We start from the raw sequence: 54,649 nt of genomic DNA, 5'->3' as shown, positions 1-54,649 counted from the left end.
GTTGGACGCTTCGCGCAGCGCCCACAGCAGCGGCGTCTGCGGATCGAGCTTATACTCCAGCGCCTGGCCGTTGACGGTCATCCGGGTCATGGCCCCACGGCTAGCCGCCGGGACCCCGACCTGCCAAGATGGCACCATGGCGACAATCGATACGGCAATGGGCCGGGTGGGCGTGAACGACACCGGCGGCACCGGCATTCCGCTGGTGCTGCTGCATGGCGTCGGCTCGGACAAGAGCGTGTGGAGACCGCAGCTGGAGGCGTTTGGCCAGGAGCGTCGAACCGTTGCGCTGGACTACCCAGGTTATGGCGAGAGCCTGCCGGCCGCGGGTACCAGCCGCGATGGCTTCGCTTCGTCCTGCTGGGCGGCGCTCGATGCCTTGTGCATCACGCAGGCGCATATCTGCGGGCTGTCACTCGGCGGCGTAGTGGCGATTGCCATGCATGCCGCGGCGCCCGAGCGCTGCGCCTCGTTGATCCTTGCCGACAGCTTCGCCTGTCATCCTGAGGGGCAGGCAATCTACGACCGCTCGATTGCAGCTTCGCGCGACCTCGGAATGCGAGGGCTGGCGGAAGCGCGGGTCGGGTCACTGCTGGCGGCCGGCGCGACCGTGGCGCTGCAGACCGAGCTGATCGAGACGATGGCGGCAATAGACCCCGCCGCTTACGCCCAGGGCGCCGAGGCGGTGTGGCTCGCCGATCAGCGCACGCGGGTGCGTGATATCCGCTGCCCCGTGCTGGTACTGTGCGGCAACGAGGACCGTATCACGCCGCCCTCGTTGAGCGAGGATCTGAAGGACCGGATCCCACACGCTGCGCTGGTTGAGATTGCGAGCGCCGGGCACCTCAGCAACGCCGAACAGCCCGCCATCTTCAATCGGGTTCTGGCCGGCTTCCTTGCCGGCGTCGAACAGGACGGCTGACACTCGGGCGGGCGACGCGCGTTTAAGCCTCGTCATGCCGTACCGCCGCGATAATCGGGTGTCCGCCAGGTCCCTGGCACTGGTGGTCGCAGTGCATGTCGCGCTGGGTCTGGCGCTGGTGGCCGGCTTGCGTGGCCCCGCCCTCGTCCGCGCGGCGCGTGAACAGCTGGCCACCTTCAACGTCGCTCCGCCTCCGCCCCTGCCGCCTCCTCCCGAACCGAGGCAACGGGAGGCTGCGCCAAAGAACAAGGCCGGCGCCAGCGATGTCGCCGCCAAGGCTGCGCCGATCGTGCTTCCGCAGCCACCGCAGCCACGGCCCTCTCCGCTGCCGGTCGCACGCGAACCGGGGCCTGCACCCGGGCGAGACCAGAGCGCCGGCTCCGGACGGTCGCCCGGCCCTGGCAATGGCGCGGGCGGAAGCGGGAATGGTACGGGCGGTGGCGGGACCGGCGGTCCAGGCGATGGCGGGGGGCAGGGAATCGGCGCGCGCTGGCTTGGCGGCGGGCTCAGCCAAGGCGACTACCGCGCGATCCGCTCATTCGCGGTCCCAAGCGGAAGCGCCGCCTACGCCATCCGGGTCGACGCGTTCGGCCGGGCCACCGATTGCCGGGCCCGACAGACCAGCGGCAGTGTCGCGCTCGACGCGATGATCTGTGACATGCTGCTGCCGCGGCTGCGGTTCGATCCGGCGCGCGATGCCTATGGGCGCCCACGTCCGGACGAGATCACCTACGTTGCCAACTGGTCGCGCCGCTAGCGCGCGGCCACCGCGGCGCCGGACGGTGCGCCGCCGAACAGCTCTGCCATGCGCTGGGCGTCGCGCTTGTAGATGTCATCGTACACCGCGTAGCCGCCCTCGCTCCCCGGCACGGCGGTCAGATAAGTGATGAACACCGGGACGGGCCGGTCGAGGGGAACCTGCTGTTCGGGCGTGGTGCCAGTCGCCTTCAGCGGCTTACCGTAAAGCCACTGGGCCAGCCGCGGCGCGGCCTCCAGCCGGACACAGCCGCCGGAGAACAGGCGCGATGCTTCAGCGAAGAGCTCGGTCGACGGTGTATCGTGAAGATAGATCCCCTGCTCGTTCGGGAACATGAACTTCATCACGCCCATCGCATTCTGCCGGCCCGGGTCCTGCCGAAGGCGGACCTGGACACGCCCGGCCGCCACTGCTGGCCAATCGACCTTGGACGGGTCGGCCAGGGTCGCGTTGTCGGACCAGTCGGACAACAGCCGGTAGCCCTTCTGGCGGAGGTAACCGACGCCGGACTTGACCACGAATGGAGCCACTCGTTCGGCGGCGAGGTCGGCGGGGACGTTCCAGTAAGGTCGAAGCACGGTGTAACGGATGAACCCCGCCATCATCGGGGTCGGATAGACCGGCTTGCCGACCACGACTTTCATCGAGTCCACTGTCCGTCCGCCGTCCCACATCGAAAGGCGTTGTTCGGCGGCGTTGACGAGTACGAACCGGCCCGCGTCGGGCGCTGGAAGCAGGCGGGCGCGTTCGAGGTTGACCGTCAGCAGCTGACGCGTTGGCTCGTCCGTAGCGCGGATGAGATCACGGCGCAGCTCGGCATAATAAGGATGCATCCAGCCCATCGACTGAACGTAAGCAGTCAGCGAGGGCGCGGCGGCGGCGGCCTCAAGCGCGGCGCGCGGGCTTGGCGCGGTCGGACGAAGCTGAGGATCCACGAAGATGGTGCCAAGGTCCGCTGCCCGGAAGCGCAGGTCGCGAACGTAGGCGCCGAACGCCCGGCTGAGCAGCATCTCCTGCGCACGGCGGTCGTTTCGCCAAAAGGCGCGCTCGAGGTCGCCGACATGATAAGTCGCTGGGTCGAGCCCATCCACCCGGGCGCTGCGCAGCAGGTCGAGCAAGGCCTCCGCCGCGCCCTGGTTCTCACGGACAAGCCACAGGGGAGCGCCGCCGCGGGCAGCGTAGAAATCATCCACCGACTGACCGGTCGCAGCGCGGCTTCGCGCCGGTGAAGCACTCACCGGAGTGGTGATGGCCAGGGCAGGCAGGAACAGTGCCAGGAACAGACGTGCCGGCCGCTTGCGGCGACCGGCACGCGAATTTGACTTCCGATACGCGAAGTCCATCACGGAGAGAGCTTAGCCGCGCTCGCCGCTGCGCACGGGGGCGCTGTAGGTCGGGGCTGGAGCCGGGGCCGGTGCGGCCGACTGCGGCGGCGCGCCCTGGTAGTACTGGCCATTGTAGACGTAGCCATCGACCTTGCCGTCATTGTTCTGGTCGGCCCAGACGGCGCCTGCGAGACCGCCGACGACGGCGCCCGCGACCGCGCCCTCAAGGACGCTGACGCCCGGGATCAGAGCACCGGCGGCCGCGCCAAGCGCTGCGCCACCGAGGGCACCGGTCGCCACTCGGCCGGTCGTGCTGTCCCAGCCCGAGGGCGCGCCCTGATAATATTGGCCGTTCTGAACGTAGCCGTCAGCATAGCCGTCGTTGTTGCGATCGGCCCAGACCGCGCCGGCGAGACCGCCAACGGCAGCGCCAACGGCCGCACCGGCGATGGTGCTGACACCAGGAAGGGCGGCGCCCGCGACGGCGCCAACACCCGCGCCAACGGCGGCGCCGGTGGCGGCGTCGGCCATGCCGTCGTTATTGTAGGTGCTGCACGCACCGAGGGATACAGAGCCGGCCAGCATAAGGGCCAGAGCGGTTTTCTTCATCATGCCTTCTCCCGAGTTATGGGCGGACCGCACACAAGGACCGGCAGGACCGGGCGTGTGATGCGTGCGAAGTCAGCGGTTGTTGGAACGCAACCGTCACGTCCAAGGTTCCGGGCGCGATTTTTGCACAAGGGCTGCAGGGGTGCGCTTGGGTTCGCTCAACGTCATGGGAGACCGGCTAAGTCTGCCATTCGACAACAATTGAGCTGGGCAGACGCTGGCGGAGACGGAGGCGTCCAAACTTTGCTCTTGAGTATCGGGCCTTATGCAAGTTCTTACCCCACTCTTTACCCCACTAGGATTTGAAAGTGCCGCCAAGGGCGACTTTGCGGTGTTCGATCTCCCCGCCGTCCGCCAAACGTCGCAGCGCGGCACAAGCGAGGGACCGACCTAAAAAGACGCAGCGTGAGGCTTACGACTAGCCCGGCATTGAGCAGTACTCGGGCGCTTACAATCGCCCTCATTAGGTATAGCCCTATCGACATGGCCGACGATCCGCCCAAGCCAACTCTAGCTCCTGAGCATACAAGCGAAGACGTGGCGATCCGCCACGCCATGCACGACCTAGCGTGGCTGGCGCGAACCTTTGTTGCCAACGCTATGCGGGTCACAGCTGGGGCCGGCGATCCTTACAGACTTGCGCAACAAGCCTTCGAGCTGGGGCAAGCAATCCAAGACGCTCCGTCCGGAACGCTGGTCGGGCACATCAATGACGCGATCGCTGATGCGGTGAGCGATGGCAGACGTGAGCCCGGCGACTTCGACGATATTGAAGACGCAACGGACGACATAGAGCAGGCCATTCTCAGGATCGTCGCGGCCAGAATGCTGCACCAGACTGTGCAGGTGACCCGCCGAGAGAACGACCTCTCAACCGCGATCTGTCGCCTTGAAGACATACGAGAGAAGAACCGGAGGGAGTTCGAGGCTGAAATGGCAGCCTTGCGGGCAAAGCAGAACATCAAGCCGAGCATCCCACGCAAAAGACGTAAGCCCAGCGTCCGAGTGCAACCGTCACGCTCCGTACCCCAGCCCAATCCAATCGACGAGGAAGCGGAGCTGGCCGCCTGCAAGAACACAAGCGAGTTCATTCGTAAGCGGCAGGAGCAGCTCAGACGGGCAAGGGGTGAGGATTAGTCTCGGCCCGCCAACCACTCACGAACACCGCGAAACCGAATTGTTCAAACGTGTGTCGCTCGCACGCCGTGATTCAACCGTGGTCAACCAGCGCAAATGTTCCGACGCGCTGCCGCGCTTCAGCTTGTAACTCAATCGGCAGCAATAAGGAGCTGCCCGATGAGTTTGCCTCAACCCGACTTTCACGACCTATTCGGTTTGGAGCCGCTGGCTCCGGCCATTTAGCAAGGTGCGAACTTTAGGCGCTTTGCTCGGCTTTGTGCTGTCAACCGTTTCGCCATTCTACAGTGGTAAGACTTGGCAGAATAAAGCAGTTTTTGGACGTCGTTTCACCGCTCACGAGAGGTATTTTGGCCGATAACCGTTCAGCCCAGGCTCGCTTGTCGGCCCCGCCGAAACGCAAGCCGCTCTTATCGGGCGAGAGGGGCCGCCGCCGATAAATGTTCAAACGCGGAATAGTTACCGAGAGGTTATCCGCGGCAAAGCGGATTCTTAACCCTTCTTAGATAACTCTCCCAAACAGTAGGAGGCAATTCAATCTTGAAATGAGGACACGGTACGGCAGCCGATAGATGCCGATGAACAAAGGGCCGACCCGAAGGCCGGCCCTCGTTAGCAACCCACCCGAGTAAGCGCTTGTGCGCCTTCGGCGGACCGCCCTGAGAAGCTCCGTCTCGCACAAGCGCCTCGCTCGGGCAACTTGGAGACGTGCAGTGGTTTACGTTCGCTCACACCTTCGCCGCGTTCGGAAGGGGTCTTACCGCCTCGTCCGCGTCCGGCAACACACTCGCCGCCGCTAGCCCGGCGAGGACGCTCGTGCCGCTCATGAGCGGCTAATTTCAACCGGGGGTGGTCGCATGATCACCCCCACTTCTTCTGCCTTCTAAGCCTCAAGTCTGAGCAAATAGTCTCAGACCATGGTTAAGAAGTCGTTAGCGCTCAGCGGTTCAAATCCGCCGCAGTGCAGGTCTTGTTCTGGATAATCACTCCACCTGATTGCAGCCGGACCATCTCGGTGCCGCATGCGCCCCGCCTCGTCATGTCCGCCATGGCATTGCTATTGGCGACTTTGGCATTGTTGTTGACGATCTGGCTTGTGGTGCTGGCTTGCGCGGCGACCTCGTGAACTTGCCCCTCAGCTTCACCCAAACGCTGTTCAACGCGCCTCAATCGCTGTTCTAGTTCGTCGGCTCGCTCATTCGCGGCTGCAAGGGCTCGCTGCTGCGCTGCCTCCGCGTGATCTTCCGCGATGTCTTCCGCCTCGGACCGTCTCACCAGTGGGTCGCAACCTGCGAGCGCGAGGAAGCTCAAAATCACCAGGCCGTTTGCAAAGGCTTGCCTCCTGCGCTGCCGAGCGAGCGCCATCAATCTACCCCCGTTAACTCTTAATAGCTCGACTCATAATTAACCGAGGTTCAGCTTTCCGGCAAACGAGGGAGTGATTCGGTATGCGTATCCTTTGCGCTTTGGCTTACGGCACGCTTGCAGCGGCTACTGTCGCGAGCACAGCCAACGCAGCTGTCGTTGAGTATGGCTTGAAGGCCACCGCAACCTCATCGAGCATCTACCCCAGTGCCGCTGATCTAAATCTCGATGCCCCGTTCTACGGTACATTCAGCTTCGATACGACAACCAATCAGCTGCTCTCCTTCGAGATCCAGCCTTTTCCGTTCGCTTACCAGAATGGTGCAAACCTAGAGCCAACGTTGAGCGGAAGCGTGGTGAGCCTCTTCAACACGGCAGGGGCATGTGACCTTGCCTGCTTCATCGAAGCAGTGAACGCGAGCACCTACGCGATTAGCCTGCCCGCCACGACCTACACTGTCAACTTCGGCAGTCCGCTGAATGGAACGGTGCAGGGCTTTGGTGGCTCCATGCCCGGTGTCGGTGCTAACGTGAGAGGCACCTTCGCAGTTACTGCTGCCATCCCGGAGCCGGCAACTTGGCTCATGATGCTACTTGGCTTTGGCGGCATGGGCCTGGCCATGCGACGGAAGGCTTCGAAACTTCGGCCCTCCGAAGTGCTCGGCTGACAGGCATGTGTCAGGCCCATTGCGCAGCAACGCCCGTCCCAGGGGTCTTTGCATAAGCTGTAGCGCCGAAGTTGGCCGTCAAGTTGACGGCAGTGTTAACCGACGAAATGTGGGCATAATAAGCGCTCAGTGCGGGCAGACCTGTTGCGGTCGCGCCGATTTGCGTGGTCACACCCGCCCGAGTGCGCCAGCACTCCATCGTATGCGCTGCCTTGTCGAACACTAGGGTAAAGACGTCATTGTCTTGGATGACCCCCGCCAGATTGGCGAACTGAATTTGGTTCGCCCCTGCATTCCAGTTGACGAAGATGTATTGGCCGAGAGCGAAGTTAACCGTCAGGCCATTGCTTGTGCTGTAGCCGGGGAGGACGAAGCCGGACATATCGTCCACGCCATTATCCCAGCCGAAGTTGAAATTGGCTGACGCCCCGCCACTGTTGAGGGTGATCTCCATTTGAGCCTTGTTAAAGCCCTGCTGGACATTGGTGCGAACACTGTCCTTGTCATTACCAGCCAAGGCAGCGGCAGTCAGCGGCGGTGAACCGGAGACCGTAATATACTGGGATTTGTTGAAGCCTGTCGTGGATGGGAACTGCACAACGGCTGCCGCCATCGTCTTGCTGACAGTGCTCGACCATGCACCGCCATTCTTTCGAGCGCGGGCGTAATAGGTCGTGCCAAAGCCCAGCGTCGGAATAGCCGGGAAGCTCAGAGAGCCATCGCCAGCCTCGGTCGCGTCCACGGTGTTGGTGTCGCTGCCGTAAATGCTGGTAAAGCCGCTGTCGGTGGCGATCTGGAGATCCACCACGTCGCCCACGGCAAGGCTGGCGAGCGTGAACACCGGATCGTAGACGTTGCTGGCCGAGGTCCATGTGAGGAACGGAACGGGTGCCGTCGAGGTCCAACCGAACGACGTGGGCTTGGGGCTGCCGATCGCACCGAGCAGCGTTTCCGTCAGGGTGAAGATGCCGGTGTCGGCTGCACCTGTTCCGTCGTAAGCCCACGTGCGAGCGGCGGAGTTGATCGTGAACCCGGCAGGATATTTGCCCGAGAGGGAGATGGTCGAGCCGGTGCTTGCTCCTCCGATCGTCCCGGACGAAGCTGTGCCGATCACGAACGAAGCAGACGTAAGGTAGAGGGGCTGGAGGACAGGCGCGGTCCCAGTCGGTGCGGCAAGGTCGAAACCGAGTTCGTTGGCAGCGACGATTAAGGCCCAACCCGATTTTCCGGCGAGGTTGAGCGCGGCAATGCTGGCGAGCTTGGCGTTGTCGGTCGGGAGGCCCTTGGCCAGCACACGGATGGGGCGTGCGGGTTCGGCGGGACCCGAGCGCATCTTGTTCACGAAGATCGCGCTCACAGCGGGCGCTCCACGAACTCGAAACCGGTAAAGTCATCATTGAACACGATGACCTTGCCCGCTTGCCCCCGAAGATCGAGAGCCGCCAATTCCGGGAACTGCTGAAGGGCGTATGCAATCAGGCGGTCTTCCTCGAAAGGGAGAAGCCCTATTTCAGTGGTTCCTAGTGCAATGCGATCGTTCATGTTCTCGTCTGCCTCCCGGCGATGAGTGGGTTGAGGGAGCTGGCCCCGTCAGTGCGCGGTACCAGCCCTAAGGATGAAGCCAGGTGGCAACGGCGGAACACCGCTCGCAGGGCGAGGCGGCTGAACTGGAAGCGAGGGACGGACAGGCGCAGGCCGCGCCGGAAGTGCAGATCGTAACGCTGGAGAGTTGTTCAGCGAGAAGCCGGGCGGAAGCGGCTTAACGTCACCCAGTCCATACCCCCCGCCCAACTCGGGATACATACCCCGCAGGGCGTCCACGCCGCTTGCGCGAAAATCCTTCATCGCCTCGGAAATGGCGTCTCGGCGCTGCTCATCGCTCATCGCCTGATATTCGGGCGAGGCGACGTACTGCGCGAGATAGGTCCGGGCGGGCTTTCCGGCGAGCTGCACAAGCTGGTCGTATTGCTGCGCATTGAGATCCACCCGCTTGCCCTGCACCGTGACCTGATGCTTCGGCATGGAAAGCGGAACCCGCAGCCGGGCAATCTCCTGTGGGACCGGCGAGGTATCAATTTTGGTCCCGTAGATGGGGCTTAGAATGTCAGGGCCGACAGCATCACCGCGCTCGACAGGTTCGCCCCACACGTTGCGCCTAACCGGCAGCCCACGCGACAGCACCGGCACGCGGGCGCGTATCGCTTCGAGGATGCCATGCACCTCACGCATATAGGGGTCAGTCGCTTGCGCCGTCTGTGCGGCAATGGCTGGGACCGCCATCGAGCCGGCCATGTTCTGAACATACTTGCCACCGTAGCGCTGGGGATCGCTCAGCACGTCAAAGGCATCCGACAGGCCCGAGAGCCACGTCTTGTTCGTCACGTTCTTGGCAACGGCCTGGGTGAGCGCAAGGGCGAGGTTGTCGGCTTCGCCCGGACGGGCGTAGCGGCCAATTTCGGCAAAGTCCGCCGCCGCACCAAACAAGGTCGAGAGCGGATCAAAGCGTTGATAGCTGATCCACTTGTCACCAACCCGCAGCGAGTAAGGTTGCCAGCCCGACTGTTGCAACGCCATGCGTTCCTGGGGATCGACAGGACCGCCGCCCGTGACCTTGCCGTTCATGGCCGCGAGCACCGCCGCCACAGACAGGCCAGAGCCGAGCGTCATCTTGGCGAGAGCTTGGTCCCGAGCCTGCCCGCCCTTCATTATCTCGGAGCGGACATTCTTGCTCAGCATGGCGAACGGCGACCGCTCCCCGGCAAACTTTAGAATGTTGATGGGGGTTTTCACAAACGGCACGATGATCTTCGCGCCGGGCGTCTCGTTCGCCCAGTGCTGGATCGCCTTACCCGACGCGCCGAGTTCCTTTTGAAAGGTGTAATAGCGGGCAGCTTCATCCGCCTGCCTGAGCATACCGCCATCAGGGTTGCGGACAAGCTGCTCGTAACGGGCCTTGCGTTCGGCAGCGCCGCTCGTCTCGTTCACGGCCCGGCGATAGGCGAGGGCGTGAAGCTCCGCGTTGCGGTTGATGGTCTTCCAGAACTCATCGGCAGCCGTCAGCGCACGGGTTGGCAGTCGAACAATCTTACCGAGCCTGCCCCCGATCGCGTCATGGTGGATAGCCTCAACCTTGGTGGCAGCGTCCAGCGGCTCACCAGTCATGAACGCCTGCCTGGCGCTCTTGATGCCTTCTACGGCAGAGTTTGCGAGGCCCGAGACACGCGCCCCTACCTCACCGCCATAGGAACGGTCAGCCGAACCCAGCACCTTGCCAATGCCGGCCGCAAGTCCCTGTTCGGGCAGCGAGTAGAGCGAGGTGAGCGCGTTGCCGACGAAGTTGACCACGTGCGTCTTCGGGCCGCTCAGCAGCGAGTTGACCCACAGCTCATTGAACTTGTCGCGCCACGTTGGCTTGAGGCCTTCGCGCATGAAGTGGTCAGCCTTGGCCGGATCTTCGATGAGATCGACAATCCGTTGCGCCGCATCCCTGATATTCTCGGAGCCGCCAGCACCCTTGAGGTAAGCCCTCACGGCATCGGTTCGAGCGTCCCCACCCTTTGCGAGCATCCGCATAGCCTGGAGCGCACGGCCAGCTTCCGCCGTTGCGCCGGACACCTGTTCCTCGATCGCAACGTGCCGCACCCATGCCTTACGGAAAGCCAGCAAGTCCTCGTCGGCCCCGCTGTTCGCAGCCTTTTGCGCCAGCTTGGCGACCGTCTGGCGGGAGGCTTGAGCAAGCGTCCGTACCGCATAGAGCTGTTCGGCATTGAGAGCCTGCCCAGCTTTGCGCTGTAGCAACTGCTCGGGCTTGAGGCCCATTTCAGCCGCCAGCTTCTGCGTTTCCTCGTGAGTGATCCGTCCACGCTGCGCCGCATCGAACCCACCGACTCGCGAAGAGATGTGGTCGATAAGCTGTGACACGTCGCCGGCGTTTTCCAGCCGGTCGAGGTTGATGTTGCCAACCTTGCCCGTGAGGCGAGGCCCGTCCTCATAGGCGGAGGTGGGCGGAGTGTTGGCGGCGAGGTCGTCGAGATTGACGGTCTGCCCAATGTCCTCGTGGAGCGGGCTCCCGTCCGCTGCCGCCTGCTCGATACCGAAGCGTTGGCGGCGGGCGTCAGTGAAGTCGGCAACCTCGTTCAGATCGTCCGGATGAAAGTAGCGATGCCCGTTCTGCTCATCGAGCAGCATGGCCTTGAGGTCTTCAGTGCCGGTGCCTTCCGGCAGATGGCCGTCTTCGATCAGGCGGGCGGCAGCCTCATCCATGCCCATGCCATCAGGGTGAACCAGCTTGCCGAGGAACTGCTCGTTTCCGCCAAAGTCCATTCGGCGAGGCGCATTGGTAATCCCGGAGTGCGCCAGATCACCGCCCACATCGTTGACGCCGCCCATCTGGCGGATGCGCTGCGTTAGATCGAGCGGACCCCGCAACCTGATTTGACCGCCCGCACTGGTGCGGACCTTGCGGCCTACCAGCAAATTGAACTCGTCCGGGGACTCAAGCAGCCGCGAGGTGCCGGGGTTGGCCTTCATTGCCTCTTCAAGCGTGGAGACATTGCTAGCCGGTCGAGCAAGGACCGAGCCGGGCATTACTTCCTCACCCAGCCTGGCAATCTCTGGAGCGGTCAGGGGCGAGCCCATCGGACGGGTCACGCCAAACGGCGCATGAGGCACGAAGCCAGGAGGCGGCGGAGGGGCATCCGCCATTGCAGGACCGACAAGCTTGGGAGCGCCGTCTTCCGCCCGCATGGCTGCATTGACAGCGACGGGATGGCGCAGCTTGCCCGAGCGCATCGGTGGCAATCCCGCTGCGTGATAAGCCCCACCCTCCGGCTGCGATCGAGCGGCAGGCGTCGGGCCGGCATTCTGCACCCCATCGTTGACGATTGGCGCAGCCTCAAAGCCCGCCTCTTCCGCCAATGGTCGAGCCGTGCTGCGGAGCTTGCCGACGAGCGAGCTGGCAGCGTTAGCGGTATGCCCCAGCAGATAACCGCCAGACGCGCCCAGAGCCGTTCCCAGCGCTGCGTTAGGCAGTCGAGTCCCAATGCCACCCTCACCAGCGCCAAAGCCAGCCAGGCCGCCCTCAATCGCCCCGACCTTGGCAAGCGCCAGCGGGGTCTTGGCAGCAGCGCCGAACGGCATCAGCACGCCAGAGGTTAGCTGACCGCCCACCCTGGCAATCGGATGGTATTCCTCATCATGGGCGAGGATCGAGCGGTTCTGGTCGATGTTGTTCCAGAGAATGTCACCGAAGCGTCGGTTCGAGTTGAAGACGTTTTCACGGCCACCCGTCAGGCCAACGCTGTCGGCAACACCGCCCAGCTCATCAATCATGTTGATCGGATCGCCGAAGCCGCGAGCGAAGGAGCCGAACTTGCCATCGCCTGCATCGGTGATTGGCCTGGGTGTGGCTGCGTAGCGCAGGGTGGGATCGACCTTGCCGCCCGCGTTGCGCTGTTTGACGTAGCGTTGAACGTCACCCCGGCGAACCTCAAAGCCCTGCTGTTTGGCATAGGCTAGAATATCGTCAGCCGTGCTGGACGGGTTGAGCAGCACGTCCTGATAGCCCTTGGCAATCTCTGGACGGAGCCCCTGAAATGGCGTGGCCTCGTCACCGAACACGGCATCGGAGCCTTGCCCGAAAGCGCCCGGCGTTGTGCCGCTCCACGGGCCGTCCTTGTGCCGGAACTGAGAGGGCGTCTCGGCATTGGTCCCGAACCCGCCCAGACGGTTCAGCCGGGCCAGTCGCTCCGCTTCCATGTAGGGAGCAAGTCGAGCATCGCCCTGAAGGTATTCAGGGGTAGCCAGCGCCAAGCCCGAGCGGACAATCCCAAGCGCCGGGTCCAGTCCGCCCTTATCGAGCGTGACGAGCGGACGGCCATAGGTCTGCCCACCAGTGAAGTTGATGGCTGTTCCGGGCAGCGCCTGTGTCAGTGCATTGCGGGACTCCTGCCCCAGCGGCACTAGGCTACCATCCGGCTTGCGGCCTTGCTGCTGTAGCTCGAACGCATCGGCCCCCGACAAGCGGGCGTTGCGACCATCAGGCAAGCGGAAGGTGTCGCCATCGTGGACCGCGCCCGGTTTCCAATCCTTGAGCGAACCGCGCTGCTGTAGCTGGAACCCCGAGGGAAGAGGCGGGAGGCCGCTGTTAGGCGTTCCCGGCGTGCCTGGAGCCATGCCCCAGCCCGGAAACTGGACGTGCGTGTGATCGCCCTCGTTCAGCACCTTGGCACCCGGCCACGTCTTCGCAATCTGCTGCGCCCGTGCCTGTAGCTGCGCCATGCTCAAGCCGGAGGTTCCCGGCGTGAGGTCCACGGCATCCCCCTTGAGGTGCAGCGAGTTGGGAGCGGGCGTGTAGCCCTGCGCCCGCAGCCGCTGAATGTCTGCCGGCGTCCGGTAGCCGTTCGTCGGGACCACCCCGCTATCGAGCAGGGGCTTGAGCAAGTTGGGATCGCGGCGAGGCGCGAACATGCCGCGCTGGCCGCCCCCTGCTGGAGGGACAAGCTGGAAACCCGGAGGGAGCGGAGGTGTCGGCATCAGTGGACAGGTTGGCCGGTCTTAGGATCAACCCAAGTGCCATTGCGGAGCACAATCTGAGCGCCCGTGTTCGGATTGCTGGCATAGGTTTCACCGCCGCCAGCGGCATTGCTGTGACGCCCACTGCGCCCCTGATAGGCTGCGCTGCCCCTAATCCGAGCATCAGTCTGCCCGGCGATCTGTCCGCGCTGCTGGATCGTCGCCGTGCGGTCGCCGTGAACAAGATCCTGCCCGCGCACCCGATCGCCATGAGCAAGGTTCTGCCCGTGGAGCGTGGCGGAGATGGTGCCTTGCCGGTCAGTGTGCATCAGGTCTTGCCCGCGACGAGTGACGGCTAGGCGGTCGTCCTGAAGTTCGCCCATCCGGTCGTAACGATAACCAGCGAGGCCCTGCTTGGCGGCAACGGCATCATCGTTCCATGCGCCCAGCCGGTAGTTCTTTACCGCCTCGGTATATTCGGGAGTGCCAGGCTGATAGCCGAGCGCCGAAGCATATTGCTCAAACGGCTGCGGGGCCGTGTAGAGCGGCGTATAAGAACCGTCCGCCGACTGTTGCACCAGTGAGTTGCCGACCGTGCGGGGCTCATGCGCTTTCGCCTCAAGCTCTGCCTGATAGATCGCCATCCGCTGCTTCGCGGCACGGTCTTCCTTGCCCCGCGAGAGGTTGTCTTGCAGCATCGCCAGAGCAGCGGGATTGCCCTGACTGGCCGAGAAGGAAAGCAGCCCGTTGGCGACTGCTTGCAGCACCTCATGGCGCTTGTCCGAACGACGCTGCCCAATGGCCGCATTCTGGCCAAGGAGGGCGTTCATATGCGCGCCGCCGTCATCCAACTGCGGAAGCCCGGTGCCAAGCTGGCGAGCGTTCGGGCCGACGAGCGAAGGCGCGCCAGCAAACATTCCACCTTGGGGCATCGCAGCGCCCTGCACCGGAGCGCCGCCCGGCATCTGCGGCTCGACAGGCATGGAGCCCATCTGAGCGAGATTGCCCTGCATGACGTCCGAAAGACCGCCCACGTTGATGAGGCCGCGCTTGCGGACGGTGCCGCTAAGGCTAGCGCCAAGATCGCCGATGCTGGGAACACTCCCGCCAGCCATCATTCGCGGATCGTAACTGGCAAACATTCCCGGCATGATTTGTAAAACCCCCCAGCGGCTCGGTTACTGACCGGCCATCGTTTCCATCAGCTTCATTGCGTCGGCCACGTCTGACCGGATTTGCCCCGCCGTTTCCGCTGACAGCGCTTCCATCATTTGATTGAGTTCGAGAGCGGCTTGCTCATCGCCATCGTCGGCCAGGCATTGCAGCGCCATTGCTAGCGTCCCGATCCCATCGGGATGGCCGCTAATCACCACGCCCTTGAGAATGCCGATTGCCTCATTCCGCAGGGCCTCCCCGCGCTCAGGCTCCCCAGCGTTGGTAAGGATTTGACCACGACCGAGCAGGAACCCGGCAAGGCCCGTCTGAAAAGTCTGGTCCATAGCCGCCGCCAGACGGAACAGGACTTCAGCCCCGCCGATCGCTTCCGGCACGCCAAGAGCGAAGGAAGCGGTTGCCCGGTTGGCAAGCTCCAACACGGCAGAGACGTTGCCGGTTGCGGCAAGGGCGAAGAGTTCGTTATCGCCCATCTAGGCGGCTTCGCTCAGTTCACGGCGGAGCGCTTGGCGCACCAGCTCGGAGAGCGTCATGGAGTCCTGCTGCGCACGAGCCGCAGCACGCGCAATCAGCGCCTCATTAACCCGGACACGCAGCAAGCTGCCGTGCATGGAAGTTTTCACCAACAGCCTCCCGGCGTGAGTGTCTCGCGAACACCGCGAGAGAAGTTCTCGGTAGCACAATTGTGACCACAAGTCAAGGAATGTTGCCAGTTTGTTCTAATCGCTATGCTAGGGCGTGACTCGCAAACCACAGCCAGATCCTCGACCGTTCAGCGCCTCAGAGCGGATGAGGGTGCTTGCCCTCGAAGCGATCGAGGAAGCGGCGGCGGCATCCTACAAGGGGCCAGTGAAGAGGGGGCCCGGCCTAGCTTTGGCGCTCGCCTGGCTGTTGCACTTCGGGAGGCCGGGCCAGCAACTACCCCGCTGGCCGTTCGAGAGCTTCTGGCGTGAGCTGGACTGCGAGAAGGACCACGACCGCAGTGCCGGTGTGACAGCGGCTGCAAACGCGATCTACCTAGCGCTTGGCCAGCGCCGAGGATGACGGGGCCGCTTTGCTGCTTTCGATTAGTTTAGCAGTCTTGATTACGGTTGATTGTCTTCAACCGTGCCGCGTGTTCCGGCCTGTATTTACAGGGTGAGCAGCAACAGCCCGCAGGCGATCCCGACAAAGGCGAAGGCCCAGCCAGTGAACCGAGCAGCCCGCACCCGGTTAGCCTCGGTAGGCACGCTGACAGCCCGCAGCCATCCCCACGAGGTTGCCCAGCTTACGAGAGCCAGGGTGAACAGAAGGATGGGGGCGAGGCCAGCCATGCCGGCAGTATGGGATTCCCGTCCTTCGCCAGCAAGCCCGCTTTGATTGTTTGAAAGTTAATCAACGGGACGACAAGGTTTTCCGTTGTTATTTTATTGCCCTAGCCCCTCAGCTGCTCCGCACTATTTCTCACTATTTTAATGCCCGGCCCCGGTGTTCCCCCGGTGTATTATCACCACGGCCGGCTCTGCTACTTTCCACTAGGGTAGCAAACGATCCTCCCGTTTTTATGGCCTGCGAAAACTGCGGAAACTCCGCGCCGCGATGTTAGGTTTTCTAAGGTCCGCCGCCCCGCTGCGCTTTGATAATCGTTGATTGTTTATCAGCGCGGATCGCCGCGCCACAATGGCCCAAGTCCTTGAGGCGCAACGAATAAACCGAGCTGACTCCCCCCCAGCCTAAATCCGCCTATTTTAGGCGTCGGCCCTCGCGCGCGTGCGTATCTGCCAAGTCGGTTTCAATTCGCCGGCTCACAGCGATACTCCCGACCCTCGTTGGCTCGCTTTAGACCCTCTATTGCCTTGACGCATTCAGCCCGATCGTCGGTGTAGCCAAAGATGAGCCCGACCTTCTCCCACTCGTTCGACATGTTCACCATCTCGATCCACTGATCTGAGGCACGGCCATAGCGATGGCCTTCGACGTGGGTGATGAGTGAGCTGGAGTTCTTGACGAGATCGTTGCCACCGCAAGACGATGCGCTCAGTGCAAGAACCGCCAATCCGAGAGCGCGGCTGATCATCAGGCACCCTCCACAGGTGGAACGACGCCGCCACGGAACACTCCTCTGCCGATGAAAACGACACCCTCGCGCTCGAAGGCTTGCCGAACCTTTTCGACCGTGGACGCGAGCACTTGGCCGTCGTTCTCAAAGGTCACAAGTGAACGGCGGTTCGCTCCGGATTCACGAGCGAGGTCATCCAAGCTCCAATCGAGAGCGGCCCGCGCCATGCGCGACTGAGTAGCGTTCATGAGTGCACTTTTAGTGCGAGTAGCCACTTGACGCAAGGTGCATTGAGGTGCACTTATAGTGCATCCTGCTAGATGGCAGGTGCCCCGAGGGAGCGGATTAGGCCCCACTCCCCCGAGGCTGACCACAAGGAAGGGGAAACTTCCAATGGCTACCAAGCAGATTACCACAAGCCGCCTTGGCCCGGTAGGGTCGATCATCGCCGCGCTGCTCATCGGGTCCGCCCCGATTGTTGCGCTGGCCCTTCGGAGTGCCGGGCTGTGAGCGCCGGTAACACCCGTCGCGATGCTTTGAAGGGCATCGCCACCGCCGCCGCGTTCCTCAGCGTTCCGGCCACCGCCACGCTCCCTCGTCAGGCCGACCGCCGGGAGTGGAATGCCAAGTCAGCCGAGCTACAGCGCCTAACCAGAGAGGCTGATCGTCTCTATAAATTGACCGAGGAGGCGGACGCACGGTTCTACGCGCTGCGGGAGAAGGTGCCACATGTCACCTTGGCGACGCCCTCCGGCAACATCAGCACCGAACACGAGGTGCATGTCGCAATGGCCCGGAGCAGCATGAAGACCCTTCGCTACATCGAAGACCTTCCGGGCAACTATGACACCTACCGCGCTTACCACCGCCTGATTGAGGCGGCGGACGCTCGCAAGGCGCAGATCGAGGCGCTGGACCGCAAAGCGGGTTGGAGCGAGGCGCATGCCGCCTACGAAGTCGCCATAGAGTTGCAGGTCGAGGCCGAGACCGCCTTGCTCGACATGCCCGCGCCCGACGGCGAGGCTCTGCTGTGGAAGGTTGGCAAGCTCTACACCCCCGGTGAGGGCATTTGGAGTGAGGGCGTCGAGGACCAAACCCATGCCGACCTTCGCCGCTTCCTCTCCAGCGGGAGGGCATGAGCATGGCAACCCACCACATCGGGAGCGCTGCGGCGCTCCCCCTTTCCCTAGCGGCAATCCCGAGCCTTCCCCGTCCCTACCTCAAGCGCCTTGTCGCCCGTGCGATCGAGCGCCTGGACGAGTTGCACGCGGGGGATCCCACTTGCCCACACCACGGGGGAATTCACCAATGACCACGCTCCAGCGCTTCGCGGTGAAGTTTGGAGCCTTGGCTATCGTTCTAGGACTGACAGCCCTGTTCCACAGCTAACATTGAGTCCCGCTTCCAGAACGGAGGCGGGGCTCTTTCTAACATCATGCGACGTATGCAGATGTCCGCTCTTCACTCATGACGGCATCCAAGCCGTATGTCCGCTTACGACCCATTGCGGACGTTCTGTGTTCGCAATAGCTGATGCTTGTGAATAGCTCATCAAGCAGGGAAAGCTGGTTTCGCTTTGCTCACTCCTGCCTTCTGGGCTTCATTGGCGTGGCGATTAACCTTTACGGGCTGCTGATGGGGGAGTGTCTCCCTCGTGATGACAGCCCAGCAATGCGCGCTTGCGATGTCTCCAAGGCAAGAGAGCTCACGCTCTTCCTGCCTCTGCTAGCTCTTTGGTTCGCGATAACGCTGTGGCTTCAAGTTCGCAGGTCATCTTGGGCGCGAATTCTCGCCGTGCTGCTCACAATTGTGACATCGCTTTCTGTGCGACTTATCGAAAGTATCTGGACCGCAGTCGGATAATTCGTTGTCCGCTTTCCACCCATTGCAGACATTTGCGAGAGCTCAATAGACGGCGTGTCGCAGCCTTTCAGCAGCGTAGGCTTCGGAGGAATACTCCACGCATTTTTCACGTTTTCCGCACTGGATCTTGCGGCTTACCAGCGCTCTTGTTCTTTGAACGGAGGCGCAATCGCTTTGTGGATCGAACACGACCTGAATGTTGACGGCAGGCGACATCATACTCACTTGGCTCAGGTATTCACTTGCAGTCGCTTCAGCCGTCGGAGCGCCATTCCAAGTGTAACCTTTGGGCGAGAGAGCGAGAGCATTGAAGATGGCAAGCTCCCCTCTTTCGCTCCCGTGCGGTGACCAGTTTGCGGGTGCTCCACCACAGCTGTCGTCAGCATAAGATCTCTCTGTGGAAGCCTGCGGCGCGCTAGGACTGCATGCTGAGTTCAGCATTGCAGCGCATGAGATAAGGCAAAGTCGATAGGCTCGTTTCATTTGATTAGCTTAAAAGCACCAATGTCCCCTTTCCACTGCCCAATTCGGTCGTAGTCTCAGGAAGCCTCTTGGCGGTGGCGGCTCGGCTTGATTTGGCCGTAAGCAGACTGTCCGCTCTCGGGTGACCAGCCCAAGTTTCCGGACGTTCGTTCAGGTCTGCCACCAGTGACCGCTTTCGACCCATTGCGGACATTCGGGGGGCATGTGACTACTAATCCCATGAAGGTCCAAATCTACCACGAGGGTAAGTTGGTCGGTCACAGCAACCTTGATGCGACAGATCCCCCCATGGGCGTGGCAACCGGCCTTTTTGAACCGAGTGCGAGTTACGAGCCAAAGGTCCACGCTGGAGAGATTGAAGGAACTCACAACCCCAGCGGCGCGAACCTAACTTACGTCGTAGAATCGGCTGAGCACGGCGCAGTCGAGTGCCAAGCGGTCTTCATCCAAGACTACAGCGACAGCCTGAACGAACGGCAGGTATCTATCATAGGGATACCTTCCCCCGACTACGAAAACTGCTTCGAAGAATACCCGTCGTTCAGGAATTATTGGGGCAAGAGCTAACGTCCGCTTTCCACCCAAAGCAGACATTCCACGCCACACAAGTACCCCTGCCCAAATCAAGGAAGCGGGGGCTTCTCTCATCTACTCATGTCTGAAGTAGATGCCTCGCGTGCGTATGCGTGGCGTTGCGAAACCAGCGCACAAAGCAGTAGCAGCGCGGTGATACAAAAGCGCTTGGACCGCAGCTGTTCGAGATCATCTAAGCGACTAGGCACATCGTCACCGAGGTCGCCGGGTGCGTCGGGAAGCTCGAAGTCCCTCAGCCACTCGTCTACTTCATCCTCGTCCACTCAGGCCGCCCGAGGCAGATCAAGCGCGAGCAGCGCGGCAAGCCGAGCATAGCCGGCTGGTGTGGCCGCCCAGATGGCATGACGCCGACCACCGTTGACGGAGACCCTCGAACCAGTGTCCTCGACCAAACCCAAGGCCACCAGTTCAGAGCGCCGGGTACGATACGTGGACGAAGTGCTGTCGAAGAAGTCGGCAAGCTCCAGGTCAGTGTAACCTCTCACTCCGCATTGGCAGGAGAATGCGAGCACCTCCTGCTGTATCTTGCGAATGGTAATCGAGGCTGCCTCTGCCGCTTCGTGCGACGTGTCCGGATCGGTGTTGCGAGCGTGAGCCTTCATGCCACTTTCTCCTGTGCTGCGAGGGCCTGTGAGCGGGCGAGGCCGGCCATCAGGGCGTTGCTGTTGATTGCTTGCGGTGCTTGCTTGAGGTGAGCGACCAGCCACGGCTTGGGATCGAGGGGTTTCAGTCTCTCCGCATCAGCCAAAGCAGCCAGCAGCTTGTCGTTGCCGTGATCCTTGCGGCACTTGCCGAGGAACGACCGGGCCTGCTTCTCTGTCTCGCCAGCTCGGACGAGCAGAGCCACCCCACCCCCGAAGATTGCTGCCGCCGCGTCAGCGGGCTTTTCCGAAGGAAAAGAAGGTGAAGGTGACGGGCATTCCGGAGCATATCCTCTAGCATTGCTTGAAGCATTGCCTGGGGCATTGCCCGGAGCATTGTCCTGCCTGGACCAACGGGCTTGTGCGGCAGCTTGCGCCTTCTCTGTTCGGCGCTCTTGGTTCGCCAGCGCCTTGGCCCGTTCAGCCTCAACCCGGTGGTGCACCAGATATCCGTCCCGTTCCTCAAAGAACGGCAGAATTGCGCGCCTCGCCTTAGCCCACACAGACGCTTTCAAGCCCACAATCCGCGCAAGCACGTCATCGTCGGCCGGCAGCGCACCGCAGCGCCAATAGTCCATCAGCAGGAGCAGATATGCGCCGTGCTGTTCGGTGGAGAGCCGTTGCGTGTCGGCCAAATAGTCTCCGATCCAAAGGGGCATCCAGGCGTCGATTTTCGCAGAGTTTTTCGTCATGTTTTTACCCCCGCACCGCCTGATAGGTTGAATGGAAGGTCGCGACCCGGCAGCCAGTGCGACCGTTGCGGCGCTTGGCGCAGATGATCTCTAGCAAGCCGGCAGCGTCCCTCATTTGCCGCTCCCATTCGTCTCTTTTGGGATCTTGGGGCGCAGGCTCGGCGGCCTGTAGGTAATACTCGGGCCGCAGCAGGAAGAGCACCGCGTCCGCGTCCTGTTCGATCTGACCGCTCTCGCGCAGGTCAGCCAGTTGTGGGCGCTTGTCTTCACGCTTCTCAACTTCCCGACTGAGCTGGGCCAGGGCGAGCACCGCAAGGCCGTTCTCCTTGGCAATCTCCTTCATGGAGCGGGAAACCTCGGAAACTGTCTCGTAGGCGTTCAGCTTGCCATCGGGCCGCACGAGCTGCAGGTAATCAATCACCACCAGTTCTAGCTTCTGCCCCTTGGCTTCAAACCTCCGCTTCCACCTCCTCACCAGCGAGCGGATTTGGCTGATCCTCAAACCCTGCCGATCGACGATTTGCAGGGGCATCTCGGCCACCCGCTCCCGCGCCCGACAGACGTGCCGGCGCTGCTCGACCGTAAGCGTGCGGTCCCTAATCGAGGAGTATGGCACCCGCTGACCTAGGCACAGGTCCGCCGCCGCTCGCTCGGCAAGCTGCTCCGCCGACATTTCCAGCGAGAAGAACAGGACTCCATGCCCGGCCTCTGCCGCGCCGAGCGATGCCGAAATTGCAAGCGCGGTCTTGCCCATGCCGGGACGAGCGCCAACCACGATTTGGTGGCTCGGCCGCATTGGGCCTAGCAGCTCGTCTAGGCTGGGGATTGAGCGACAACGTGCACCCGTGACAGGCTCATCAAAGCCATTCAGCACGAGGTCCAGCGCGGCAGCACCGCTATACTCCCCGCGCTCCTCGCCCTGATCACGGGCGGCGTTGAGTGCCTCGTCCGCCATAACAAGCACGTCGGGCAGTTCCGCGTCATAGTCGCTGGCAGCGGTCGCTGCAGCGTGCAGAGACGCCACGAGCGTCCGCCTGGTAGCAAGCTCCCGCACTTGCTTGGCCGAAGCGAGCCCAGCCAGAACGGCAGCGCCTGAACCAGTGATCCCGGCCAGCCATGCCATTCCGCCCATTTGCTCGTAGGCTTCCCAGCCCTCAATCAGCGGCTTGAGCGTGACAGGGGTAAGCGGATTGCCCCTCGCTTGGTGCTTGCCAAGCAGGTCGAAGATCGCCCCGAAGAACGGCTCGCTAAAGTCAGGCGGGCTTACCGTCTCAACCATGCGCTCCAACAATCGGGGATCCAGCAAAGCGGAGGCGAGGACGCACAGCTCGGCCTCCGGATTTGTGAGGTCAGTGTCCGGCATAGGCGGCTGCCCTCTTCTCGATGTCACGGAGAGCGGCCCAGCGCCCCTCGCTGAGGACTGGCAGGCGCTCGAAACTGCACAGCAACCAATCTTCTTGCGGAGTGACTGGATAGCCCGTGACGCGGATCGCACTCACGACGTGCTGGTGCGGGTGGCGCAGGTTCAGACCGGCCAGACCGGCCGCAATCGCCCTGAGACGGTGCGGAGGAACGCGGGTCATAGACCCACCTTTCCGGCCACAAACGGACCTTCCTCGCGGCGCTTCTGCATGTGCATGAACACGCCCACGGACCTGATCACGGCGTGGGCAAATTGTTGAGCTTCGCGCTGCCCTGTGGTAGAGAGTCCGAGACGATCTAGGTCCGCCAAGATAAGATCGGTTCGGAGCCGCCGCGTCTCATTCCGAGGCGGGCGGCTTCGGCTTTTGTGGCCAGGTTCGCCGAACATGGTTCAGGCTCCGGCCTTGCGCGGAGCGGCTTCTACGAAGGCGCGGAGGCTGGAGGTCGGCACGACGGTGCGAGCGCCCAACTTGCGGGCCTCAATAACCCCATCAGCTATCAACTCGTAGAGGCGACTTCGGCTTAACCCAATGTAGGCGGCGGCGTCGTTCACACGAAGCGCGAGAGGTTCGTTTTGCATTGTCTTCTCCTGACCGCCGGGTGTGTTTGTCGGCGTTCAGGAGTGGACTACTTTATGTTGGCTCCTTTCGACGGACAGGAACAGGACAGGAACTGGACATCAACTAGGATCGACCCAGCGGTGCCAAATCTGCGCCACTTTGGGTTTGATGCTCCTCTCTGTGAGGCAATCGCCAATCGTAGCTAGGATGTCTTCCCTGAGTTCGGCCTGCGTATGGAAGAAGGAGCGATTCAGACGTTCGGCCAGTGCAAGCTCCACAACCGCCATCCAAAAAACATCCCAGCCGTCTTCCTTCCGCGGAGCACCACCAGCTCCCTTTTTCTTTGGCGCTTCGACTCCGCCTGGAGCGGGAAGAGCTTCCGGTTGCGGCGACAGGTGCTCTTGCAGTAGCCGCTCAAACGCGCTCCGCTCGACTTCAATATTCTCGGCACGCCAAACAGCGCCAAGAGCGCCGCAAGACATCAGGCTCTCATCCCAGTTCACCCAGCCCCGCCTCGTGCTGCCAAGGCTGTGGAACATCGGCGACCAGCAATCCGCCGGAATGCGCGGGTCAGACAGAGGGAAGCCAGCTCTTTTGAGGGGGTCTGCTCGCGCAATCAGCTGCCTATCCTTCAACCAACCAAGAAGTTGTTGGGGCTTCTCCCCTTCGAAGAACAAATCAGCAGAGATGCATTGCCGCCACGCCTCGCCTAACCGTATCCATTCCTGATTTTGGTCCACCATCGCCCTCCGTAGGCGTCCGGTTGTAAGAATGACGCGGCAGGCCAGCCGGAAACTGACCGTTCGGGAGCTACCCTAGCCGCGCCACCATCATGCCCGCGCAGATGCGAGCGTGACCACGTTAGTCTGATCGCCAAGGGCGTAAGCCGCCCACGCTGGCATCAGCTTGTCGCGACGCTGGACGAAGAAGCTCGTCCGGCGATACGCCGCTTCCGTCTTGTCAGGGTTCGAGTGCGCCAAGGCATTCTCCGCCCATGAGTCGGTGAACCCGTTGTCAGCTGCCCAATCCCGGAAGGTCGAGCGGAAGCCGTGGACCGTGTAAGCCCCGCCCCCAGCAGTACGCATGACCTTGGCCAGAGTGGCATCGCTCATCTCACCCTTGAGACCGGGAAAAACCAGATCATCAGGCTTGGTCGGCAGAAGGCCACGCATCTGGTCCAGCAGCGCGACAGCGGCAGGAACCAAGGGCACAATGTGCACCTTGCCGGCCTTCATGCGCTCGCCGGGGATCTTCCACTCCGTGCCATCGATCTCCCGCCACGTCATGCCCCTAACCTCACCAGAGCGGGCCGCCGTAAGAATCAGAAATTGGAGTGCCGCCCTCCCGATCGTCCAGTCAGAAGCCCGCAGGATGGCCAGGAAGCCCGGCAGCTCTTCGTGAGGCATTGAAGCAAAATGTGACTTCTTGGGTTGTTTGATCCCACCAAGCAGTTGGCTGACCGCCCGCATCGGAGCCTCAGTGTCCCGCCAGCCCTTACCGTGGGCATAGTCCAGGACCACGCCAATGCGCTGTCGCACCCGCCGAGCCGTTTCAGGCTTCTCTAGCCAAATACGCAACAGCAGCTTGTGGATCGCCGCCGCGTCTATTTGGTCCACGGCCAAGTTCCCAATTAGCGGAAAGGCGTAATCACGGAGAGTGTTGATCCACTGCGCGCCGTGCTTGCCCTTCCGCCAGCTTGCCGAGACTTCCTTGAGGTATTGCTTGGCAACGACCTCAAAGATTGGCGTCTCCTGCTCGACTTCGCGCCGCCACTCGCTTGAGGGGTTCAGCCCGGCCTTTGCAATCTCACGCCCGATACGGGCCTTCTCACGCGCCTCTGCGAGCGTGAGCGACTTGCGCTTATGCAGCGGCAGATCAACGTCGAGGGGACGGTCAGCAACGCCGCCCAGCCCGTAGTCTGTGCGCACGCCATTATGCATGACGCGCAGCACCCACGATTGAGACGCGGCTTTGCTAGGATCGTCGGGAGATGGCTTAGTAAGGAGGTAGAGGCCCTTGCCGTCAGATTTCCGGCCCGGCTTCGCGTTCTTCACGTCCTTAGCCGTTAGTGGCATCCCTGACCTCTGAGCCATCTGTTACCCCACAATGGGGTGGCTACGGCTGGTCGTCAAGGGACAAAACTGGAACACGTGAACAGAACGCCTTGCGAACAATGGCGGGATTCTGGTAGGGGCTGGACTGCGCTGGACAGCCCGCTGGCGGAGACGGAGGGATTCGAACCCTCGGTACGAGTAATCCCCGTACGGCGGTTTAGCAAACCGCTGGTTTCAGCCACTCACCCACGTCTCCGGATGCGGCGTGCCGAGGGCCTATAGGGGCGGCAATCCAATCCATCAACGCCTAAGCGCGCGTAACACTTCGCAAGTGCTCCTGAGGGAGTTCGGCAGCGGCGCTGGAACGCCCGCCCCTGTGTCGGATTGTCGACATAAAACGCAGGCTAAGTCATTATAATCTATGATATTGCTTCCCTTCGGTTCGTTGGCGTAATGCTTTACGCAATTTGGTGGAGCGTCAGAGCGTTTCCGCCTGCGTGGGGAACATAGGGTAACGCATGGATCTGCCGATCACCGTGATGGACCGCGACTTGCTCGAGCCTGCCTTCAGTGGGAACAAGCTGCTGGGCGGCCTGTCGGAGGACGTGCGCGCACTCATCGAGCCGCACCTGTCCATCAGAAGCTTCGAAGTCGGCTCGACCCTGCTCGCCAAGGACGAGCGGGTGGAACACAGCATCTTTCCCTTCGACACGCTGATGGTGTCGATGATCGTCGAACTCGACGCGGGGCGCTCGATCGAGGTCGCCTCGATCGGCAAGGAAGGCGCAATAGGCGGAATAGTCAGTTGCGGCGAAACGCCGGCCTTCGCCCGTACCGTGGTGCAGATCGCCGGATCGGCAGCAATTCTGCCGATGGCGGTACTGCAGAAGGTCAAAGAGCAGAGCCACGACGTGCAGTTGCTGTTCTGCCGCTACTCCGATGCCCTGCTGTCACAAGTGATGCAGTCGGTGGCGTGCAACAGCTATCACCCGATCGAGGCGCGGGCGGCGCGCTGGTTGCTGCATGCGCAGGACCGGGTCGGCGGGGACCGGCTGGCGTTGACGCAGGAGAGCCTCGCCGGGCTGCTTGGCGTGCAGCGCACCACCGTCAATGCCGTCGCGCGCATGCTCCAGGACCAGGGTCTGATCGCCTATCGCCGTGGCGCCATCCAGGTGGTCGACCGCGCCGGCCTCGAGCAGGTGTCCTGTGCTTGCTACGCGGCGGTCGAACGCCATTTCGACGACATTCTCGGCCCCTCCGGAGCCCGTGGTATTCGCCCTTAGCTGGTCATCCGCCAAGCGAGGGTCTCGCCGGCATGGAACGGCACCAGCGTCGAGGCGCCAGCATCGACCGCCTCCGCCACGGTGGTCGGCGAGTGCTCGAGCGTGATCGTACCCTCGTTGAGTGGCAGGCCGTAGAAACGCGCGCCATGCTCTGAAGCGAACGCCTCGAAGCGGTCGAGCGCTCTTTCTTCCTCGAACACCGTAAGATAGCTTTCGAGTGCGTGGGGCGCGTTGAAGATGCCCGCACAGCCGCATCCGGTCTCCTTGGTTTCGCGCAGGTGAGGCGCGCTGTCCGTGCCGAGGAAGAACTTGGGACTGCCCGATACGGCGGCGGCGCGAACGGCCAGCCGGTGCTTTTCCCGCTTCACGACCGGCAGGCAATAAGCGTGCGGGCGGATGCCGCCGGCGAACAGCGCGTTACGGTTGAGGTGAAGGTGCTGCGGAGTGATAGTCGCCGCCAACTGGCTCGGGCCTTCCGCGACGAACTTTGCCGCGTCGGCGGTGGTGATATGCTCAAAGACGATCTTTAGCTCGGGATAGTCTCTGAGCAGTCCGGTCAGCACGCGGTCGATGAACACCGCTTCTCGATCGAAGATGTCGATCTCGGGGTCGGTCACCTCCCCATGCACCAGTAGGAGCATGCCGATCCGCTGCATCCGTTCCAGTGCCGGCCGCAGCCTGGCAATGTCCGTGACGCCGTGCGCGCTGTTGGTCGTCGCGTTAGCGGGATAGAGCTTGGCGGCCACCCAGATGCCCTCACGGAATCCGCGTTCCAGCTCGTCCGGGTCTGCCTGGTCGGTAAGATAGCAGGTCATCAGCGGCTCAAACCCTTCGCCGGCGGCCGCACGAATGCGGCTCCGGTAGGCGTCGGCCGCCGAGGCGGTGGTCACCGGCGGCAGGAGGTTCGGCATGATGATGGCTCGGGCGAACTGGCGGGCGCTGTACGGAGCGACCGCACTAAGCAGGTCGCCGTCACGCAGGTGGAGGTGCCAGTCGTCTGGGCGGCGGATGGTGAGGCTTTGCGTTTGCACGCCCCGCTCCCTAGCTAAGCCGCATGGCCGCGACCACCCTCACCGACCGAGCGCTGATCCGACTCGCGGGCGAGGACGTGCGCGGTTTTCTGCAGGGGCTGATCACCCATGACGTGACCGGAGCGCTGCCGGTCTGGGCGGGACTGCTGACGCCACAGGGCAAGTGCCTGTTCGATTTCTTCGTCTGGAAAGATGGTGAGGACCTGCTGCTCGACTGCGAGGCGGCTGTCTCCGACGAACTGGTGAAGCGCCTGACGCTCTATCGACTGCGGCGGCCGATCACGATGGCGCGGGATGAGCAGCTGGCGGTGCACTGGGCTGCGGAAGGTGCCGACGGCGTGCCCGATCCGCGGTTGCCGGCGCTTGGCCGGCGCTGGCTGGCGCCTGCCGGTGAGCCCGCCAGGCAGTGGCTCGAGCACCGGCTTCGGCTGGGTGTGTGCGAAGGTCGCGCCGAACTAGGCGACCTGCTCTGGCTGGAGTGCAATGCGGCCGAACTCAACGGCGTGAGCTTCACTAAGGGCTGCTACGTCGGCCAGGAGAATACCGCCCGCATGAACTGGCGCATCAAGGTCAATCGCCGGCTGGTGGTGGCGCCGACAACCGAGCCAGGTCCGCGCACGCGGGTCGTCTACCCTGAGCTTGGGCTGGCAGTTGAACATCGCCGGGTCGAGGACCTCGGCGATGCGCTCATTCCTGAGTGGCTTGCGCCCGCGCTGACCGACGCGGCAGCCGGCTGATCGCCACCAGGCCGATCAGCGCCCACACCACGTTCAGCGCGGCGGACGGGACCGCGCCATTATAGCCCGAGTTCACGATGAAACCGAGCGCTCCGACTACGTTCATGCCCTGATAGGCGAGGCTTCGCGCCGGAATCCGGCCCATCGTCAGCAGCGCGTAGGCGAGCAGGATCAGCGCCGCGCCGATCCAGCCCACCACCTCGACGACCAGATGGACGGTCAAGCCGCCAGCTTGCGCAGCACGAACGGCAGGATGCCGCCGGCGTGGAAATATTCGAGCTCATTGAACGTATCGATGCGGCAGCGCGCGGTGATGGTGCTGGTCGAGCCATCGGCACGGGTGACCGTCACCTCCACGTCCTGACGCGGCTTGATCGCGGCGACATCGGCGATGCTGAACTGCTCGTCTCCGCTAAGGCCGAGGCTGTCGGCGCTCTCGCCGTCGTGGAACTGCAGCGGCAGCACGCCCATGCCGACCAGGTTGGAACGGTGGATGCGCTCGAAGCTTTCCGCGATAACCGCGCGAACGCCGAGCAGAACGGTGCCCTTGGCTGCCCAGTCGCGCGACGAACCGGTGCCATATTCCTTCCCCGCCAGGATCACCAGCGGGGTGCCCGCTTCCTTGTAGCGCATGGCCGCGTCGTAGATCGGCAGCTGCTCACCCTCGAAGCGGGTGAAGCCCCCCTCGACGCCCGGAAGCATCTTGTTGCGAATGCGGATGTTGGCGAAGGTGCCGCGCATCATCACTTCGTGATTGCCGCGCCGCGCGCCGTAGCTGTTGAACTCGGTCCGCGGAACCTGCCGCTCCAGCAGCCACTTGCCGGCCGGGCTGTCAGGCTTGATCGAGCCCGCCGGCGAAATGTGGTCGGTGGTGATGCTGTCGCCGAACACCGCCAGCGTACGGGCGCCGCTGATGTCCTCGATCGGGCGCGGGGTCATCGTCATGCCCTCGAAGTAAGGCGGATTGGCGATGTAGGTCGATCCGGCCGGCCAGCGGTAAGTATCGCCGCCCGTAACGTCGATCCCGCGCCAGCGATCGTCGCCGCGATACACGTCGGCGTAGCGGGCACGGAACAGGTCCGAATGGACATGGGCGTCGATCAGCTGACGGATTTCGTCGTTGGTCGGCCAGATGTCTTTGAGGAACACCGGCTCGCCGTTGCGGGCAATGCCGAGCGGCTCGGACGTGATGTCGCTGCGAACGGTTCCGGAGAGTGCATAAGCGACCACCAGCGGCGGGCTGGCGAGATAGTTGGCGCGGCAATCGGGCGAAACGCGGCCCTCGAAGTTGCGGTTGCCCGACAACACCGAGACCGCGACCAGGTCCTTCTCGTTGATGGCGGCGCTGATCGGCTCGGCCAGCGGGCCGGAGTTACCTATGCAGGTAGTGCAGCCATAACCGACGAGGTCGAAACCGATCGCGTTCAGATCCTCGCTGAGGCCTGCGCGGTCCAGGTAGTCGGTGACCACCTGGCTGCCCGGCGCGAGCGAGGTCTTCACCCACGGTTTGCTGTCCAATCCGAGTGCACGCGCCTTGCGGGCGACCAGGCCGGCGGCGATCAGTACGCTGGGGTTGGAGGTGTTGGTGCAGCTGGTGATGGCGGCGATCACCACGTCGCCGTTGCCGAGGTCGAACTGCTCGCCCGCGACCGGCACGCGCGGGTCGTGCGACTTCTTGTAGGTGCCTTCCAGCTCGGCATTGAACTGGTCGTCGACGTCGGACAGCAGCACCCGGTCCTGCGGCCGCTTGGGACCGGCGAGGCTCGGCTCCACGCTCGACAGGTCGAGCTCCAGCGTGTCGGTGAACAGCGGCTCGGGCGTGTCGGCGTCGCGCCACAGGCCCTGCGCCCTCGAGTAAGCTTCGACCAGCTGCACGCGCGCCTCGTCGCGACCGGTGAGCCGGAGGTAGTCGAGCGTGCGGAAATCGACCGGGAAGAAGCCGCAGGTGGCACCATATTCCGGGGCCATGTTGGCGATCGTCGCCCGGTCGGCCAGCGTCATGGCGTCAAGCCCCGGGCCGTAGAACTCGACAAAACGGCCGACCACACCCTTGGCGCGCAGCATCTGGGTGACGGTCAGCACCAGGTCGGTGGCGGTGATGCCTTCCTTGAGGCTGCCGGTCAGGCGGAATCCGACTACCTCGGGGATGAGCATGGAGACCGGCTGGCCCAGCATCGCGGCCTCGGCCTCGATCCCGCCCACGCCCCAGCCGAGCACGCCCAGGCCGTTGACCATGGTGGTATGGCTGTCAGTGCCGACCAGCGTGTCCGGATAGGCCAGCGTCTCGCCCTGGCGGTCGTCCTGGATCCACACGGTTTGGGCGATGTTCTCGAGGTTCACCTGGTGGCAGATGCCGGTGCCCGGCGGCACGACCTTGAAGTTGTCGAACGCCTGGCTGCCCCACTTGAGGAATTCGTAGCGCTCCCGGTTGCGGGCGTATTCGTGGTCGACGTTGGCTTCGAATGCCTTGGGAGTGCCGAACTCGTCGACCATCACCGAGTGGTCGATGACGAGGTGGACAGGCACCAGAGGATTGATCTTCTGCGGGTCGCCGCCGAGGTTCTTCATCGCATCGCGCATGGCGGCGAGGTCGACCACGGCCGGTACACCGGTGAAATCCTGCATCAGCACGCGCGCTGGCCTGTACTGGATCTCCCGCGCGATCTTCCGCTCCTTGAGCCAGTCGGCCATGGCGGTCAGGTCATCGCGGGTGACGGTCACCCCGTCCTCGAACCGCAGCAGGTTCTCCAGCAGCACCTTCATCGAATAGGGCAGGCGCGACACGTCGCCCAACTGTTCGGCGGCCTTGGCCAGGCTGTAGTAAGCGTAGCGTTCACCGCCGACCTCAAGAGTGGAACGGGTGCGAAGACTGTCCTGGCCGGTCGGAATCATGAGCGCCAAAATCCTGTGATGTCGGTGGTTGCGGCGGCCCTTAGCAAGGCTGCCCTCCCCTCGCCAGTGTCAGGCCTTGGCGCGCGCCTTTTTGCGGGTCTTGGCCGCCGCCAGTTCAACCGCCGCCTTGGCGGTCTCACGTTCCTGCGGGTCACCGGCGCGCTCTCCCTGCTGGTCGATCGCTTGCTTGGCCTCTTCCTTGAGCTCGATGATTTGCTCTTCTTCCAGGTCCTCGATGCCGATCAGCTCATCGCGCGCCCGTCGGGTGGCGGAAATGAGTTCGTCGAGCTTGGCGTGCATGGCGACGTCGCGGCGATGGGCCTCGCCCTCCCGCTCATACTGGCCGTTCAGCACCATCTGGGTGAGGGTGATAGCGAGGATCGAAAGCGCGGCGGTCAGCGTGTCCGCGTGCCAGCCGATCGCGAACCACAAGATGCAGAAGGCGACCACGCCGACCTGCATGTAAGGATGGGCAAACAGCTTTGAGGTCCAGTCGGACACCAGGGTGCCCAACTGCACCAGCCTGCTTTTCTGTTCGCTTGCCATTACGCCCGCTCAACGATGCGGAAGCCCAAGTGTTGCATGAACAGGGAACAACAGCCCGCCCAAAACATTGAAGCGTTGTCGGAACTTCTTCCGCGGTGGGGTTCACTCATGATCAGCGCTCAGGATTATCGCCGCCGGATGGCTGCCCTGGCTCGCGCTGAAGCCGTGCGTGGCGCTGGCGGCGCACCGCTGTCCCGCTTTGCCGAAGTGTCCCTCGCGCGCCGTTGCACGGCCGTGCCCGCAGCCGGCGGGGTCGACCCGGTTGCTGCTTCACACAGCGACGGCGCCTGGCTTCTGCGCGCCTAGATCCACCCTTTCGCGCGCAGGTACCACAGCGGCAGCACAGCGCTCGCCAGCATCAATGCCAGTGACGCCGGATAGCCCCACACCCAGTCAAGCTCGGGCATGTGGTGGAAGTTCATTCCGAAGATACCCGCGATCAGGGTGGGCGGCAGGAACACCAGCGCCGCCCAGCTGAACAGCTTCATTGCCGCATTCTGCTCCACGCTGATCAGGCCAAGCGCCGCGTCCAGGAGGAATGTCATGTTGTCGCCCAGATAGCCCGCATGATCCAGCAGGGCGCTGGCGTCGGTCTGCAGGCTGGCCAGGTGATTGCGATGCGCCTCGCAGCCAGACTGATGAAGCCGCGGTGATCCGGTCAGGAAGCTCAGCAGCCGGATGGCGCTGACAGTGGTCTCCCGAATGCGGGCGAGCAGCGATTGGGCCCGGCCGATGCGGGTCAGCATCGCTGTCAGCTGCCGCGCCGGAATGCGCCGCTCGTCGGCTTCTTTCGCGAAGATGTTGCCGGAGATGGTCTCCATCTCCCTGCCTGACGACTCAAGTTCGTCGGCAAGCCGATCTATGATCGCGTCCACCAACCCGATCAGCGCGGTCAGGCCATCGCTGACCAGCTTCGGATCACGCTCGGCATGCATCACGAACGCGCGGACAGGCTTGGGGCTGGCATAGCGGATCGTGACCAGCCGTTGACCGGCGAGCACGAAACCGATCGGCTCGGAGGTCGGTTGCCCTTCCTCCACGCCGCTGAGCGTTCCAAGCGTCAGATAAAGCGCTCCATTCTGCTCATAGAGGCGGCTGGAGGGTTCGATCTCGGCCAGGTCGTCGCGGGTCGGAATGGGCAGTCCGATGAACTGCTCGGCCAGCCGTTCTTCCTCTCGGGTTGGCTCCTCCAGATCGATCCAGGCGGCCGTCGAGGAGATCTGGCCGCGACCGGCCTCGATCAGGCCTCCATCGCAGCCGGGGCCGAAAGTGCGCAGCATGGCTGCTGTGTGGCCATGCGAAGCGATGCTTGGCAAGCCCTGCGGCCCCGTCTAGCCCTGCTGCCAATGTTCGAATTCATGTTCGCGCCCGCCGCGCCTGTCCCCGCTGCATGAGCAAGACCCATCGCGGGCTAGCGGCCAGCGCCCTCGTCGTCATCGCGGCCGCCGCCATCCTGTGGCTGATGGGCCGTCCGCCGATCTGCACCTGCGGGCACATCGCGCTTTGGGGCAAGGTCGGGCCGCAGCAGAGCCAGCAGCTGCTGGACTGGTACAGCTTCAGCCATGTGATCCACGGCTTCATCTTCTACGCGGCCTTCGCGCTGCTACTCCGCAAAACGCCTGTCGAGCAGCGGCTGCTCTTTGCCACGATGATCGAGACGGCGTGGGAGCTGATCGAGAACTCGCCGGTGATCATCAACCGCTATCGCGAGGCGACAATCGCGCTGGGCTATCGCGGAGACAGCATCCTCAATTCCGTCAGCGACATCGTGATGATGGGCGTGGGGTTCTGGCTCGCCAAGCGGCTGCCGCTGTGGGCGAGCGTGATGCTGGTTATTATCCTCGAACTCATCCCTCTGGCCGTCATCCGCGATAATCTGACGCTGAACGTCTGGATGCTGATCGCGCCCAGTCACGCGATCCGGGCCTGGCAGGCGGGGTAGAATCGCATCCCAGGCGGCTATCTCAGGGATTTAGTTTCTCTTGTTCAGGTAAGGCGCTGTAAGACAAGCGGATTGCTTCCCTGCGTTCGCAACGACGAGGTCCGTTTCATGCGTTTTGCCGTGCTTCTCCCCGCCCTCCTGCTGGTCGCCGCTCCGGCCCACGCCGGAGAGGTGTTCGCCGGTCTCCACAAGCATGCGGTGAATGCGCCCCTGTCGCTTGGCGGCGGTGAGGAGAATGGGGCCGACATCAGCCTGGGCTACCGCTTCGACAAGATCGCCGGCACGCCGTTGCAACCTTATGTGTTCGGCGCGCTGAACAGCGCCGGGGACACCAGCTACGCCGCGGCAGGCTTGAGCCTGAAGCTCGGCGGCAAGCTCTACGCGCGTCCCGGCGTCGGCCTAGCCGTCCACACCGGCTCCACCAGCAAGTTCGAGATCGCGAACAACGGCAAGATCGACTTCGGAAGCCGGGTCTTGTTCGAGCCGGAGCTGGCAATCGGCGTGCAGGCGACCTCACGCCTCGGCGTCGAGGCGAGCTGGGTTCACATGAGCCACGCCCAGCTGTTCGGGAAGCAAAACCCCGGGATAGACAACATCGGTTTCCGGCTGAACTGGAAGCTGTAAGGCCTCAGCGGCCGATCATCAGCTCCGGCCGGACAACCCGGTCGAATGTCGCTTCATCGACCAGCCCAAGCTCCAGCCCCGCCTGCTTCAGGGTCAGGCCTTTCTTGTGGGCATATTTGGCGATGGTCGCCGCATTGTCATAACCGATCTCGGGCGCCAGCGCCGTCACCAGCATCAGGCTGCGCGAAACGAGATCCCGGATATGGTCCTCGTTGGCGACGATGCCGTCGACGCACCGCTCGGCGAAGCTCACCATGCTCACCGCCAGCAGGGAGATGGAGCGCAACACGTTGGCGCCGATCAGCGGCATGAACACGTTGAGTTCGAAATGGCCCTGAAGACCGCCGACGGTCACCGCCTGACCGTTCCCGATCACCTGCGCCGCGACCATCGTCAGCGATTCGACCTGCGTCGGATTGACCTTGCCCGGCATGATCGAGCTACCCGGCTCATTCTCCGGCAGGCTGAGCTCGCCCAGGCCCGAGCGCGGGCCAGAGCCCAGGAAACGGATGTCGTTACCAATCTTGGTCAGCGCCACCGCCAGCGTGACCAGCGCGCCGTGGAAGAACACGAGGCCATCACGCGCGCCCATCTCGGCAAACTTGTTCGGGGCGCTCTCAAACTGGCTGCCGGCGATGGCGCTGATGGCAGCCACCATGTCGTTGGCCCAGCCTTCGGGCGCGTTGAGGCCGGTGCCCACGGCCGTGCCGCCGATCGCCAGCTTTCGCAGGTTGCCGTTCATCGCGCCTTCGATCCGGGCGCGGCAGGAGCGCAGCTGCGCGGCATAACCACTGAACTCCTGACCCAGCGTCAGCGGCGTCGCGTCCTGCGTGTGGGTGCGGCCGATCTTGACGATCTGATCCCAGTCCTTGGCCTTCGCCTCCAGCGCGGTCGTCAGCCGCTCCAGCGCGGGCAGCAACTGCTGCTCGGTCGCGAGCACGGCCGAGACGTGCAGCGCCGTCGGGAAGCTGTCGTTCGAGCTTTGTGACTTGTTGACGTGGTCATTGGGGTGGACCGGGCTCTTGCCGCCCTTGCCGCTCCCCAGCGCCTCGTTGGCAATCCCGGCGATCACCTCATTGACGTTCATGTTGGTCTGGGTGCCGCTGCCGGTCTGGAAGATGGACAGCGGGAACTGGTCGTCGTGCTCGCCCCCAGCGATTGCGGCGGCGGCGGCTTCCATCGCATCGGCCAGCTTCGGGTCGAGGCCATGCTTGCGGTTCACCCGTGCGGCGGCCTGCTTCACAATGGCCTGCGCGTGGACCAGCCCAAGTGGCATCCGCTCGCTGATCGCGAAAGGGAAGTTGGTCAGGCTGCGCTGGGTCTGAGCGCCCCAGTAGCAATCGGCCGGGACTTCGATCGGGCCGAAGCTGTCGGTTTCGGTGCGGGTATCGGACATTCGCCTGGCTCTCTCTGTCATGCTGAACTTGTTTCAGCATTCATGGTTGAGGCGGCGCCTAGCGAAGAAATGGATCCTGAAACAAGGTCAGGATGACGAGAAAGGTCGTCACTTCTTGCGCGTGAAATCCACGCTGACGACGTTAGAGCCGTCCTCGACCGGGGTCGCGACCGGTTCATCATTCTCGGGCTCTTCAGGTTCCTCGTGCGGCGCACCATCGGCGCCGTTGGCCTGGAACTTGAGGCTGAAGTCCACCGCGGGGTCGACGAAGTCGGTCACCGCCGCAAACGGCACGCGCAGGGTGGCGGGGACGCCGCCAAAGCTCAGGCCCACCGTGAAGTGGTCCGGGGCGACCTTCAGATCCCAGTAGCGGTGCTGGATGACGATCGTCATCTCATCCGGGAAGCGCTGGGCGAGATGCTTGGGTATCTCGACGCCTGGCATGCGTGTCTTGAAGGTGATGTAGAAATGGTGGGCGCCGGGCAGCGATCCGCCAGCCTCGATCGAGCTCAGCACGCGACCAACAACGTCGCGCAGGGCCTCCTGCACGATCTCGTCGTAGGGAATCAGGCTCTCGGGCGTCTCGTCGGCCATGGGGACTCGTGGTAGCGGGGCCGCAATCAGGGTCAACCGGGGATTTCCGTAATGCCAATCGATCACACGCAGCCGTACGACGATCAGAACATCCTCGCGAAGGTTCTGCGGGGCGAGCTGCCGAGCCGCAAGGTCTACGAGAACGACCACGCCGTGGTAATTCACGACATCAACCCGCTCGCCCCCGTTCACCTGCTTGCGCTGCCCAAGGGTCCGTACGTCAGCTGGGACGATTTCTCCGCCAAGGCTTCCGATGCTGAGCAGGCCGGTTTGACTAAGGCGATCGGCGAGGCCGCGCGCGTGGTCGAGGCCTCCACCCAAGGCTATCGGGTGCTTTCCAACGTCGGCAAGCGCGGGGGACAGGAGATCGCTCACCTCCACGTCCATATCTTCGGCGGGCAGCCGCTCGGACCGATGCTGGCGCGGTGATCGGCGTAATCGCGCTGTAATCAAGGATTGCCCTGTCGGTTTTCGCCGCTACGCTCCCGCCCGACAGGATTTTAGGGGAGTTTCATGGCAACTTCAGCACCCAGCGGGGGTCTGTTCGGGCGGGTAAAGCCGCTCGACGCGATCCTCGCCACCGCCGAGAAGAAGGGACTTCACCGTTCACTCGGCGCCTTCCAGCTCACCATGCTGGGCATCGGCGCGGTGATCGGCACCGGTATTTTCGTTCTGACGTCCGAAGCCGCGCAGAAGGCCGGCCCGGGCATGCTTCTCAGCTTCATCGTCGCAGGCTTCGTCTGCGCCGTTGCCGCGCTGTGCTACTCCGAACTCGCCTCGATGGTGCCGGTGTCGGGCTCGGCCTATACCTACACCTATGCTGTGACCGGAGAGTTGCTGGCCTGGATGGTCGGCTGGGCGCTGATCCTCGAATATGCGGTTGGCGCCTCCGCCGTTGCGGTCGGCTGGTCCAACCATGCGGTCGGCTTGCTGAAAGGGCTCGGGATCAACTTCCCGGCCGCGATCAGCAACGCCGACGCCTTCATGGCGAAAGTCTATCTGGCGTTCGGCGCCGCGCCGAGCCCGGACCTGACCCAGGCGATCGCGACCGGTGGGTACATCAACGTGCCGGCGGTGCTGATCATCGGCCTGGTCACCTGGCTGCTGGTGATCGGAACGACCGAAAGCGCGCGCGTCAACGCCGTGCTTGTGGCGATCAAGATCGCCGCGCTGTGCGCCTTCATCGCGCTGACCTTGCCGGTCATGAACATGGCGAACTTCAACCCGTTCCTGCCGACGGGCATCGGCAATCCGCTCAGTTCCTCGGGGCTCGGCGTGCTTGGCGCGGCGGGGTCGATCTTCTTCGCCTACGTCGGCTTCGACGCGGTCTCCACCGCGGCCGAGGAAACCAAGAACCCGCAGCGCAACGTGCCGATCGGACTGATCGGATCACTCGCCATCTGCACCATCTTCTACCTGCTGGTCGCAAGCGGCGCGATTGGCGCCATGGGCGCCCAGCCGGTCCAGTCGGCGACGGGCGTATTCCTGTCACCGGGCTCGCCGGAACTCGCCGGCCGTTGCGCGACGCTGGTCGCCGGTGGCGCCGTCGAACCGCTGGTCTGCTCCAAGGAAGCGCTGGTCCACGTGCTCGACACGATCAACTGGCCGGTGGTCGGCCGGTTGGTCGGCCTTGCCGCCGTGCTGGCACTGCCGTCGGTCGTGCTGATGATGATGTTCGGCCAGACTCGCGTCTTCTTCACCATGGCCCGTGACGGCCTGCTCTCCGAGCGGCTCGCCACCGTCCACCCGAAGTTCCGCACCCCGCACGTGGTGACCATCGTCACCGGCATCGCGGCGGCGTTCGCGGCGGCCGTGCTGCCGGTCGGCAAGCTGGCCGACTACTCGAACGCGGGCACCCTGTTCGCCTTCATGATGGTGGCGATTTCGGTGATGGTGCTTCGCCGCAAGGACCCGGCGCGCAATCGGCCGTTCCGGACCCCTGCAGTCTATGTCATCGCGCCAATGGCGATCATCGGGTGCCTGGTGCTCTACTTCTCGCTGCCGCTGACCGCGAAGCTGGTGCTTCCGGGCTGGGGCGCAATCGGACTGCTGATCTACTTCGGCTATTCGCGCGGCCACAGCCACGTGGGCCGCGGACTCTTCGAAGTGCATGAGCTGGACAGCGACGCCCCGCCGGTGCCGGTGCCACCGATGCCGGGCGCACCAACGCCGGGGCCCAACCAGGCCTAGGCCAGGGCTCAGCAACCAAGGGAAAGGGGAGATTTCGGCCTCCCCTTTCTTGTTCAGGCGAGCAGGCCGCCGGCCAAGGCCTTCAGGTCCGCTTCGGGCCGTGCGCCGTAATGCTGGATGACTTCAGCCGCGGCGATGGCGCCAAGCCGCAGACAGGCTTCGAGACCCTTCCCACGCGCCTGGCCGGCGAGGAAGCCGGCGGCGAACAGGTCGCCCGCGCCGGTCGTGTCGACCAGCGCTTCGATCGGCTCGGCGGCAACGCGGGCGCGCTCGCTACCCTGGATCGCCACCGCACCCTGCTCGCCGTGGGTAACCACCAGCAGCGGTACCTTGGGGGCGAGTATGGCGAGCCCGGCTTCGAAGTCCTGCTCACCGGTGATCGACGCCAGCTCGGCGGCGTTGGCGAACAGGATGTCGAGCTTGCCCTCATTGGCCAATCGCAGGAAGTCCGGTCCGTGGCGGTCGACGACAAAGGTGTCGGACAAGGTGAAGGCGACCCGACGGCCGGCGGCCTTGGCGTCGGCAATCGCCGCCTCCATCGCTGCACGAGGCGCTTCGGGGTCCCACAAATAGCCCTCAAGATAGAGGATCCCGGCGTCGGCCACGGCGCCATGATCAATCACGCTCGCGTCCAGCAGCTGGGCCGCGCCGAGGAACGTGTTCATCGTCCGCTGGGCGTCCGGCGTGACCAGGATCAGGCTGCGCGCGGTAGCGCCGATTTCGCCACGCGCCGGCACCAGGAACTCGACGCCAAGGCTCTGGACGTCATGCTTGTAGATGGCGCCCAGCTGGTCATCGGCGACCTGCCCGATGAAGCCGGCCTTGCAACCAAGCGCGGCGAGACCTGCGGCGGTGTTGCCGGCCGAGCCGCCCGACAGCTCGCGCCCAGGGCCCATCACCCCGTACAGCCGCTCGGCCTCCGCCTCGTCGATCAGGCGCATCGAGCCCTTGGTCAGCCCCTGCGCTTCAAGGAAGGCGTCGTCGGCATCGGCGATGACGTCAACGATGGCATTGCCAATGCAGAGCACGTCGAAGCGGAGCTGGGTCATGGTGGATCCTGGAAAGAAGCGATGAAAGGCGGGCGGGTAGCCGTCGCAGGCTCTCGCTTCAACTCGTCATCGCCGAAGCCACCGACAACGAGGTGATCCCGACGTCCCTTGCTTGAGGGTCGCGGGGTGAACTGCATTGCTTCGGTCCGCTCACAATGACAGGAAAAGAAATGCGTCTCCTCTTCACCGGAATTGCAGTTCTGGCGCTTGCCGGCTGCGCCACTGCTCCGCAGCAGTCCGCGCCCGTCACTCCCACTCCGCTCAAGCGTCCCTTGCAGCGGGGCGACCTCATCGGCCTCACCACTCAGGAGTTGGGCGAGCGGTTCGGCCAACCAAGCTTCCAGGTCCGCGAGGGTCCGGGCGTGAAGCTGCAATGGTCGAGCTCCGGCTGCGTGCTCGACACCTTCCTTTATGCCGCGCCGGGCACGGACGTGCTGCGGGTCACCTATGTGGACGCACGGCGCGTCAGCGGCGATCCGACGGACCAGGCGGGCTGCATCGCGGCGATCGAGGCGCGCTAGCCTCCGTTCGCTCTCGTCATGCTGTGGCTGATGTCATCGGCTGAAAGGATTGGAGCCGCGCGCGCGCCCACTCGGCAGCTTCCGCGACCACCGGGTCAGCATCGTCGAGCAGGGCTTCCACTCGCCCCAGCAGTCGCGCATCGCCGCTGTTTCCCGCCGCGGTCAGGCAATTGCGCAGGAACCGCTTCACTCCAATCCGCTTGATCGGCGAACCCGCGAACAGTTGGCGAAAGGCCGCTTCGTCCAGCGCGAGCAGGTCGCTCAAGCGCGGCGCCGCCAATTCGGCCCGCGGGAGAAACGCCATGTTCGCCTGCGCTTGGCGCGCGAAGCGGTTCCACGGGCAGGCGGCAAGGCAGTCGTCGCAGCCATAGATGCGATTGCCCATCGCCGCCCGAAACTCGTGCGGGATCGATCCGCTATGCTCGATCGTGAGGTAGGAGATGCAGCGCCGGGCATCGATCCTGCGCGGGCCGTCGAACGCGTCCGTCGGACAGGCGGCCAGGCAGCGGGTGCAGCTGCCGCAATGCTCCTCTGCGGGCGGGTCCGGCTCCAGCTCCAGCTCGGTGAAGATGACACCCAGGAACAGCCAGTTGCCGTGGGTGCGGCTGAGCAGGTTGGTGTGCTTGCCCTGCCAACCGATACCAGCCGCAGCGGACAGCGGCTTTTCCATCACTGGGGCGGTGTCGACAAACACCTTGAGTTCGGACGGGACGGCGTCGACGATGAAGCGGGCGAGCGCCTTCAGGGCCTTCTTGACCGTCTTGTGATAGTCGCCCCCCTGCGCATAGACGCTGATCCGGGCGCGCTCAGGCTCCGCAGCCAGCGCGCGCGGGTCCTCGGCGGGCGCATAGCTCATCGCCAGGGCAATGACGCTCTTCGCTTCGGGCCACAGTCCTTGAGGATGGGCCCGCTGCTCCGCGCGATCCTCCATCCAGGCCATGCTGCCGTGTCGGCCGGCGGCGATCCAGGCCTTCAGACGCTCGCCCGCCTCTGGCACTGCATCCGCCCTGGCGAAGCCGCACGAAACGAAGCCGAGACGTTCGGCTTCGGTCCGTATCGCTTCCTTAAGGCTTGCCGAGTCATGCACGCGCCCTCACTACTGCGCTCCCGCTGAGTTTGTCGCCAATGAACGTCATATCGCCTGCTATCTCTCTGCCCTTGTCGACCGCGCCGCTCGGCACGGCTGCGATCGAGGCGGACGACCTCGTCAAGGAATTCGATGGCAAACGGGCAGTCGACGGCGTGTCGCTGCGGGTACCGACCGGCAGCATCTACGGGATCCTGGGTCCCAATGGCGCGGGCAAGACGACGACCTTGCGGATGCTGCTCGGGATCATCGATCCCTCGTCGGGCAGCCGCCGTCTGCTCGGCCACGATCGTCCGCTCGAGGCGGCGCGCGAGGTCGGCTACCTTCCCGAGGAACGCGGGCTCTACCCGGCCATGACCGCCAAGGAAGCGATCGCCTTCATGGGCGCGCTTCGGGGATTACCCTTGAAGGAGGGCCGCCGCCGAGCCGAGGCCATGCTGACCGAGCGAGGCCTTGCCGACTGGATCAAGCGGCCGATCCGCACCCTGTCCAAGGGAATGGCGCAAAACGTCCAGCTGCTTGGGACCTTGGTGCACAATCCCAGGCTGATCGTGCTCGACGAGCCCTTTTCGGGGCTGGACGCCATCAACCAGGAAAAACTCGAAGCGCAGATTCGCGAACGGGCGGCGGCCGGTGCCACCGTCCTTTTCTCTACCCACGTCATCGCCCATGCTGAGCGCCTGTGCGAGCGGATCGCCATTATCGCGGGCGGCAAGGTCGCCTTCGAAGGCGCTGTGGACGAGGCGCGCGGCAAGCTTCGCCCTGTGGTCCGGCTGACCACGCGCGCGGTCGACGGGCCGTGGCGCTCTGCCCTGCCCGCCGATGCGCGTCAGGACGGCCATCGCTGGACCTTCCCGCTTCCGGATGGCGGACCCGAACCCCTGTTGCGCGCACTCCTCGACGGAGGCGCTGGCGTCGAGACGCTGTCGATCGAACGACCGGGGCTGCATGACGCCTTCGTCGCCATCGCGGGCGAAGCGGCCGCGCGCGACCTCGCGCTTAGCGGAGCAGCACAATGAGCCTGTCCCGCACACTTCAGTCCGCACTGGTGATCGGCCGCCGCGATTATACCGCTACGGTCGTGTCGCGCGCCTTTCTTCTGTTTCTGCTCGGCCCGATGTTTCCGGTGATCTTCGGCGGCCTCTTCGGAAGCATCGGGGCTTCCGTTGCAAGCAGGGCCGAGCAGGCGACCGTGGTGGCCATCGCCACTGCTGATCAGGGGCAGCGCCTGGACGCCGCCCGCGACGAGGTTGCCAGGGCCCTCGCTGGAAGCGAAGTCTTTCGTCTGAGGATCGAAGCGCCCGATGGCAGCGGCGACGCGCAGGTCGACAAGTTGCTTGCTTCGCCCGACCGGCCGGTCACCGCCGTGCTGCAGGACCCCTTCGACGGTCCGCAACTGGTCGGCAAGATCAGCGATCCGCTGGCTGGACAGGTGCGGCTGATCCTGGCGCAAGCCGCGCGCGGCGGGAGCACGCCGGAAGTCACGGTCCACGCCATGGCCCAGAGCAGCGGCAGCACCGCATCAGCCCGCACCCTGACTGCCCACGCCGGTCAAATCCTGATCTTCTTCCTGACGATCATGCTGGCCGGCATGCTGCTCAGCCAGTTGCTCGAAGAAAAGTCGAACAAGGTGATCGAGGTGCTCGCCGCCGCCGTGCCGGTGGACGCGATCTTCCTCGGCAAGCTGTTCGCCATGCTGTCCGTCAGCCTGACGGCCATTGCCGTGTGGGCGGGGCTCGGCTTCGGCGCCCTGCTTCTTTTCACCCACGGAAGCCTGGGAGCCTTGCCGCCGCCAGCAGTCGGCTGGCCGGGTTTCATCGGCCTCACCCTGATGTATTTCTGCTTTGGCTATCTGCTGCTCGGCGGACTGTTCCTGGGCATCGGCGCGCAGGCCTCGACCGTGCGGCAGGTACAAACCCTGTCCATGCCGATCACGATGAGCCAGTTGCTGATCTTCGCTTTGTCAGCGACGGCCGCCAGTGATCCGGGCAGCACGGCTGGTCTGGTGGCGGCGGTGTTCCCCTTGTCCTCCCCCTACGCCATGCTGGCACGGGCCGCGCAGGACCCGCGCTGGTGGCCGCACCTCGTGGCATTCGGCTGGCAGGCGTTGTGGCTGGTGCTCATCCTGCGGCTCGTCGCGCGCATGTTCCGCCGATCGGTGCTCAAGAGCGGCCGGCAGGGAAGCTGGTTCCGCCGGGCACGTCCGGCTTAAGCCAAAGCGGCGCGAGCGAATTCGGTCAGCTGCGCCATCAACTTGCGGTGCGGGAACGGGCCGTGGCTGATCCTCGCGACACCCGCGCTCGCCCACACGTGCTTCTCGGGCGCACCGGGAAAGGCGATGAGGTTGAGGGGGAGCGGAACCTCCCGCACGACCTGCTCGACCTGCCGCGGGTCGGTTAGACGCGGTACGAAGAAGCCGCTCGCGCCCGCTTCGGCAAACGCCTTTCCACGCTCGATCACCGAAGCGAGCAGGGGGCCGTCATGCTGGTCGGACTTGATCAACAGGTCGGTGCGCGCATTGATGAAGAAATCGGCGCCCACGGCTTCACGTATCGCACGAATGCGGCGGACCTGATCGGCGAGGGAATGGAGGCCCTCGCCGCCGACCACCTGATCTTCGAAATTGCAGCCGACGGCTCCGGTCGCCTTTAGGTCGCGGACGTTCGCGGCCGCTTGCTGCGGGTCGGTCGAATAGGCGCCTTCGAAGTCGACGCTCAGCGGCAAGTCGACGGCCGCGAGGATCCGGCGCGCATTATCGAACACATGATCGAGCGGCACCTGCTGCGCATCGCCATAGCCACTCGCGTCCCCTACCGGGTGGCTACCTGTGGCCAGCGCCCTGGCTCCGGCCGCGGCCACCGCCTGGGCGCTTCCCGGATCCCAGACGTTGTAGAGCACGAGCGGATCGCCCGGGACATGCAGGGCGGCAAAGGTGGCGAAGTCGCGCATCGGTCGTTCCCCCTTAGTGGACGAAGCGCGCCACCACGTCACGGTACGATCGCGAGACCTTCACCTGCGCGCCCGAATCCAGCACCAGGAAGCACTCACCGTTGGTGTGCGGCTTGACCTGCCGGACCAGGTCCAGGTTGACGATCGTCGAACGGTGGACGCGCTGAAAGCGGCGCGGGTCGAGCCGCTTTTCCAGGTCCTTCATCGTTTCCCGCAGGATCAGTGTGTTGTCGCCGGTCTGGATGCACATGTAGTCGCCGGCGGCGTCGATCCGTTCGATCGTGTCGACATCGACCCGGAAGATTTGCCCTTGGTCCTTGATGTTGATCATCTTCTCGAAGCGGGTCGGGCTGTGGTCGACCGGGCCGGCATCGGCGGCGAGTTCCTCGGCCGCTTCGGGGGCATGTTCCTCGAGCGCTTCCTTCAGCCGCTCGGCCTCCTGAGCGCCGCGCTTTTCGACCAGCCGCTGACGCACCCGCTCCATCGTCGCGGCCAGTCGGTCTTCCTCGACCGGCTTCATAAGGTAATCGACCGCCTGCGCCTCGAACGCGCGCAGGGCGTGATCGCCATAAGCGGTGACGAACACGAATAATGGAGGCTCGACCTCCATCAGCCCCTGGATCACCGAAAAGCCGTCGAAGCCTGGCATTTGGATGTCGAGGAAGACGAGGTCGGGCTTATGCGTCTTGATCGCGCGGATCGCCTCCCGACCATTGCTGGCGGTGGCGATCACCTCGACGTCTTCATGTGCTTCGAGCCGCAGACGCAGCCCTTGGGTGGCCAGAGGCTCGTCGTCGACCAGGATGGTGCGAATGCTCATGATGCTCCTTGGATCTCAGATGCTCTCACGCCGCCGCCCCCGACGCAGCGTCGAGCGGAATGTCGACAATTACGCTAAATCCCCCGTGTTCGTTTGTTCGTGTGGCAAAGCTGTGCGCCTCGCCATAGGCTTGCGCCAGACGGTCCCTGGTATTCGCCAGTCCGACTCCGGTCGACTGTGTCGCCACCAGACCTTCGTTGGCGACATGGCCATTGTCCGCCACCTCGATCCGCACGCGCTCTCCGTTGCGCGACGCCGACAACCAGATGTCAGCGCCAGTCTCGCTCGGGGTGACGGCATATTTGATCGCGTTTTCAACCAGCGGCTGCAGCAACAGTGACGGCAGTCGCACCCCGATGGTGGCGGGATCGATGCGGAAATGCGGCCGCAACCGATCCTCGAAGCGCATCTTCTCGATCTCGAGATAGAGCTTCAGCGTCTCCACCTCCTGCGCCAGCGTGACCTGGGCGGACGGCTCGTTCACCAGCGTGTAGCGCAGGAAGGATGACAGCCGCGCCAGCATCGCATTGGCCCGCTCGGTCTGCTTCAGCAGCACCAGGGTCGAGATGCTGTTGAGTGTGTTGAACAGGAAATGCGGGTTCAGCTGGTAACGCAGCATCGCCAGCTGTGCGGTGCTCGCCTGGCTTTCGAGGATCGACCGCTGGTCGATCTCCTCCTCCAGCAGCAGGTAATAGTTGATGCCGTAGTAAAGCGCCGACCAGGCCGCGAGCAGCGCGAAGTTGAGCAGGATCGCGCCGAAGCTCTCGATTCCGAACGGCCGCGCCCCTGGCTTGACGAAGGTCGCATGGCTCCACGTCTCGATCACCGAAAAAGCCGTGGCTGCAAGCACCACCGCGGCGACGCTGACGATCACCGTGTATATCGCGCGCATGGTGATCAGCCGCCGGAACAGCGATCCCATCAGGAGGGTCAGCGAGTAACCCGTCGCGGTCAGCAGCAACGTGTGAACCACGAACATCAACGGCATGGCATTGGCCACGCCGGACAGCGAGCGGAGGATGAAGTAACCGGTCCAGCCTGCCGATTGGAGCACCCAGAACGCGCGATTCTTATCGGCGAAGAATGGCACGTCCAAACCGACCGACTTGGCAATCGGGCCCTTGCGCGGCCGCAAGGCGCGCGGCCGGCGGTCGGCGTTGGCGCGCCGGCGGACGAGGATCGGGCGATCCTCGGTCAGGGTGGCGCTATCGGTTGCCATTGAGTCGTTGCAGCAAGGAACGCATTCCCTTCGATATAGGCCGCCCGCTACACCATTGCGAGCGGGGCCGGGAGAGCGCACTCTGGAGCGGAGAGGAGTCGCTACCATGAACGATCAGCCAGACCGCGCAACCTTCACTGCGATGCAGGACGGCACCGCGGAGGACTGGGCCAAGATCTCAAGCCACTTCTTTCCCTATTCGAAGGGCCTTCCCGACCGCGTCCTCACCCACCTCAAACTACTGGACGGTGATTATGGCGGGTTCCCGGTCGATCGCCTCCAGCATTCGCTCCAGACCGCCACTCGCGCACATCAGGCTGGCGAGAGCGAACGCTACGTCGTGATGGCGTTGCTGCACGACATCGGCGACACGCTCGGCTCCTACAATCACCCGGACATCGCCGCGGCCATCCTGAAGCCCTTCGTCGACGAGGAGCTTCACTGGATCGTTGGCCAGCATGGCGTGTTCCAGGGATATTACTTCTTCCATCACATCGGCCTCGACCGCGACCTGCGCGAGCAGTTCCGCGGGCACCCTCATTTCGAGGCCACCGCCCGATTTTGCGAGCTGTACGATCAGGCGGCGTTCGATCCGGCGTTCGAGAATGCGCCGCTGGAGTTCTTTGAGCCGATGGTCCAGCGCGTGATGGAGCGGCCGCTGCAAAGCATCTACGCCAAAGCGATGGACTGACGGCCAGCATCTGCCGCAGCCGAGACTTTAACTCGCCCTAAACCCTCTTCGCCTATCTCCTCCCTCAACCCCGGGAAGAGTGAGGCGACGTGTACGAAGCCCCTGATCGCTACAAGAGAATGATCGCTGCACGGCTGCCCGATGGCGAGTCGGTGGCGGCCGCTTCGGCCGAGGCGGAACGCCTCGCTTCGCCGCTCAAGGACATCCAGCTGATCTCGCGGGGGCAGCTTGCGCCGTTCTTCGCGCTGGCGAACCTGCTTGCCGCCCTGCTGTTCACGGCGGCGCTGTGGGGCACGCAGATGGAGAAGATCCTACTTCCCTGGTGCCTCGCGGTGGGCGCCGCCAACATCGCCTCCATGCGCTGGGCACAGCACCAGGCGGTGATCTGCGTTGGTCGTTCCGGCAAGGCTGTGCCGACCTGGCAGCTATCAGGCGACGTGCTCGCACGCGCGGCATTGTGGCTGTCGCTGCCGTTGTGGATCTTTTCCAAGCTCCAGCCGACCGACCAGCTGATCGCCGCTTCCATCATCGCCGGTGTCGGAGTCGCGGGCCTTGGGCTCGTCGTCGTTCCCGTCTGCGCCAGCGCGTGGATGACCAGCTTCACCTTTGGCCTTTGCGCCGTCCTGTTTTTCGCCCGTGGATCGATTCCCTTTCAGCAGATGCTGTCGATCATGTTCACGCTGGGCGTGTCGATCGTTGGCGTGCTGACCGTCGCCCGCTGGGCGTTCAAGCAGCTCAAGGCCAATGCGGAGTTCGGCTCCAAGAGTGAAAGCGCCTCGCTCCTGCTGCAGGAATATGAGCAACGCGGCGTGGGTTGGCTGTGGCAGATCGACGACGAGAATCGCGTTTCCTACATCTCCAGCCGAATGAGCGCGCTGCTTGGGCGCCCCTCGAACCAGCTGCTGGGGCAGCCGTTGACGGGCCTGCTTGGTGGCCATGCCGAACTTGGCAAGGTGCTACTGGACAAGCGTCCCTTCCAGAATCTCGAAATGGAGCTGAAGACCGCCCACGGCCAACGCTGGATCAGCATGGCCGGCGATCCAATCATCAACACCGCCGGCCGCTTCGAGGGTTTCCGTGGCGTCGGCAGCGACATCACGGACATCCGCCACACCCAGGAGCGGCTTACGCACCTAGCCAACGTCGACGTGCTGTCGGGCCTCCCCAATCGCGGCCGGGTCCGCCAGCTGCTTGGCGAGGCGCTTCGTGCTGCAACCGCCGGCAATGTGCCCTGCGCGATCATGTTCCTGGACCTGGACGGCTTCAAGCCGGTCAATGACACGTTCGGCCATCCCAAGGGCGACGCCGTGCTGCGCATGGTTGCCAAGCGGCTGTGCGATCAGCTCAAGCAGGATGGCACGGTGGGAAGGCTGGGCGGCGACGAATTCGCCATCGTCATCCCCGATGCGCAAAGCCGCAAGAAGGTCGAGCAGCTGGCCGAACGAATCATCTCGTCGGTGGCCGAGCCCTACATCATCGACGGGGTCGAGATCCGGATCGGCGTTTCCGTCGGATGCGCCTTCGGTCCCATCGACGGTGCCACGGTGGACGATCTGATCCTCAAGGCCGACCTGGCGCTGTACGAGGCCAAGGACGCCGGCCGCGGGGTCGCCCGTTATTTCAGCCGCGAACTGCAATCGGAGCAGGACGACCGCGTGCGGCTTGAATCCGACATCCGGCACGCCCTGGAAATCCGGCAGTTCCACCTCGCCTTCCAGCCGCTGGTCAACGCCAAGACGCAGAAGCTCGTGGGGTTCGAGGCGCTGCTGCGCTGGAACCACCCGCAACGCGGCTTCGTGCCACCCAACGTCTTCATTCCGATCGCCGAGGAATGCGGCCTGATGGGACCGCTTGGCGAGTTCGTGATCGAGGAAGCGTGCAAGGCCGCGGCGAGCTGGCCCGAGCCGATCACCGTCGCCGTCAACATCAGCCCCAAGCAGATCATCCTGCCCGCCCTGCCGAACATGGTGAGCCAGGCGCTGGCCCGCTACAAATTGCCCGGCAACCGGCTTGAGCTGGAAGTCACGGAGGGCGTGTTCCTGGACGACGACAGCCGCACGCTGGCGGTGCTCGGCCGCCTTCGCCAACTGGGCGTGGGCATCGCGCTTGACGACTTCGGCACGGGCTATTCGTCGATCGGCTATCTCAACAAGGCCGTGTTCCACAAATTGAAGATCGACGGCAGTTTCGTGCGCGAGGCGGGCAACAAGGCCGGCAACGTGGCGATCATCCAGACCATCGTGCAGCTGGCCAAGAGCTTCCGGATGTCGGTGACCGCCGAGGGCGTCGAGACGGCCGAGGACTTCGAGCGCATGCGCGAACTCGGCGTGGACACCATTCAGGGCTATCTGTTCGGCAAGCCGCTCTCCTACGACCGGGCCAACCAGATGGTACTCGGCCTCGGCGCCAAGCGGCTGGCCGGCTAGGCACGCTCAGTCAGGATCGGGCGCCCCGCGCCTGAACCCCAGCACGCGTGCACCCACCAGCCCGGGACGCCCGTCTGACGTCGGAGAGCCGATCCATTCCGGAACTATCGTTAGCGTCCAGCTGAGGCTGACCGCCTAGACCAACGTCGCTCTGATGGAGGTCGACGTGCTGGTCCCGGTCGCGTGATGGCAGTGGTGCTCAGTGCCCTCGCAGGGCTGGCCGGGACGCTGGGCTCAACTTCCCAGGGTTCCATCACCATCAGCGCCAGCGTCGCGCCACGCACCTGGCTGGCAAGCGGTGGTACCCTCTGCTCCAACATTCCCGCGGAACGCTTCGGCCTGGTGAGCGACGGCGGGCGAGCGGCCGTCCCTGCGCCACCGGGTGCGAATTGCGGCGCGGGCGCGGCAAGTCAGGTCGTTCGGGTGAGGATCGCCCCCGGCACTCTGCTGATCATCGTCGCCGAGTAAGCCGAAGCCTACCCGCACGACGAACAACCGCTGGCCCTTTAGAAGATCGTGTGCAGGCCGGGCTGAACGGTCCAGCCGCTGTCGAGGCTATAGATCGCGTTCTGATTTAACGTGAAAGCCCCATTGGCCTGCCCAAGCCACTCGGCGACCTGGCCATTGTCGTTGCGCAAGAGCAGGTCGGCCCGGCCATCTCCGTTGTAATCGCCGATCTGCGCCACCTTCCACGCCGCGTCGAGCGCTGCGGTCGCGACCAGATGGTTGCTGACAAAGGTGCCGTCCGCCTGGCCCAGCCAGTCGGTCACCGTGCCAGTCGCCGAGTTGCGCAGGACGAGGTCGGCGCGGCCGTCCCCGCTTACATCCCCGGCGCCCTCGACCACCCAGCCGGTCGCCAGCGCATAAGTCGCCGCCGAATTCCAGCTGAACCCGCCATTGGCCTGGCCAAGCCACTCGGTCACCATGCCGTCCGTATTGCGGAGCAGCAGGTCCGAGCGGCCGTCGCCATTGAAGTCGCCGATGGCCGACGTCGTCCAGCCCGCCGGCAGGACATAGCTCGCCGTCTGGTGGTTGGAGAGAAACGTCCCGTCAGCCTGGCCGAGCCAGTTGGTGATCTGGCCAGTGTCGCTGCGCAGCAGGACGTCGGCGCGGCCGTCCCCGTTGAAGTCGCCCGTTCCGGCGACATGCCACGAGGATGCCAGCGCATAGGTTGCCGTCGAATTCCAGCTGAATCCGCCGTTGGCCTGGCCCAGCCACTCGGTGACCGAGCCATTGTCATTGCGCAGCAGCAGGTCGGCGCGCGCGTCACCGTTGAAGTCGCCGCTGGCCGCGACATGCCAGCCCGCCGGCAGGATGTAGCTGGCGACCTGATGGTTGCTGGTGAAGGTGCCGCCGGTCTGGCCCAGCCAGTCGGTGATGGCCCCGCTTACCTGTCCGAACAGGACGTCGCTCTTGCCGTCGCCATTGAAATCGTTCGCAACCGGCTTGGTGAGCGGCGCCGTAGCCGAGGCCAGCGTCAGCTGCACGCCCCCACTCGCCGCGACCGAGGCCACCAGCGTTCCGGTCAGGCTCGTCCCGAAGGTGAGCGAGCCGCCGCTGAAGGTCAGCGTCCGGCCGGTCAGCGAGTAAGTGAAGCTGCTCGCGCTCGCATCGGTGAACAGCAGCACGTCGCCAGCTGTGAAGTCGGTGATGGTGTCGGTGTTATGACCGGCAATGGTGTCCTTGAAGATGTCGTTACCGGCACCACCGGTCAGCGTGTCCCGGCCAAGGCCGCCCGACAGGATGTTCGCGACGTCGTTGCCGGTGATGGTGTCATTGCCCGAGCCGGTGATGGCGTTCTCGATCGTCACGCCGGGCGCGATGCTGATGTTGCCGACTTCGCCAAGCACGTTGGAGAAGGTCGCCGGGCGCAGGTCGACCGTCTGACTGCCGGCGAAGGCGGACACGTCGATGGTGTCGTTGCCGGCGCTATCGAACAGGCAGATGGTGCCCATGGTGGTCGTCCACGACGGACCATAGACCGTGTCGCCAACCCGCGTGGTGGTGGACGCGCCATACATCTGCGTCGCGGCCAGCACGTCCGCCATCATCGGCGTCGCCACATAATTCCGCGTGAAGCCCAGGTTGGCGAAGTAGGTGCTCTGGCGCTGGTCGAAATAGGACATGACCGTCATCGGCCAGCCGTCATTCGCGAAGCTGGTGTCGTACGGGTAGCGGCCGTCGCCGTTGTAATCGCCGGCGTGACCGAGGCCGAGCGCGTGCCCGATCTCGTGGATGTAGGTCTGGAAGGAGTAGCTGGTCAGGCTGGTGCCATAGTTGGTCAGCCAGTCCGTCCCGACGTTGACGTGCGCCGAGGTGGTGATCCCGTTCGACCAGCTGCCGCTGGTTGCCGCGCCCGGATCGGTGTCGTCGAAGGTGATCTGGCCGCCGGTCGCGACCTCGCGGAAGTTGATCCCGATGACGTCGGTCCAGGTCGCCAGCGCGGCCCGCGCCAGCGTCTGCCCTTCCGCCGTCAGCGCCGTCAGGTTGACGGTGATCGTCCCGCCGGTGGTGACGTTGAAATGGTGGGCGTCGTTCGGTCCCCAATAGCCGGTCTTGAGCTCGTCGGCGACCTGCTGGAGCGTGGCGGCCGGCGGCGCGACATAGTTGGAGACGCTCAGCTGGTAGGTGCCGGCGGTCCGGTCCTGCCACGATCCGACGTCGATGTAATAGGATCCGGTGTAGCTGGCCGCGAAAGAGATCTTGGAATCGGTGGTGAATGACGAGGCGTCGTCATTCTCATACACCATCGTCCCGCTCGAATCGTAGATCCGGAGATAGGTGTCGTTGAGCGTCAGTCCGTTCAGGTTGACGGTGACCGCCTGACCGGCGGTCAGGTTCAGGCGGAACCAGTCGTGATCGCCGGCCACCTCGAGCGTATCCGAAATGGTGCCACCGACGGTAATGGACGCCGTGGTGCTGGCGTCGGCTGGGATATCAACCACTGGACTTGCTCTTCCTCATGTCGGGCCGGGAAGCGCGCGCGCGCGCCTTTCCGTTGCTGTCACGGACGATGCTTCAGGTTGCTTGCGATTTGGTTAGCAATGTCTTGCGCGAAGCGGCTGACCACGCCGGCGTTGATCACCCCGTCGCTGACCCCGGTGCGCAGTTCCGGCAGGGTGCGGCCATCGGCCAGGTGAACCGTCGCCGCCATGCTGGAGGCCGACAGGACGGACAGCTCGACACGATGGGTGCCGGGGGTGTCGCCGCGCCCCAGCGCCTGTTCGACCGCCTGGCACAACGCCGTCGCGCCGCCGGCCCGATCGACGAACTTGGCCGGACCGCTGACGGTGCAGGAGGGGGTCGCGGCGGATGGTTGGCTCACGGCGTTGGCGCTTCCGTTGGAACAGGCGATGAGCGACGCTGCCACCAGCGCCGGCCACAAGCGAGCGACCTTTGTTCGAACCGTCCCGCCCAAGCCTCGCCTCACCGCTGAAATCCCCGTCATGTCAATGAGTTGGCAGAGATTGGCTTTCCACTCGATGAACGTTGTCGCGCTTTGAACGTTACGCGCGCCCGGGACAATCTGGCCGAACGTCGGGCCCTGTCCGCCCCCGTTGAACAGCCGGCCCCGCTGGCGAGTTGTGCGGCCATGAGCGACGAGACAGCGGAGAGCGGCAAGGAGACCCAAGGCGGGTGCCTGTGTGGAGCGGTGCGGGTCGTCGCCAGGGGTGAGCCGACGCGCGTAGGCCTGTGCCACTGCCTCGACTGCCGCAAGCACGGCGGCAGCCTGTTCTTCGCCGCCGCGATCTTTCCAGAGGAAGCGGTGACCGTCACCGGCGAAACGCGCGAGTACAAGCGCCGCTACTTCTGCCCCACCTGCGGCAGCAGCGTGTTCGGCCGCTGGGGCGAGGAAATCGACCTCCACCTCGGCGCCCTCGACGCCCCCGACCAGTTCACCCCCACCTACGAACTGTTCACGAAGCGGCGCGAGGCGTGGCTGCCGGGCTTCGGGCTGGAGGGGTTTGAGGGGGATAGGCCGGAGGAGTAGGCGCACTTGGGCCTGAATAGGGTTGGCCAAAGGCCGACGTGAGTGATGTTTTAAGAAAATCGAGTCTCTAGAGTCACTTAGCTTGCCTTGACTAAGTCCTTGATTCTGCGACAATTTAAGTATGGACACCACATATAATCTCAACGGCGGCTTTAAGCCGACGATGAAGCGTTTCGCCGATCTCGACGGCCCTGATTTCTTTCCCACGCCCGCTTGGGCAACACATGCACTTGTCGACAATGAAAAGTTTGATGGCGAGATATGGGAGTGCGCTTGTGGCAACGGCGCGATGTCCGAAGTCTTGGAGCTTACCGGGCAGCCTGTGAGGAGCTCGGACCTTCACGATCGCGGTTTCGGCGAAGGCGGTGTGGACTTCCTGCTTAGCAATAAGCGTGCGCCCAACATCGTCACTAATCCTCCATACAACGCCGCTGAAGGGTTCGTAGAAGCGGGATTGAGGAAAGCCGACCGGAAATTCGCATTGCTGTTGCGCCTAGCTTTTCTAGAAGGTGCCAACCGACAGCGAACCATTTTTACTCGTAACCCGCCTTCACGGGTTTGGGTCTTTAGCGAGCGCATTACATTCTACCCAGCTGGAGCAGTCCAGAAGGGCTCAGGAACGACGGCTTACGCCTGGTTCGTTTGGGACCAGGACTCGCCCGGCCCAACCGAACTTAAATGGTTGAAGCCGGGCTATAAGGCTCTTTATTCGGGTACCTGATCAAGGAAGCGGACGCCCTGGTCCGTGATTGAGATAGCTTCGCTACCGCCGCTGTAAGTGGCGTAGCCTTTAGAGAACATACTGGTTCCAGTGTCTCGGTGGCTAACGAGGTTGCGAACCTTTTGGCTGAAGTAGGTATCCGACCGTCCATCGAGGATGTCGGCATCAGTACCGCTAGGCTCAAACTCTTCGGTCAGCCTCGCGATGAGTTGAGTTGTGGTTATCGTCCCGCCGGCATCGCGGGCAGCGCGAAGCGCGGGTATAACCAAATCTCGTTCACGCACGCGTTCAGGCATTTTAGCGCTCCCTATGGAGTCAATTCGGCCTTCGCGGTTTAACAGAAGTTGGGCGTTCGCAAACGATGGCATCCAACGTCGCGTTTAGAGAAGTGGGCTACGCCGCGAAGTTGGTGACGGCCCAACTGTCATTTGACGGCCAATCCTTACGCGAGTTGGCCCACGAAAGTTGAGTGTGCTCCGCTATGAACTTTCGGATGGTCTTCTTAGGATAGGTGTCGCCTTCCGGCGGGCTGTGCCATAGTTGAAGGGCATAAGCGTAAGCGTCTGCAAGCTGGATCATGCGACTGTGATGCGAAGGAATGAAGTAGACGCTGTCAATCAATCTATCGATTGACATTCCGAAGGAGTACGGCGTTCCCTTCTCACGATAGCGAGATAAATTCGTCACGCCTTGGTCGGCGTACTCAGCGTCAAGATCACCGATCAGGATGCCTTGGCCTCCGCTCTTTATCAGGTCGAGTTGCGCCCTTTCTACAAGAAACACGAAGGCTTTCTCCGACGCCGTCCGAGCGGGTGCCACCATGTTCGCTGGCGTGACTCTGATACTGATGCGGCGCACTCCTTCGCAGTTCGCGATCGCCAAAAGTTGCTGGAGGGCGCTCAGTCGCTCGAGAAGTTCTCGGCCTTTAAACTGCGCCTTGCCATGAATCATGTCTACGGCGTGAAACTCTGTTTCTTTGCTCAGCGCAGAGTTCCCGAAGAAGCCTTTGGCGATTTCATTCACCTGCTTTTCGAGCTCTGGCACGGCAGACGAATCAATGGATAATGCGCCTATCCAATGATTCATCTGCTTGGGCGGATGGTATTTGACCTCATCAAAATAGA

General features: G+C 63.7%; 58 protein-coding genes and 1 tRNA gene (2 of these 59 running past the window's edge). 22 read left to right on the top strand and 37 right to left on the bottom strand.

Going from position 1 to position 54,649, the window contains the following annotated elements; genetic code table 11:
• On the bottom strand, positions 1–90 hold the 5' end (the start) of the coding sequence (locus M8312_RS11965; protein WP_250117919.1) for a (2Fe-2S)-binding protein. It extends 399 nt beyond the left edge of the window; the window shows 90 of its 489 coding nt (coding positions 1–90); it begins with the start codon at positions 88–90; its stop codon lies off the left edge, out of view.
• A 46-nt stretch (positions 91–136) separates the two neighbouring features.
• Here M8312_RS11965 and M8312_RS11960 point away from each other — a divergent pair, with 46 nt between their 5' ends.
• Entirely contained in the window at positions 137–922 is a 786-nt protein-coding gene (locus M8312_RS11960) for an alpha/beta fold hydrolase (RefSeq protein WP_250117918.1), read from the top strand.
• Between the two features lie 34 nt (positions 923–956).
• On the top strand, positions 957–1,679 hold the full coding sequence (locus M8312_RS11955) for a hypothetical protein (protein WP_250117917.1): 723 nt from the start codon (positions 957–959) through the stop codon (positions 1,677–1,679).
• Here the strand turns inward: M8312_RS11955 and M8312_RS11950 are convergent.
• On the bottom strand, positions 1,676–3,022 hold the full coding sequence (locus M8312_RS11950) for a L,D-transpeptidase scaffold domain-containing protein (protein WP_250117916.1): 1,347 nt from the start codon (positions 3,020–3,022) through the stop codon (positions 1,676–1,678). The two genes, M8312_RS11955 and M8312_RS11950, sit on opposite strands and share 4 nt — an antisense overlap.
• Positions 3,023–3,034: 12 nt before the next feature.
• Positions 3,035–3,616, bottom strand: a complete 582-nt coding sequence (locus tag M8312_RS11945) for a YMGG-like glycine zipper-containing protein (RefSeq protein WP_250117915.1) — start codon at positions 3,614–3,616, stop codon at positions 3,035–3,037.
• 480 nt (positions 3,617–4,096) lie between these two features.
• On the opposite strand from M8312_RS11945, the gene M8312_RS11940 reads away from it, so the two are divergent.
• Complete coding sequence (locus M8312_RS11940) at positions 4,097–4,750, top strand: hypothetical protein (protein ID WP_250117914.1); 654 nt, start codon at positions 4,097–4,099, stop codon at positions 4,748–4,750.
• Positions 4,751–5,689: 939 nt separating this feature from the next.
• Here the strand turns inward: M8312_RS11940 and M8312_RS11935 are convergent.
• Positions 5,690–6,115, bottom strand: coding sequence for a hypothetical protein (locus M8312_RS11935; RefSeq protein WP_250117913.1), 426 nt, complete (start codon positions 6,113–6,115; stop codon positions 5,690–5,692).
• An 83-nt stretch (positions 6,116–6,198) separates the two neighbouring features.
• Between M8312_RS11935 and M8312_RS11930 the strand changes: the two genes are divergently transcribed.
• Entirely contained in the window at positions 6,199–6,783 is a 585-nt protein-coding gene (locus M8312_RS11930; RefSeq protein ID WP_250117912.1) for a PEPxxWA-CTERM sorting domain-containing protein, read from the top strand.
• Positions 6,784–6,793: 10 nt separating this feature from the next.
• Here the strand turns inward: M8312_RS11930 and M8312_RS11925 are convergent, their stop codons facing one another.
• From M8312_RS11925 to M8312_RS11900, 6 genes are all read right to left on the bottom strand, one after another.
• Positions 6,794–8,077 (bottom strand): hypothetical protein, encoded by a 1,284-nt coding sequence (locus M8312_RS11925; protein WP_250117911.1) that lies wholly within the window; start codon positions 8,075–8,077, stop codon positions 6,794–6,796.
• Positions 8,078–8,136: 59 nt separating this feature from the next.
• Positions 8,137–8,325 (bottom strand): hypothetical protein, encoded by a 189-nt coding sequence (locus tag M8312_RS11920; RefSeq protein ID WP_250117910.1) that lies wholly within the window; start codon positions 8,323–8,325, stop codon positions 8,137–8,139.
• 48 nt (positions 8,326–8,373) lie between these two features.
• Positions 8,374–13,251, bottom strand: coding sequence for a thermonuclease family protein (locus M8312_RS11915; RefSeq protein WP_250117909.1), 4,878 nt, complete (start codon positions 13,249–13,251; stop codon positions 8,374–8,376).
• Positions 13,252–13,316: 65 nt separating this feature from the next.
• A complete protein-coding gene (locus M8312_RS11910; protein ID WP_250117908.1) occupies positions 13,317–14,447 on the bottom strand; it encodes a hypothetical protein in 1,131 nt (376 codons plus the stop codon).
• Between the two features lie 27 nt (positions 14,448–14,474).
• Positions 14,475–14,942 (bottom strand): hypothetical protein, encoded by a 468-nt coding sequence (locus tag M8312_RS11905; protein ID WP_250117907.1) that lies wholly within the window; start codon positions 14,940–14,942, stop codon positions 14,475–14,477.
• A complete protein-coding gene (locus tag M8312_RS11900; protein ID WP_250117906.1) occupies positions 14,943–15,092 on the bottom strand; it encodes a hypothetical protein in 150 nt (49 codons plus the stop codon).
• Between the two features lie 166 nt (positions 15,093–15,258).
• Between M8312_RS11900 and M8312_RS11895 the strand changes: the two genes are divergently transcribed.
• Entirely contained in the window at positions 15,259–15,513 is a 255-nt protein-coding gene (locus M8312_RS11895; protein WP_250117905.1) for a transglutaminase family protein, read from the top strand.
• 86 nt (positions 15,514–15,599) lie between these two features.
• On the opposite strand, the gene M8312_RS11890 is transcribed toward M8312_RS11895, so the two are convergent.
• The 3 genes from M8312_RS11890 to M8312_RS11880 form a co-directional block, all read right to left on the bottom strand.
• Positions 15,600–15,782: a hypothetical protein gene (locus M8312_RS11890; RefSeq protein WP_250117904.1), complete on the bottom strand. Its 183-nt coding sequence runs from the start codon at positions 15,780–15,782 to the stop codon at positions 15,600–15,602.
• A gap of 458 nt (positions 15,783–16,240) precedes the next feature.
• Positions 16,241–16,525 carry a hypothetical protein gene (locus M8312_RS11885; protein ID WP_250117903.1) on the bottom strand — a complete coding sequence of 95 codons (285 nt, stop codon included), beginning with the start codon at positions 16,523–16,525 and terminating at the stop codon, positions 16,241–16,243.
• Entirely contained in the window at positions 16,525–16,755 is a 231-nt protein-coding gene (locus M8312_RS11880) for a helix-turn-helix domain-containing protein (RefSeq protein WP_250117902.1), read from the bottom strand. Before M8312_RS11880 ends, M8312_RS11885 begins: the two co-directional genes overlap by 1 nt.
• A 258-nt stretch (positions 16,756–17,013) precedes the next feature.
• Here M8312_RS11880 and M8312_RS11875 point away from each other — a divergent pair, with 258 nt between their 5' ends.
• Together M8312_RS11875 and M8312_RS11870 are read left to right on the top strand one after the other, a co-directional pair.
• Positions 17,014–17,646 carry a hypothetical protein gene (locus M8312_RS11875; protein WP_250117901.1) on the top strand — a complete coding sequence of 211 codons (633 nt, stop codon included), beginning with the start codon at positions 17,014–17,016 and terminating at the stop codon, positions 17,644–17,646.
• Between the two features lie 1,426 nt (positions 17,647–19,072).
• Positions 19,073–19,420 carry a hypothetical protein gene (locus M8312_RS11870; protein WP_250117900.1) on the top strand — a complete coding sequence of 116 codons (348 nt, stop codon included), beginning with the start codon at positions 19,073–19,075 and terminating at the stop codon, positions 19,418–19,420.
• A 290-nt stretch (positions 19,421–19,710) separates the two neighbouring features.
• On the opposite strand, the gene M8312_RS11865 is transcribed toward M8312_RS11870, so the two are convergent.
• The 8 genes from M8312_RS11865 to M8312_RS11830 form a co-directional block, all read right to left on the bottom strand.
• The gene (locus M8312_RS11865) at positions 19,711–20,049 is read right to left on the bottom strand and encodes a hypothetical protein (protein WP_250117899.1); all 339 of its coding nucleotides are present in this window, start codon (positions 20,047–20,049) and stop codon (positions 19,711–19,713) included.
• Positions 20,046–20,780: a YdaU family protein gene (locus tag M8312_RS11860; protein WP_250117898.1), complete on the bottom strand. Its 735-nt coding sequence runs from the start codon at positions 20,778–20,780 to the stop codon at positions 20,046–20,048. The genes M8312_RS11865 and M8312_RS11860 overlap by 4 nt, the downstream gene beginning before the upstream one ends.
• Before the next feature lie 4 nt (positions 20,781–20,784).
• A complete protein-coding gene (locus M8312_RS11855) occupies positions 20,785–22,143 on the bottom strand; it encodes a replicative DNA helicase (protein WP_250117897.1) in 1,359 nt (452 codons plus the stop codon).
• Positions 22,130–22,363 carry a hypothetical protein gene (locus M8312_RS11850; RefSeq protein WP_250117896.1) on the bottom strand — a complete coding sequence of 78 codons (234 nt, stop codon included), beginning with the start codon at positions 22,361–22,363 and terminating at the stop codon, positions 22,130–22,132. Before M8312_RS11850 ends, M8312_RS11855 begins: the two co-directional genes overlap by 14 nt.
• A gap of 230 nt (positions 22,364–22,593) precedes the next feature.
• Complete coding sequence (locus tag M8312_RS11845) at positions 22,594–22,782, bottom strand: helix-turn-helix domain-containing protein (RefSeq protein ID WP_250117895.1); 189 nt, start codon at positions 22,780–22,782, stop codon at positions 22,594–22,596.
• A gap of 99 nt (positions 22,783–22,881) precedes the next feature.
• Entirely contained in the window at positions 22,882–23,505 is a 624-nt protein-coding gene (locus M8312_RS11840; RefSeq protein WP_250117894.1) for a hypothetical protein, read from the bottom strand.
• Positions 23,506–23,592: 87 nt separating this feature from the next.
• Positions 23,593–24,837 carry a tyrosine-type recombinase/integrase gene (locus M8312_RS11835; protein ID WP_284070216.1) on the bottom strand — a complete coding sequence of 415 codons (1,245 nt, stop codon included), beginning with the start codon at positions 24,835–24,837 and terminating at the stop codon, positions 23,593–23,595.
• 142 nt (positions 24,838–24,979) lie between these two features.
• Positions 24,980–25,072: transfer RNA gene (locus M8312_RS11830), tRNA-Ser, on the bottom strand.
• A gap of 262 nt (positions 25,073–25,334) precedes the next feature.
• On the opposite strand from M8312_RS11830, the gene M8312_RS11825 reads away from it, so the two are divergent.
• The gene (locus M8312_RS11825) at positions 25,335–26,099 is read left to right on the top strand and encodes a Crp/Fnr family transcriptional regulator (protein WP_250117892.1); all 765 of its coding nucleotides are present in this window, start codon (positions 25,335–25,337) and stop codon (positions 26,097–26,099) included.
• Here M8312_RS11825 and pyrC read toward each other — a convergent pair.
• Positions 26,096–27,130 (bottom strand): dihydroorotase, encoded by a 1,035-nt coding sequence (gene pyrC / locus M8312_RS11820; protein WP_250117891.1) that lies wholly within the window; start codon positions 27,128–27,130, stop codon positions 26,096–26,098. The genes M8312_RS11825 and pyrC overlap by 4 nt on opposite strands.
• Positions 27,131–27,153: 23 nt before the next feature.
• Here pyrC and ygfZ point away from each other — a divergent pair, with 23 nt between their 5' ends.
• Positions 27,154–27,867 carry a CAF17-like 4Fe-4S cluster assembly/insertion protein YgfZ gene (ygfZ, locus tag M8312_RS11815; RefSeq protein WP_250117890.1) on the top strand — a complete coding sequence of 238 codons (714 nt, stop codon included), beginning with the start codon at positions 27,154–27,156 and terminating at the stop codon, positions 27,865–27,867.
• On the opposite strand, the gene M8312_RS11810 is transcribed toward ygfZ, so the two are convergent.
• The 3 genes from M8312_RS11810 to M8312_RS11800 all read right to left on the bottom strand — a co-directional run bounded on the left by M8312_RS11810 (position 27,818) and on the right by M8312_RS11800 (position 31,305).
• Positions 27,818–28,090 (bottom strand): CBU_0592 family membrane protein, encoded by a 273-nt coding sequence (locus M8312_RS11810; RefSeq protein ID WP_250117889.1) that lies wholly within the window; start codon positions 28,088–28,090, stop codon positions 27,818–27,820. The genes ygfZ and M8312_RS11810 overlap by 50 nt on opposite strands.
• Positions 28,087–30,759 (bottom strand): aconitate hydratase AcnA, encoded by a 2,673-nt coding sequence (gene acnA, locus M8312_RS11805; protein ID WP_250117888.1) that lies wholly within the window; start codon positions 30,757–30,759, stop codon positions 28,087–28,089. Before acnA ends, M8312_RS11810 begins: the two co-directional genes overlap by 4 nt.
• 69 nt (positions 30,760–30,828) lie before the next feature.
• Positions 30,829–31,305: a low affinity iron permease family protein gene (locus tag M8312_RS11800; RefSeq protein WP_250117887.1), complete on the bottom strand. Its 477-nt coding sequence runs from the start codon at positions 31,303–31,305 to the stop codon at positions 30,829–30,831.
• 108 nt (positions 31,306–31,413) lie between these two features.
• On the opposite strand from M8312_RS11800, the gene M8312_RS11795 reads away from it, so the two are divergent.
• The gene (locus tag M8312_RS11795) at positions 31,414–31,611 is read left to right on the top strand and encodes a hypothetical protein (protein WP_250117886.1); all 198 of its coding nucleotides are present in this window, start codon (positions 31,414–31,416) and stop codon (positions 31,609–31,611) included.
• Here M8312_RS11795 and M8312_RS11790 read toward each other — a convergent pair.
• Positions 31,608–32,585, bottom strand: a complete 978-nt coding sequence (locus M8312_RS11790; RefSeq protein ID WP_250117885.1) for a magnesium transporter CorA family protein — start codon at positions 32,583–32,585, stop codon at positions 31,608–31,610. The genes M8312_RS11795 and M8312_RS11790 overlap by 4 nt on opposite strands.
• Before the next feature lie 110 nt (positions 32,586–32,695).
• On the opposite strand from M8312_RS11790, the gene M8312_RS11785 reads away from it, so the two are divergent.
• The gene (locus M8312_RS11785; RefSeq protein ID WP_250117884.1) at positions 32,696–33,247 is read left to right on the top strand and encodes a DUF2585 family protein; all 552 of its coding nucleotides are present in this window, start codon (positions 32,696–32,698) and stop codon (positions 33,245–33,247) included.
• A 108-nt stretch (positions 33,248–33,355) separates the two neighbouring features.
• A complete protein-coding gene (locus M8312_RS11780; RefSeq protein WP_250117883.1) occupies positions 33,356–33,871 on the top strand; it encodes an acyloxyacyl hydrolase in 516 nt (171 codons plus the stop codon).
• Positions 33,872–33,875: 4 nt separating this feature from the next.
• Here the strand turns inward: M8312_RS11780 and fumC are convergent, their stop codons facing one another.
• On the bottom strand, positions 33,876–35,267 hold the full coding sequence (gene fumC, locus M8312_RS11775) for a class II fumarate hydratase (protein ID WP_250117882.1): 1,392 nt from the start codon (positions 35,265–35,267) through the stop codon (positions 33,876–33,878).
• A gap of 108 nt (positions 35,268–35,375) precedes the next feature.
• Entirely contained in the window at positions 35,376–35,861 is a 486-nt protein-coding gene (locus M8312_RS11770; protein ID WP_250117881.1) for an SspB family protein, read from the bottom strand.
• Between the two features lie 51 nt (positions 35,862–35,912).
• Between M8312_RS11770 and M8312_RS11765 the strand changes: the two genes are divergently transcribed.
• Positions 35,913–36,290: an HIT domain-containing protein gene (locus M8312_RS11765; protein WP_250117880.1), complete on the top strand. Its 378-nt coding sequence runs from the start codon at positions 35,913–35,915 to the stop codon at positions 36,288–36,290.
• An 84-nt stretch (positions 36,291–36,374) separates the two neighbouring features.
• On the top strand, positions 36,375–38,051 hold the full coding sequence (locus M8312_RS11760; protein ID WP_250117879.1) for an amino acid permease: 1,677 nt from the start codon (positions 36,375–36,377) through the stop codon (positions 38,049–38,051).
• A 53-nt stretch (positions 38,052–38,104) separates the two neighbouring features.
• On the opposite strand, the gene M8312_RS11755 is transcribed toward M8312_RS11760, so the two are convergent.
• Positions 38,105–39,100, bottom strand: coding sequence for an adenosine kinase (locus tag M8312_RS11755; protein WP_250117878.1), 996 nt, complete (start codon positions 39,098–39,100; stop codon positions 38,105–38,107).
• A gap of 170 nt (positions 39,101–39,270) precedes the next feature.
• Between M8312_RS11755 and M8312_RS11750 the strand changes: the two genes are divergently transcribed.
• Positions 39,271–39,621, top strand: a complete 351-nt coding sequence (locus M8312_RS11750; RefSeq protein ID WP_250117877.1) for a hypothetical protein — start codon at positions 39,271–39,273, stop codon at positions 39,619–39,621.
• Between the two features lie 16 nt (positions 39,622–39,637).
• Here the strand turns inward: M8312_RS11750 and queG are convergent, their stop codons facing one another.
• On the bottom strand, positions 39,638–40,708 hold the full coding sequence (gene queG, locus M8312_RS11745) for a tRNA epoxyqueuosine(34) reductase QueG (RefSeq protein ID WP_250117876.1): 1,071 nt from the start codon (positions 40,706–40,708) through the stop codon (positions 39,638–39,640).
• Positions 40,709–40,746: 38 nt separating this feature from the next.
• Here queG and M8312_RS11740 point away from each other — a divergent pair, with 38 nt between their 5' ends.
• Together M8312_RS11740 and M8312_RS11735 are read left to right on the top strand one after the other, a co-directional pair.
• Positions 40,747–41,727 carry an ABC transporter ATP-binding protein gene (locus M8312_RS11740; RefSeq protein ID WP_250117875.1) on the top strand — a complete coding sequence of 327 codons (981 nt, stop codon included), beginning with the start codon at positions 40,747–40,749 and terminating at the stop codon, positions 41,725–41,727.
• Positions 41,724–42,920, top strand: a complete 1,197-nt coding sequence (locus M8312_RS11735; protein ID WP_250117874.1) for an ABC transporter permease — start codon at positions 41,724–41,726, stop codon at positions 42,918–42,920. The genes M8312_RS11740 and M8312_RS11735 overlap by 4 nt, the downstream gene beginning before the upstream one ends.
• On the opposite strand, the gene M8312_RS11730 is transcribed toward M8312_RS11735, so the two are convergent.
• From M8312_RS11730 to M8312_RS11720, 3 genes are read right to left on the bottom strand one after another with little or no spacing between them, the layout of a single operon-like run.
• Positions 42,917–43,657, bottom strand: a complete 741-nt coding sequence (locus M8312_RS11730; RefSeq protein ID WP_250117873.1) for an isocitrate lyase/PEP mutase family protein — start codon at positions 43,655–43,657, stop codon at positions 42,917–42,919. The genes M8312_RS11735 and M8312_RS11730 overlap by 4 nt on opposite strands.
• Before the next feature lie 13 nt (positions 43,658–43,670).
• Entirely contained in the window at positions 43,671–44,477 is an 807-nt protein-coding gene (locus M8312_RS11725; RefSeq protein ID WP_250117872.1) for a LytR/AlgR family response regulator transcription factor, read from the bottom strand.
• 25 nt (positions 44,478–44,502) lie between these two features.
• Positions 44,503–45,696 (bottom strand): sensor histidine kinase, encoded by a 1,194-nt coding sequence (locus M8312_RS11720; protein WP_250117871.1) that lies wholly within the window; start codon positions 45,694–45,696, stop codon positions 44,503–44,505.
• A gap of 106 nt (positions 45,697–45,802) precedes the next feature.
• Here M8312_RS11720 and M8312_RS11715 point away from each other — a divergent pair, with 106 nt between their 5' ends.
• From M8312_RS11715 to M8312_RS11705, 3 genes are all read left to right on the top strand, one after another.
• The gene (locus M8312_RS11715) at positions 45,803–46,387 is read left to right on the top strand and encodes an HD domain-containing protein (RefSeq protein ID WP_250117870.1); all 585 of its coding nucleotides are present in this window, start codon (positions 45,803–45,805) and stop codon (positions 46,385–46,387) included.
• An 89-nt stretch (positions 46,388–46,476) separates the two neighbouring features.
• The gene (locus tag M8312_RS11710; RefSeq protein WP_250117869.1) at positions 46,477–48,813 is read left to right on the top strand and encodes a putative bifunctional diguanylate cyclase/phosphodiesterase; all 2,337 of its coding nucleotides are present in this window, start codon (positions 46,477–46,479) and stop codon (positions 48,811–48,813) included.
• A gap of 192 nt (positions 48,814–49,005) precedes the next feature.
• Positions 49,006–49,281 (top strand): hypothetical protein, encoded by a 276-nt coding sequence (locus tag M8312_RS11705; protein WP_250117868.1) that lies wholly within the window; start codon positions 49,006–49,008, stop codon positions 49,279–49,281.
• Between the two features lie 38 nt (positions 49,282–49,319).
• On the opposite strand, the gene M8312_RS11700 is transcribed toward M8312_RS11705, so the two are convergent.
• Both M8312_RS11700 and M8312_RS11695 read right to left on the bottom strand, forming a co-directional pair.
• A complete protein-coding gene (locus tag M8312_RS11700; protein ID WP_250117867.1) occupies positions 49,320–51,758 on the bottom strand; it encodes an FG-GAP-like repeat-containing protein in 2,439 nt (812 codons plus the stop codon).
• A gap of 59 nt (positions 51,759–51,817) precedes the next feature.
• The gene (locus tag M8312_RS11695) at positions 51,818–52,183 is read right to left on the bottom strand and encodes a hypothetical protein (protein WP_250117866.1); all 366 of its coding nucleotides are present in this window, start codon (positions 52,181–52,183) and stop codon (positions 51,818–51,820) included.
• 222 nt (positions 52,184–52,405) lie between these two features.
• Between M8312_RS11695 and M8312_RS11690 the strand changes: the two genes are divergently transcribed.
• Together M8312_RS11690 and M8312_RS11685 are read left to right on the top strand one after the other, a co-directional pair.
• Entirely contained in the window at positions 52,406–52,804 is a 399-nt protein-coding gene (locus tag M8312_RS11690; RefSeq protein ID WP_250117865.1) for a GFA family protein, read from the top strand.
• Positions 52,805–52,925: 121 nt separating this feature from the next.
• Positions 52,926–53,525, top strand: coding sequence for a hypothetical protein (locus tag M8312_RS11685; protein WP_250117864.1), 600 nt, complete (start codon positions 52,926–52,928; stop codon positions 53,523–53,525).
• Here the strand turns inward: M8312_RS11685 and M8312_RS11680 are convergent.
• Both M8312_RS11680 and M8312_RS11675 read right to left on the bottom strand, forming a co-directional pair.
• Positions 53,510–53,821, bottom strand: a complete 312-nt coding sequence (locus M8312_RS11680; RefSeq protein WP_250117863.1) for a hypothetical protein — start codon at positions 53,819–53,821, stop codon at positions 53,510–53,512. The genes M8312_RS11685 and M8312_RS11680 overlap by 16 nt on opposite strands.
• Before the next feature lie 97 nt (positions 53,822–53,918).
• Positions 53,919–54,649, bottom strand: the 3' portion of a protein-coding gene (locus M8312_RS11675) for a DUF3800 domain-containing protein (protein WP_250117862.1). Its footprint extends 10 nt past the window's final position; only the last 731 of its 741 coding nucleotides appear in the window; its start codon lies off the right edge, out of view — the gene reads right to left on this strand; the stop codon is at positions 53,919–53,921.

This window comes from Sphingomonas sp. KRR8 (assembly GCF_023559245.1).
GTDB lineage: Bacteria > Pseudomonadota > Alphaproteobacteria > Sphingomonadales > Sphingomonadaceae > Sphingomicrobium.
The sequence above is the reverse complement of the archived record's forward strand: the minus strand, read 5'-3'. Positions and strand labels throughout refer to the sequence as shown.

Excerpts from the sequence above, each read along its gene's own strand:
- M8312_RS11825 (WP_250117892.1), top strand. The coding sequence starts at position 25,335 with ATGGATCTGCCGATCACCGTGATGGACCGCGACTTGCTCGAGCCTGCC.
- M8312_RS11800 (WP_250117887.1), bottom strand. The coding sequence starts at position 31,305 with ATGGCAAGCGAACAGAAAAGCAGGCTGGTGCAGTTGGGCACCCTGGTG.
- M8312_RS11790 (WP_250117885.1), bottom strand. The coding sequence starts at position 32,585 with ATGCTGCGCACTTTCGGCCCCGGCTGCGATGGAGGCCTGATCGAGGCC.
- M8312_RS11780 (WP_250117883.1), top strand. The coding sequence starts at position 33,356 with ATGCGTTTTGCCGTGCTTCTCCCCGCCCTCCTGCTGGTCGCCGCTCCG.
- M8312_RS11860 (WP_250117898.1), bottom strand. The coding sequence starts at position 20,780 with ATGACGAAAAACTCTGCGAAAATCGACGCCTGGATGCCCCTTTGGATC.
- M8312_RS11785 (WP_250117884.1), top strand. The coding sequence starts at position 32,696 with ATGAGCAAGACCCATCGCGGGCTAGCGGCCAGCGCCCTCGTCGTCATC.
- M8312_RS11895 (WP_250117905.1), top strand. The coding sequence starts at position 15,259 with ATGAGGGTGCTTGCCCTCGAAGCGATCGAGGAAGCGGCGGCGGCATCC.
- M8312_RS11845 (WP_250117895.1), bottom strand. The coding sequence starts at position 22,782 with ATGCAAAACGAACCTCTCGCGCTTCGTGTGAACGACGCCGCCGCCTAC.
- M8312_RS11680 (WP_250117863.1), bottom strand. The coding sequence starts at position 53,821 with ATGCCTGAACGCGTGCGTGAACGAGATTTGGTTATACCCGCGCTTCGC.
- M8312_RS11880 (WP_250117902.1), bottom strand. The coding sequence starts at position 16,755 with ATGAACGCTACTCAGTCGCGCATGGCGCGGGCCGCTCTCGATTGGAGC.
- M8312_RS11955 (WP_250117917.1), top strand. The coding sequence starts at position 957 with ATGCCGTACCGCCGCGATAATCGGGTGTCCGCCAGGTCCCTGGCACTG.
- M8312_RS11755 (WP_250117878.1), bottom strand. The coding sequence starts at position 39,100 with ATGACCCAGCTCCGCTTCGACGTGCTCTGCATTGGCAATGCCATCGTT.
- M8312_RS11770 (WP_250117881.1), bottom strand. The coding sequence starts at position 35,861 with ATGGCCGACGAGACGCCCGAGAGCCTGATTCCCTACGACGAGATCGTG.
- M8312_RS11685 (WP_250117864.1), top strand. The coding sequence starts at position 52,926 with ATGGACACCACATATAATCTCAACGGCGGCTTTAAGCCGACGATGAAG.
- M8312_RS11870 (WP_250117900.1), top strand. The coding sequence starts at position 19,073 with ATGAAGGTCCAAATCTACCACGAGGGTAAGTTGGTCGGTCACAGCAAC.
- M8312_RS11730 (WP_250117873.1), bottom strand. The coding sequence starts at position 43,657 with ATGCGCGACTTCGCCACCTTTGCCGCCCTGCATGTCCCGGGCGATCCG.
- M8312_RS11940 (WP_250117914.1), top strand. The coding sequence starts at position 4,097 with ATGGCCGACGATCCGCCCAAGCCAACTCTAGCTCCTGAGCATACAAGC.
- M8312_RS11735 (WP_250117874.1), top strand. The coding sequence starts at position 41,724 with ATGAGCCTGTCCCGCACACTTCAGTCCGCACTGGTGATCGGCCGCCGC.
- M8312_RS11935 (WP_250117913.1), bottom strand. The coding sequence starts at position 6,115 with ATGGCGCTCGCTCGGCAGCGCAGGAGGCAAGCCTTTGCAAACGGCCTG.
- M8312_RS11890 (WP_250117904.1), bottom strand. The coding sequence starts at position 15,782 with ATGGCTGGCCTCGCCCCCATCCTTCTGTTCACCCTGGCTCTCGTAAGC.
- M8312_RS11690 (WP_250117865.1), top strand. The coding sequence starts at position 52,406 with ATGAGCGACGAGACAGCGGAGAGCGGCAAGGAGACCCAAGGCGGGTGC.
- M8312_RS11750 (WP_250117877.1), top strand. The coding sequence starts at position 39,271 with ATGCGTCTCCTCTTCACCGGAATTGCAGTTCTGGCGCTTGCCGGCTGC.
- M8312_RS11960 (WP_250117918.1), top strand. The coding sequence starts at position 137 with ATGGCGACAATCGATACGGCAATGGGCCGGGTGGGCGTGAACGACACC.
- M8312_RS11945 (WP_250117915.1), bottom strand. The coding sequence starts at position 3,616 with ATGATGAAGAAAACCGCTCTGGCCCTTATGCTGGCCGGCTCTGTATCC.
- acnA (WP_250117888.1), bottom strand. The coding sequence starts at position 30,759 with ATGATTCCGACCGGCCAGGACAGTCTTCGCACCCGTTCCACTCTTGAG.
- M8312_RS11765 (WP_250117880.1), top strand. The coding sequence starts at position 35,913 with ATGCCAATCGATCACACGCAGCCGTACGACGATCAGAACATCCTCGCG.
- M8312_RS11865 (WP_250117899.1), bottom strand. The coding sequence starts at position 20,049 with ATGAAGGCTCACGCTCGCAACACCGATCCGGACACGTCGCACGAAGCG.
- M8312_RS11740 (WP_250117875.1), top strand. The coding sequence starts at position 40,747 with ATGAACGTCATATCGCCTGCTATCTCTCTGCCCTTGTCGACCGCGCCG.
- M8312_RS11905 (WP_250117907.1), bottom strand. The coding sequence starts at position 14,942 with ATGGGCGATAACGAACTCTTCGCCCTTGCCGCAACCGGCAACGTCTCT.
- M8312_RS11760 (WP_250117879.1), top strand. The coding sequence starts at position 36,375 with ATGGCAACTTCAGCACCCAGCGGGGGTCTGTTCGGGCGGGTAAAGCCG.
- M8312_RS11850 (WP_250117896.1), bottom strand. The coding sequence starts at position 22,363 with ATGACCCGCGTTCCTCCGCACCGTCTCAGGGCGATTGCGGCCGGTCTG.
- M8312_RS11855 (WP_250117897.1), bottom strand. The coding sequence starts at position 22,143 with ATGCCGGACACTGACCTCACAAATCCGGAGGCCGAGCTGTGCGTCCTC.
- M8312_RS11720 (WP_250117871.1), bottom strand. The coding sequence starts at position 45,696 with ATGGCAACCGATAGCGCCACCCTGACCGAGGATCGCCCGATCCTCGTC.
- M8312_RS11950 (WP_250117916.1), bottom strand. The coding sequence starts at position 3,022 with ATGGACTTCGCGTATCGGAAGTCAAATTCGCGTGCCGGTCGCCGCAAG.
- M8312_RS11795 (WP_250117886.1), top strand. The coding sequence starts at position 31,414 with ATGATCAGCGCTCAGGATTATCGCCGCCGGATGGCTGCCCTGGCTCGC.
- M8312_RS11910 (WP_250117908.1), bottom strand. The coding sequence starts at position 14,447 with ATGCCGGGAATGTTTGCCAGTTACGATCCGCGAATGATGGCTGGCGGG.
- M8312_RS11915 (WP_250117909.1), bottom strand. The coding sequence starts at position 13,251 with ATGTTCGCGCCTCGCCGCGATCCCAACTTGCTCAAGCCCCTGCTCGAT.
- M8312_RS11715 (WP_250117870.1), top strand. The coding sequence starts at position 45,803 with ATGAACGATCAGCCAGACCGCGCAACCTTCACTGCGATGCAGGACGGC.
- M8312_RS11930 (WP_250117912.1), top strand. The coding sequence starts at position 6,199 with ATGCGTATCCTTTGCGCTTTGGCTTACGGCACGCTTGCAGCGGCTACT.
- M8312_RS11885 (WP_250117903.1), bottom strand. The coding sequence starts at position 16,525 with ATGATCAGCCGCGCTCTCGGATTGGCGGTTCTTGCACTGAGCGCATCG.
- M8312_RS11840 (WP_250117894.1), bottom strand. The coding sequence starts at position 23,505 with ATGGTGGACCAAAATCAGGAATGGATACGGTTAGGCGAGGCGTGGCGG.
- M8312_RS11920 (WP_250117910.1), bottom strand. The coding sequence starts at position 8,325 with ATGAACGATCGCATTGCACTAGGAACCACTGAAATAGGGCTTCTCCCT.
- M8312_RS11835 (WP_284070216.1), bottom strand. The coding sequence starts at position 24,837 with ATGCCACTAACGGCTAAGGACGTGAAGAACGCGAAGCCGGGCCGGAAA.
- M8312_RS11725 (WP_250117872.1), bottom strand. The coding sequence starts at position 44,477 with ATGAGCATTCGCACCATCCTGGTCGACGACGAGCCTCTGGCCACCCAA.
- ygfZ (WP_250117890.1), top strand. The coding sequence starts at position 27,154 with ATGGCCGCGACCACCCTCACCGACCGAGCGCTGATCCGACTCGCGGGC.
- fumC (WP_250117882.1), bottom strand. The coding sequence starts at position 35,267 with ATGTCCGATACCCGCACCGAAACCGACAGCTTCGGCCCGATCGAAGTC.